Raw genomic sequence first — 51986 nt, 5'->3', positions numbered from 1 at the left:
TGGTTGTGTTGCTGGGGGGTGGGGGGGGTCGCGGGGGGGGTTGGGGGGGCGGGGGGGGGGGGGCGCGGGGGGGGGCCGGCGGGGGGGCTCGTCGTCGTTGAGCGAGCAGTGAGCAGGTAGAGCAGACATGGCCGCGTTCGTCGACCGCGTCGTCGTGCACGTCGCCGCGGGCAACGGCGGTCACGGCGTCGCGTCCGTGCACCGCGAGAAGTACAAGCCCCTCGGTGGCCCCGACGGCGGCAACGGAGGGGACGGCGGCGACGTCGTCCTCGAGGTGGACCCCCAGGTCCACACGCTCCTCGACTTCCACCACCGCCCCCACCAGAAGGCGGGCAACGGCCGACCCGGCGCCGGCAGCCACCGGAACGGCGCGCGCGGCGAGGACCGCGTGCTGCGCGTCCCCGAGGGCACCGTCGTCAGCGTCGGCGGCGAGGTGGTCGCCGACCTCATGGGCGCCGGCACCCGCGTCGTGCTCGCGCACGGCGGCAAGGGCGGGCTGGGCAACGCCGCGCTGGCCAACCCCCGGCGCAAGGCCCCCGGCTTCGCGCTGCTCGGGGAGCCGGGGGAGGGCCTCGACGCCGTCCTCGAGCTCAAGAGCGTCGCCGACGTCGGGCTGGTCGGGTTCCCCTCGGCGGGCAAGTCCTCGCTGATCGCGGCGATGTCCGCGGCCCGGCCCAAGATCGCCGACTACCCGTTCACCACGCTGGTGCCCAACCTCGGCGTCGTCCGCGCCGGCGACACGGTGTTCACGATGGCCGACGTGCCCGGACTGATCCCGGGCGCGGCCACCGGCAAGGGCCTGGGCCTGCAGTTCCTCCGCCACGTCGAGCGCTGCGCGGTGCTCGTGCACGTGATCGACATGGCGACGCTCGAGCCCGGCCGCGACCCGGAGAGCGACATCGACGCGCTCGAGCACGAGCTGGCCGAGTACGGGGGCGACGAGCTGGACCTGGTGGGCCGGCTGCGCTTCGCCGTCCTCAACAAGATCGACGTGCCGGACGGCCGCGAGCTGGTCGACCTCGTCCGCCCGGCGCTGGAGGAGCGCGGGTTGCGGGTGTTCCCGGTCAGCGCCGCGACGGGGGAGGGGCTGGCCGAGCTCGGCTACGCGCTGGGCGCCGCCGTCGAGCAGTACCGCGCGTCGCTGCCGGCGCCCGAGCCGGTCCGCATCACCCTGACGCCGCGCGCCGTCGACGACTCCGGCTTCACCGTCGCCTTCGACGCCGACGACGAGGCCTACGTCGTCCGCGGCGTGAAGCCCGAGCGCTGGGTGCGGCAGACCGACTTCACCAACGACGAGGCGGTCGGCTACCTCGCCGACCGGCTCAACCGGCTCGGCGTCGAGGACGAGTTGATGAAGCTCGGCGCGCAGGAGGGCGACACCGTCGTCATCGGCGACGTCGCGTTCGACTTCGCGCCCAGCCTGCCCGCCGGCACGCCGCTGGCCGAGGAGACCGCGGGCCTCGGCGGCCGCGGCACCGACAACCGCATCGACGCGCCGCACCGCGTGCGCGCGGCCGAGCGGCTGGCGGCGAAGAAAGCCCGCCGGGTCCCGTACGAGCTCACCGAGACCTGGACCGACGACGACCTGCCCGACGGCGACCTGCCCGACGGCGAGCTGCCGGAGGACGGCGAGTGACCGCCCGCCCGCAGGTCGCCGGCGCACCCCGGGTCGTCGTCAAGGTCGGGTCCTCGTCGCTGACCACGCTGCCGGGCGGGCTGGACGCCGACCGGCTCGCCGCGCTGGTCGACGTCCTCGCCGCGGTGCGGGCGCAGGGCCGCGAGGTGGTGCTGGTGTCCTCCGGCGCGATCGCCGCGGGCCTGGCGCCGCTCGGCGTCGAGGGCCGGCCGCGGGACCTCGCGACGGCGCAGGCGGCGGCCAGCGTCGGCCAGCTGCGGCTGGTGCAGACCTACGCCGACGCCTTCGACCGGCACGGCGTCACCGTCGGGCAGGTGCTGCTGACCGCCGACGACCTCACCCGCCGCGGGCACTACCGCAACGCCCGGCAGACGCTGGAGCGGCTGCTCACCCTCGGCGTGATCCCGATCGTCAACGAGAACGACACCGTCGCCACCGACGAGATCCGCTTCGGCGACAACGACCGGCTCGCCGCCCTCGTGGCGCATGTGGCCGCCGCCGACGCGCTGGTGCTGCTGTCCGACGTCGACGGCGTCTACGACGGCGACCCGCGCACCGGCCCCGCGCAGCTGCTCGACACCGTCCGCGGCCCCGGCGACCTCGCCGCGGTCACCCTCGGCACCGCCCGGCGCAACGGCGTCGGCACCGGCGGCATGGCCACCAAGGTCGAGGCGGCGCTCATCGCCTCGGGCGCGGGGGTGCCGGTCGTGGTCACCTCCACGCCCCAGGCCGCGGCCGCGCTGGCCGGCGAGCGGGTCGGCACGCTGTTCGAGCCCTCGGGCCGCCGTCCCTCGGGCCGGCAGTTCTGGCTGCGCTACGCCAGCCGGCCGCGCGGGCGGCTGGTGCTCGACGACGGCGCGGTGCGCGCGGTCCGCGAGCGGCACGCCTCGCTGCTGGCCGCCGGCGTCACCGGCGTCGACGGCGACTTCCTGGCCGACGACCCGGTCGAGCTCGTGGGGCCCGACGGCACCGTCGTCGCCCGCGGGCTGGTCGCCTACGACGCCCGCGAGATGCCCGCGCTGCTCGGCCGCCGCACCACCGACCTCGACCCGGAGTACCGGCGCGAGGTGGTGCACCGCGACGAGATGGTGCTGGTCGGGCGGCCGCGGACGGCTGCGAGACTGCCCGGGTGACGATCCGCCCCATCCGCGAGCTCGGTGACCCCGTGCTCCGCACGCCCGCCGACGAGGTGCGGGCCTTCGACAAGGAACTGGCCGCCCTGGTCCGCGACCTCGAGGAGACCGTCGACCACCCCGGCCGCGCCGGGCTGGCCGCCCCGCAGATCGGGGTGAGCGCCCGGGTGTTCAGCTACAACGTCGACGGCGAGATCGGCCACCTGGTCAACCCGCGGGTCGTGGAGCTGTCGGAGGAGACCCAGGACGGCGACGAGGGCTGCCTGTCCATCCCGGGGCTCTGGGCGCCCACGGTGCGGGCGATGTCCGCCGTCGTCGAGGGCTTCGACGTGCACGGGGAGCCGCTGCGGCTGTCGGGCACCGGGCTCATGGCCCGCTGCCTGCAGCACGAGGTGGACCACCTCGACGGGAAGGTGTTCCTCGACCGGCTCGCCGGCGAGGCCCGCAAGGCCGCCCTGCGGGCGCTGCGCGACCGCTAGCCGGGCCGTACGGTCGGGTCCCGTGACCGACCTCGCCACCCGCGCCCGGACCCTCCTCGACCTGCACACCGCCCCGGAGATCCTCGTCCTCACCAACGTGTGGGACGTCGTCTCCGCGCAGGTGGTGGCCGCCACCGAGGGCGTGCGCGCCCTCGCCACCGCCAGCCACGGCATCGCCGCCACCTTCGGCTACGAGGACGGCGAGAACATCCCGCTCGACCTGCACCTGGACATGGTCGGCCGGATCGCCGCCGCGGTGGACCTGCCGGTCAGCATGGACATGGAGGCCGGTTACGGCGACGCCGGCGAGACCGCCCGCCGGGCCATCGAGAAGGGCGTCGTCGGCGGCAACCTCGAGGACCAGATGAAGCCGCTCGACGAGGCCGTGGCCGCCGTCGAGGCGGTGGTGCGGGCCGGCCGGGACGCCGGCATCGAGTTCGTGCTCAACGCCCGCACCGACACCTTCGTCCGCGCCGCCAAGGTTGCCGACCGCGGCGAGCTCGTCGCCGAGGCGATCCGCCGCGGGAAGGCCTACCTCGAGGCCGGCGCCCCGGTCGTGTTCGTGCCCGGGCTGATCAGGCGCGAGGAGATCGAGACGGTCGTCGAGGGTCTGGGCCGCAACAGGCTGACGCTGATCAGCGTGCCCGGCCGGTCGCTGCCGGCCCGCGAGATGCAGGAGCTCGGCGTCGCCCGCGTCTCCACTGGCCCGTTCACCCAGCGGGTCGCGCTCACCGCGCTGCAGGACGCCGTCGTCGAGATGGTCGGCGGCGGCGTCCTGCCGCCCGGCACCCGCGCGCTCAACTGACCCGGCGGGTCACCGGGCCGCCACGCCGGCGGGGACGACCGCCCCGCCGGCCGGGACCACCAGGCTGCGGACGGCGAACCGGGTCACGAGCTCGGGCGGGTGCGGCCGCCCCGCCAGGACCTCGTCGACCAGCGGTCCGATGACCTCGCGGCCGTAGCGGTCGTACTGCTCGCGGGAGTCCCACACCTCGATCACCCGCAACCCGTCGGCGGTCGGCCAGGTGAGGTGCACCAGCCGTCCGTCGAACTCCCCACCGGTGCGCTCCAGCAGGAGCCGGTGCACGGTGTCGTACAGCTCCACCAGGTCGTACGACTCCGCCGGTGCGGTCACGTCCTCGATCACCGCCCAGACCATCTCGTCCCCCTCGACGAACTGAGCCCCGCGGTCAGATGGCGACGCCGGCGCGGGGGAGCACCAGGCCGCGGACCTCGAACTCGGTGGACACCGAGGCCGGGGGCTCCTGTCCCCGCAGCACCTCGGCGAACGCCGGCTCGATGACCTCTCGGTTCGCGCGCTCCAGGTCCTCCCGCGACTCCCACACGTCGATCGCCTGGAACCCGTCCGCGGTGGGCCGGACCAGGTGCAGCAGTAGGCCGTCGAAGGCCGGGCCGTTCCGCTCCAGCATCGCCGCGTGCACCGCGTCGTAGAGCTCGACCGGTGCGGACACGTCCGTGATCACGCCCAGGGTCATGACGTCCTCCTCACTCCCTCCCGGCGGCCGTCCGCCGCCGGCAGCCGTCGCGCGCCCTCGCCGGATAGCCGGTGCACCGTCGCGGTGCGCCCGGTGACCAGCAGCAGGAGGTCACCCGTCGTGCCCTCGACCGGGGCGCCCCCGCCCAGCACGAGGTCGCTGTCGGTGGCCCGCAGCTGCAGTCCGGCCAGCCGCTTCCGCGCCCGGAACGGGAAGCCCATGTCCCAGCCCCGCCGCGCCGCCACGGCCGCGGGGGCCGGCGGGACCGGCCGCTCCCGGCCCAGCGGGACGGCGATGTCCTGCCCGTGCACGAGGACGTCGAGGAGCGGCTCGATCGGGGAGATGAACGGCGCCCGACGCCGTGATCCGACCATCGCCCGGATCCGCCGGCCGTACTCGTCGTCGGGCAGCGGGCCGACGCGCAGCGCCGTGTCCCGGATGATCCGGTTGAAGCTGCCGCCCGCCCGGATCGCCGGGACGACCAGGTCCCGGAGTCCCGTCTGCGCCAGCGTCAGGTGCGCCGCGACGTCGCGCACCCGCCAGGCCTCGCACAGGGACGGGGTCTCCCACTCGGCCGGCGACAGGTCGTCGAGCAGATCGGCCAGGCTCGCCCGCTGGGAGTCGGTCCAGCGCCACACGTCGTCGAGGTCCACGACGGCCCCCTCGGTGTTGGTAAGATGATCTGACCATTCAGTCAGATCGTCTGACCAACGTCAAGGGGGATCGTGAGCGTCCGAGACGAGGTCCGGCAGGACGGGGACCGCCCGGGCCGGGAGCAGGAGCAGCAGAACCTGGCCCTGCTCTGCTTCTACCCGCACCGCGCGATGGAGGCCCGGCTGCTCGCGACGATGGCGGCCGAGGGCTTCGACGACCTCACGCTCGCCCAGGGCCGCATCGCCGCCCGGATCGGCCCGGCCGGCACCCGGCTGACCGACCTCGCCGCGCAGGCGCTGGTGACCAAGCAGACCGCCGGCCACCTCGTCGACCAGCTCGAGCGGGCGGGCTACGTGCGCCGCGTGCCCGACCCCACCGACGCCCGCGCCCGGCTGGTGCAGATCGCCGAGCGGGGCCAGGAGCTGGTGGCGCTCGCCCGCCGGGTGGAGGCCGAGGTCGAGGCCGAGTGGACGGCGTACCTGGGGGAGGAGACCACGGCCCAGCTGCGGGCGGCGCTCACCCGGCTGCGCGAGGTGACCGACCCCTACCGCTGAGCGGCGGTGCAGCTGCCGCAGGTCCCGAAGACCTCCAGCTGGTGCTGCACGTCGGCGAAGCCGTGCTCGGCGGCGACCCTCGCGGCCCAGCGCTCCACCGGCGGGTCGGCGACCTCCACGGTGGTCCCGCACGAGCGGCAGACCAGGTGGTGGTGGTGCACCGGCGAGCAGCGCCGGTAGGCCGCCTCGCCGTCCTCGCCGCGCAGCACGTCGACCAGGCCGTCGTCGACCAGCGCCTGCAGGGACCGGTAGACGGTCGCCAGGCCGACCGCGTCGCCGCGCTCGCGCAGCAGGGCGTGCAGGTCCTGAGCGGTGCGGAACCCGTCGAGCTCCTCGAGCAGGGCCATGACCGCGGTCCGCTGGCGCGTCTGGCGGCGGACCGGGACCTCCGGCGCGCTCACGGCCGCTCCGTCCCGACCGGCGGCGGGGCCACGTGCTCGGTGTGCTCGTCGTAGTGCACGCCCGTGCCGGTGCGGTGCGGCGCGTGCAGGTGCCCGTCGTGGTCGTAGTCGACGTGGTCGCCGTGCGGCACGGGGCGGTGGCCGCAGCCGTCGCCGTGCTCGTGCGGGTGCGCGGCGTGCACCTGCACCCGCCGCCCGTGCCGGCGCCGCGCCGTCGCCTCGCGCAGCGCCACGACCACCGTGACCAGCAGGAACAGGGCGATGGCCAGGAGCACGATCGTGCCGCCGGAGGGGGTGCCCGTGTAGTACGACGCCGCCGTCCCCGCGACGCTGACCACGACGCCGATCGCGCAGGCCAGGTACAGGGTGGCGCGGAAGCTGCGCCCGACCAGCTGGGCGACCGCGCTCGGCAGGATCATCAGCGCGCTGATCAGCAGCAGGCCGACCACGCGCATCGACAGCACGACGGTCGAGGCGACCAGCGCGGCCAGCACCACGTTGAGCGGCAGCACCGGCAGGCCGACCGCGCGGGCGTACTCCTCGTCGTCGCTGACCGCGTACAGTCGCTGGCCGAGCAGCCACACGACCGCGAGCACGACGACGGTGATGACGGCGAAGACGGCGACGTCGGCGGTGGTCGTCGTGGTGATCGCGCCGAACAGGTAGGCGTCGAGGTTGGTGGCCTGCCCGCGCGGCGCCAACGACAGCAGCACCACGCCGCCGGCGATGCCGCCGTAGAACAGCACCGCGAGGGCGACGTCGCCGCTGGTCCGCCCGCGCGCGCGGACCAGCTCGATGAGCACCGCGCCCAGCACGGCGGCGACCAGCGCCGTCCCCACCGGCGCGGTGGAGGTGAGCACCCCGATGCCGACGCCGGTCAGCGCGACGTGCCCGAGGCCGTCACCGAGCAGCGACAGCCGGCGCTGCACCAGGAAGACGCCGACGGCGGGCGCGACCAGGCCGACCATCAGCGAGGCCAGCAGCGCCCGCTGCATGAACCCGTACTCGAGCAGCTCCACGTCAGCGGCTCCCGTGGCGCACGCGGACGGCGTCCGGCGCCGGCCGCGGCTGGTCCAGGCGGTAGCCGCGGGCCGCCGGCTCGGCGGCCTCCTCGGGGTGGTGGCAGTCCGGGCCGGCGGGCCCGGCGCCGGCCAGCGGCCCGTCGTAGGTGAGCCGGCCGGAGTCGACGACGACCGCGCGCGAGAGCACGCCCGCGAGCGGGCCGGTCTCGTGGGTCACGACGACGAGTGTCGTCCCGGCGGCCGCGACCCGGGCCAGCACCGCGGCCAGCGCGGCCTGGCTGGCGGCGTCGACGCCGGCGGTCGGCTCGTCCATGACCAGCAGCTCCGGCTCGGCGGCCAGCGCCCGGGCCACCAGCACCCGGCGCTGCTGCCCGCCGGAGAGGGAGGCGACCGGGTCCTCGAGCCGGTCGGCGAGGCCCACGGCGTCGACCGCCTCGGCGACGGCGTCCCGGTCGCGCGGGCCGAGCCGGCGGAACAGGCCCAGCCGCGGCAGCCGGCCGACGCCGACCACCTCGCGCACGGTGGCCGGCATCGCGCCGCTGACGGTGTGCCGCTGCGGGACGTAGCCCACGCGCCCGCGCTCGCGCAGCCGGCCGACGGGGGCGCCGAGCACCTCGACGGTCCCGCCGAGCACGGTGGCCAGGCCCAGCACGCCCCGCATGAGGGTGGTCTTGCCCGAGCCGTTGGAGCCGAGGACCGCCACGGCCTCGCCGCGCCGGACGGTCAGGCCGGCGTCGCGGACGATGGCCACGTCGCCGTAGCCGATCGTGGCGCCGGCCAGCCGGAGCGCGGCGTCGTTCATGCGCAGCCCTGTCCCTCCTGCAGCGTGGCGAGGTCCGCGCGCATGACCGCGAGGTAGTCGTCCCCGGCCGACTCGTCGGTGAGGCCCTCGATCGGGTCGAGGACGGCGGTTCGCACACCGGCCTCCTCGGCGACGGTCTCGGCCACGGCGGGGTCGACGAGGGTCTCGGTGTAGACGGTCGTCACCCCGCGCTCCCGGACCAGCGTAGAGATCTCGGCCAGCTGTGCCGGGCTGGGCTCGGTCGAGGGGCTCAGCCCGCTGACGCCGACCACGTCGAGGCCGTACCGCTCGCCGAGGTAGCCGAACGCGTCGTGTGCGGTGACCAGCGTGGTCACCGCGCAGTCCGCCAGGCCCTGCTCCATCTCGGCGTCGAGGGTCTCCAGGTCGGTGCGCAGCGCCGCGGCGTTCTCGCGGTAGGTGTCCGCGCCGTCGGGGTCCACCTCGGCCAGCCGGTCGGCCAGGGCGTCGCCGACGTCGGCCAGCCGGGTGGGGTCGAGCCAGAAGTGCGGGTCGACGGCCTCGCCGTCCTCGCCGGCGTGCTCGGCGTGCTCCTCCTCGCTCTCGCCCTCGTGACCGTGCTCCTCGGCGGCCGGCGACAGGTCGGCGGCCTCGCCGGCGTCCCAGGCGGCGTCCCCCGCCTCGTCGACGGCCTCGTCGAGGCCGGGCTGGAACCCGGCGAGGTAGACGACGAGGTCGGCCTCCGTCAGTGACGCGACGTCCTGCGGGGTCAGCTCCAGGTCGTGCGGCTCGGCGCCCGGCGGGGTGAGCGACTGGACGTCGACGCGGTCGCCGCCGACCCGCTCGGCCGCCCACTGCAGGGGGTAGAAGGCGGCCTCGACCGAGACGCCGTCCGCGGCCGCGGCCTCGTCCTCCCCGGCGGAGCCGCACGCGGCCAGCAGCAGGGCGGTGGCGGCCGCGGTGGTCGCGGCGAGGACGCGCGTCGTCGTGGTCATGAGAACCATTCTCACACAGCGGCGGAGGTGCCTGGCCGGAGGGGGCGGCGCGTACCCTGCGGGGCGTGTCCGACGCCGCCGACCTGCCGCTGATCGGGGCCGCCGCGCTGCGCGCCCGCGCCGCGTCCCGCGTCCTGCGCACCCTCCCGACCGACGTCAAGGACGCCGCGCTCACCGCGATGGCCGAGGCGCTGGTCGAGCGGACCGACGAGGTGCTGGCCGCCAACGCCCGGGACGTCGCGGCCGCCGAGGCCGACGGCACGCCGGCGTCGGTGCTCGACCGGCTGCGGCTGGACGCCGGGCGGGTGGCCGGCGTGGCCGCCGCCCTGCGCGAGCTGGTCGCCCTGCCCGACCCGGTCGGCGACGTCGTCCGCGGCTCGCGGCTGCCCAACGGGCTGGAGCTGCGGCAGGTCCGGGTGCCCTTCGGCGTGGTCGGGATCGTCTACGAGGCCCGTCCGAACGTGACCGTCGACGCCGCCGGCCTGTGCCTCAAGAGCGGCAACGCGGCGCTGCTGCGCGGTTCGGCCTCGGCGTACCGCACCAACCTCGCGCTGGTCGCCGTGCTCATGGAGGCCGGCCAGAAGGCGGGGCTGCCCGAGGGCTCGGTCGAGCTTCTGCCGGCCGACCGCGCCTCGGTGGGCGAGCTGCTGTCCGCGCGCGGGCACGTCGACCTCGTCATCCCGCGCGGCGGTGCCTCGCTCATCCAGCGGGTGGTCCGCGAGGCGCAGGTGCCGGTGATCGAGACCGGCGTCGGCAACTGCCACGTCTACGTCGACGCCTCCGCCGACCCGGCGATGGCCGAGGCGATCGTGCTCAACTCCAAGACCCACCGGGTGAGCGTCTGCAACTCCGCGGAGACGCTGCTCGTGCACCGCGACGCGCCGTTCCTGCCGCGGCTGCTCACCGCCCTGGCCGACGCCGGTGTGACCCTGCACGGCGACGACGCCGCCCGCGCGGCGCACGAGGCCGTCGTCCCGGCCACCGACGAGGACTGGGCCACCGAGTACCTGTCGATGGACATGGCGGTGCGCGTCGTCGACGACCTGCCGGCCGCGCTGGAGCACATCGCGCGGTGGGGGAGCGGGCACAGCGAGGCGATCGTCGCCGACTCCGCGTCGGCCATCGCCGCGTTCACCGCCGGGGTCGACGCCGCGGCCGTCCTGGTCAACGCCTCCACCCGGTTCACCGACGGCGGCGAGTTCGGCTTCGGCGCCGAGATCGGCATCTCCACGCAGAAGCTGCACGCGCGCGGGCCGCTGGGCCTGCCCGAGCTGACCAGCACCACCTACGTCGTCACCGGGAACGGCCACACCCGCTGATCCCGGCCGCCGAGCGGTCACCCACCCCACCGCCCCAGCCGAGGAGCGCGCATGCCCCGCCCGCCGACCCAGTCGCCGCAGTTCTCCTCGGTGGCCGACGTGAGCAAGCGGCTGTCGACCGCCGGGTACCTGCCCGACGCGCAGATCGCGACGACGGTCTTCCTCGCCGACCGGCTGGGCAAGCCGCTGCTGGTCGAGGGCCCGGCGGGCACCGGCAAGACCGAGCTGGCCAAGGCACTGGCCGCGGCCACGGGCTCGGAGCTGATCCGGCTGCAGTGCTACGAGGGCCTGGACGAGGCGCGGGCGCTGTACGAGTGGAACTACAAGAAGCAGCTGCTGCGGATCCAGGCCGCGCAGGGCGGGGACGGCGCGGACTGGGACACCGTCCACGACGACATCTTCGGCGAGGAGTTCCTGCTCTCCCGGCCGCTGCTCACCGCGATCCGGCGCACCGAGCCGACCGTGCTGCTCATCGACGAGACCGACAAGGCCGACGTCGAGGTCGAGGGCCTGCTGCTGGAGGTGCTCAGCGACTTCCAGGTGACGATCCCCGAGCTCGGCACGGTGACCGCGACCCGCCGGCCGACCGTCGTCCTCACCTCCAACGCCACCCGCGAGCTGTCCGAGGCGCTCAAGCGGCGCTGCCTGTACCTGTCGCTGGACTACCCCTCCGCCGAGCGGGAGCGGGAGATCGTGCTCTCGCGGGTGCCGGACCTCGCGCCGGGGCTGGCCGAGCAGCTGGTGCGCACCATCCGGGCGCTGCGGGCGATGGAGCTGAAGAAGTCGCCGTCGATCTCCGAGACACTCGACTGGGCGCAGACGCTGCTCGAGCTCGGCCTGGACACCCTCGACGAGACGGCGGTGCGCTCGACGCTCGGCGTGGTGCTCAAGCACGCCAGCGACCAGGACCGCGCCGCCGCCGAGCTCCGGCTCAACTGATGTCCGCGCCGTCGGTGTCCCCCGGGGGGCTGGCCGGTCACCTCGACGGCTTCGTGCGGGCGGTGCGGGAGGCCGGCATCCCGGTCGGGATCAGCCAGGCCGTCGACGCCGCGGAGATCCTCACCGTCGTCGACCTGCTCGACCGCGAGCAGCTGCGGCACGGGCTGGCGGCGGTGCTGCTGCAGCGCGCCTCGCAGCGCCCGGCCTACGACGTGCTGTTCGACCTGTGGTGGCCGCTGTCGGACCGGCCCGCTCCCGGCCCCACCGACGACGGCGCGGACCCCGCCGACGGCGAGCCGGACGCCGATGACGGCTCGACCCTCGACCTGCCCGACGGGCACGGCGACGGCGACGAGCGCGACCTGGCCCAGCGGATGCGCGAGCAGCTGGCCCGGCTGCTGCTCGAGGGCGACGACGAGGCGCTGCGCCGGTTCGCCCGCCAGGCGGTCGAGCAGCTCGGGCGGGCGCCGGCGTCGCCGTCGGGGCAGTCCTACTTCGGTTACCGGGTGATGCGGGCGCTGTCGCCGGACACCCTGGTCGCGCAGCTGCTGGCCGGTCTGCTCGGCGACGGCGGCCGCGGCGGGCTGGCCGAGCAGGTGGCCCGGCAGACCGTCCGCGAGCGGCTGACCGCCTTCCGCACCGCCGTCGACGCCGAGGTGCGCCGCCGGGCCGCGGCCGACCGCGGGCGCGACCGGGTGGCGAAGAGCGCGGTGCGGCCGCTGGCCGAGCAGGTCGACTTCCTGCGCGCCCAGCAGTCCGACCTCGCCGAGCTGCGGCGCGCGGTGGCGCCGCTGGCCCGCCGGCTCGCGGTGCGGCTGTCCGCGCGGCGGCGGATGGGCCGCCAGGGCCGGCTGGACTTCCGCAAGACGGTGCGCGCCTCCCTCGGGACCGGCGGGGTGCCCGTGGTCACCCACCACCGGCCGCGCAAGGTGCACAAGCCCGAGCTGGTCGTGCTCTGCGACGTCAGCGGATCGGTGGCCGGGTTCAGCCACTTCACCCTGATGCTCACCCAGGCGCTGCGCGAGCACTTCTCCGGCGTCCGCGCGTTCGCCTTCGTCGACTCCACCGACGAGGTGACCCGGTTCTTCCGGCCCGGCGCCGACGTGGCCGGCGCCGTCGCGCGGATCGGCCGCGAGGCCGACGTCGTCGCCTTCGACGGGCACAGCGACTACGGCAACGCCCTGGAGGTGTTCGCCGACCGCTGGCCCACCGCCGTCGGGCCGAAGACCTCGCTGCTGGTGCTCGGCGACGGGCGGACCAACTACCGCCAGCCCGGCCTGCCGGTGCTCGCCGACCTGGTCCGCCGCGCTCGCTCGGCGCACTGGCTCAATCCCGAGCCGCGGCGGCTGTGGGGGAGCGGCGACTCCGCCGCGGACCGCTACGGCGAGGTCGTCGACATGGTCGAGTGCCGCAACGCCACCCAGCTGGCGGAGTTCGTCACCACGCTCTGACCCCACTCGGTCACGGCGACACGCCCGGGGGACCCGTTTGCGAGACCTCTCGTAACCGGTGGCCGGGTGGGCCGTTGGTCAGCGCGGGCACCGAGGCGCGACGCGGTGCCCCGCCGGTGCTCCCGTCGTCGCGGTCGGGAGTGCAGGCGGCGCGACCGACGGCACGGGGGTGCCGGTCGCGACCGGGACGGTCCCGTCCCGACGGCCGGGGGCGGAGGCGCCCCGCGCCCGGCCGTCCGGGACCGGGTCCGCTGGGTGCAGCCGGGCCGCCCGTGCGGCGCCCGGATAGGCTCGATCGGTGGCGGGAACCCGGATCGGCGTGATGGGTGGGACGTTCGACCCCATCCACCACGGGCACCTGGTCGCCGCCAGCGAGGTGGCCGGGCTGTTCGGTCTGGACGAGGTGGTCTTCGTCCCCACCGGCCAGCCCTGGCAGAAGACCGAGCGCGAGGTCAGCCCCGCCGAGGACCGCTACCTCATGACCGTCATCGCCACCGCCTCCAACCCCCGGTTCTCCGTCAGCCGCGTCGACATCGACCGCGAGGGCCCGACGTACACGATCGACACGCTCACCGACCTGCACGCCCAGCGTCCCGACGCCGAGCTGTTCTTCATCACCGGCGCCGACGCGCTGGCGCAGATCCTCAGCTGGCGCGACAGCGACCGGTTCCTCCGGCTGGCCCACTTCATCGGGGTCACCCGCCCCGGGTTCGCCCTCGCCGACGGGCACCTGCCCGAGGGCGCGGTCAGCCTGGTCGAGGTCCCGGCCCTGGCGATCAGCTCCACCGACTGCCGCGACCGCGTGGCCCGCGGCATGCCGGTCTGGTACCTCGTGCCCGACGGCGTGGTGCAGTACATCGAGAAGCGCGGCCTGTACCGCGCCGGCGGCCGGCGCGCGCCGGGCCCACGCGGCGACCGGCCCACCTACGACCGCCCCCCGGCCACCCCCGCGCACGCGGACCCGGCCGACCCCGACCCCGCCGACCCACCGTCTGCCCACCTCCGGGAGGTGCCCCGATGACCGCCTCCGCCGAGGCCCGGGAGACCGCGCTGCTCGCCGCCCAGGCCGCCGCGGACAAGCTCGCCACCGACGTCTCGATCGTCGACGTCAGCGACCGCCTGGCCATCACCGACGCGTTCGTGCTCGCCGCGGCGCCCAACGAGCGCCAGGTGCAGGCCATCGTCGACGAGGTCGAGGAGCGCCTGCGCCGGCACGGCGTGAAGCCGGTCCGCCGCGAGGGCGTCGCCGAGGCCCGCTGGGTGCTGCTGGACTTCGTCGACGTCGTGGTGCACGTCCAGCACGCCGAGGAGCGCGCCTACTACGCCCTCGAGCGGCTGTGGAAGGACTGCCCGACCATCCCGTTCGTCGACCGCGCCGCCCCGCCGGCCGCCGACGGCGCACCCACCGCGACGGGCACGCTGTCCACCGACGACGTCGACCCCGGCAGCTCCGACCCGGTCCCGCTGGCGCCCGACCCGACGGAGGACCTCACCGAGGACGACCTCACCGACGACGAGCTCGCCGACGAGGACGCCCTCGAGGGCGACCCGCTCCAGGAGGACGCCCGCGGCGGCGGCGTCGACGGGGACGCGGGGACGACCGGCCGGTGACGGCTCCCGCCGCCCTCGACCTGCCGGTGCCCCGGCTGGTCGTCTGGCGGCACGGGCGGACCGAGTGGAACGCCACCGGGCGCTTCCAGGGCCAGATGGACCCGCCGCTGGACGCGGAGGGCCGCGCCCAGGCCGCCCGCACCGCGCCGCACCTGGTGGCCGCCGGGCTGGCGGCGGGCACGACCATCGTCGTCGCCAGCGACCTGGTCCGCGCCGCCGACACGGCCACCGCGCTGACCGGCCTGCTCGGCGTGCCGCTGCGGCTGGACGAGCGGCTGCGCGAGCACGGGCTGGGCTGCTGGGAGGGGCTCACCCGCGCCGAGGTCGCCGAGCGTCACCCCGAGCAGTACGCCGACTGGCTCGCGGGCCGGCCGGTGCAGGGCCGGGGCGGCGAGGAGGCCGCCGACGTCGCCCGCCGCGCGCTGGCCGCCCTGCGCGACCTGCCGCCGGCCGAGGTGGCCGTCGTCGTCACCCACGGCGGGACCGCCGGCCGGCTCGTCGAGGCCCTGCTCGAGCTCGGCCCGCAGCACCGGCGGGTGTTCGGGTCGCTGGCCAACTGCGGCTGGAGCGAGCTGGCCCGCCAGGGGGACCGGTGGCGGCTGATGCGGCACAACGCCGTCGTGGCCGCCCTGCCCGGCCGGGTCGAGGGACCGGCCCCCGGCGTCCCGGCCGACGCCGCGGCCACCCCGGAGGGTGCCGCGCCCCCGCCGACGGCCCAGGACGCCGACGCGGTCGCCTGAGGACACCTGCGCGACACCGGCCGTCCGCCTGCACGTCGGCCGCCGGTCGGCGTCGGGCTAGCCTCCCCTGGTGTCCGTCGCCGTGGTCACCGACTCCACGGCCTACCTGCCGCCCGACCTCGTCGCGCGATACGGCATCGAGGTGGTCCCGCTCTACGTCGTCCTCGCCGGGCACTCCGGCCGGGAGGGCGCCGAGATCACCCCGGAGGACGTCGCCCGGGCGCTGACCTCCCGCGGCCAGCACGTCTCGACCTCGCGGCCCACCCCGGGCGACTTCGTCGCCGCCTACCGCCGCCGGCTCGCCGAGGGCGCCGACCGGGTGGTGTCGGTCCACCTGTCCGCCGAGCTGTCGAGCACCTGGGACGCCGCCCGGATGGCCGCCGCCCAGGTGGGGGAGCACCTCGTCACCGTCATCGACTCGCGGTCGACGGCGATGGGCACCGGCTTCCCCGTCCTCGCCGCCGCCCGTGCCGCCGCCGAGGGTGCCTCCGCGGCCGAGGTCGCCGCCGTGGCCGCCCGGACCGCCGCGCGGACCCGCACGCTGTTCGTCGTCGACACCCTCGAGCACCTGCGCCGCGGCGGCCGCATCGGCTCGGCCGCCTCGCTGCTGGGAACCGCGCTGGCGGTCAAGCCGGTCCTGCACGTGGCCGAGGGGCGGGTCGTGCCGCTGGAGCGGGTGCGCACCTCCGCGCGCGCCCTCGCCCGGCTGGTGAAGCGCGCGGAGGAGGCCGCCGGCGGCCCCGGTGCCTCCCTCGCCGTCCACCACCTCGCCGCACCCGAGCGTGCGCAGCGCCTGGCCGCCGAGCTGCAGCGCGCCGTGCCCGGGGTCCGGGAGCTGCACGTCAGCGAGCTGGGGGCGGCGGTCGGCGCGCACGTCGGGCCGGGTGCGGTCGGCGTCGTGGTGACCCCGGCGGACGGGGACTGAGCGAGGGGCGGACACGGCGGGCAGCGTGCACCCGGCCGCCGCCGGACGGCCCGTGCCCGTCCACAGCCCGCACCGCCGTCCACAGCTCCCGCGGACCGGTCCTCCCGGGCGGACGGGCTGCCTAGCGTCCGCCGCGTGCGCCTGACCTCCCGCCGCGACCCCGCCGCCGACGTCATCCGTGCCCGCCTCCGGGTGCTGCTCGACGAGGGCCGGCGCTCGGGCTGGCTGCCCGACGACGACCCGCTCGAGTCCCCACCGCGCACCGGCGTCGCCCTCCTCCGCCGCCCGGAGCCCCGCGGGGACCGGGCCGACGACGACCTCGACGACCTCGACGACCTCGATGGCGACCGCGACGACGACCCGGGCGGCGACGCGGCGGACGGGCGGCTGCCGGGCGGGCTCGGCCGGCACCGGGCGCCCGGGCGCGCGGTGCGGGTGGACCCCGGCCGGCGCGGCAGCACGGCGCTGTGGCTCACCGGCCTGGTGGCGGCGCTGCTGCTCGCCGGGTGGACCTGGCTGCAGCGGCCGGAGGTGGAGCCGGCGCCCGAGCCGGCCCCGGCCATCGACACGGAGCCCGCGCCCGCGGAGGCGGCGGAGGCGCGCACGACGGTCGTCGTCTCGGTGGTGGGCCTCGTCGTCACGCCCGGCCTGGTGACACTGCCGGAGGGCGCCCGCGTCGCCGACGCGGTGGCCGCGGCCGGCGGTCTCCTCCCCGAGGCCGACCCCGCCTCGGTCAACCTGGCCGCGGTCGTCAGCGACGGGCAGCAGGTCGCCGTCGGTGTCCCCGGCGTGGCCGCCGCGCCGGTCGGCGGGGGAGCCGCCCCCGCCGGGCCGCTGGACCTCAACGTCGCCACGGTCGCCGACCTCGACGCCCTGCCCGGCATCGGCCCGGTGCTCGCCCAGCGCATCGTCGACCACCGTGGGCAGCACGGCCGGTTCACCAGCGTCGAGCAGCTCGACGACGTCCCGGGCATCGGCCCGGCCGTCTACGGCGAGCTGGCCGACCTGGTCCGGGTGTGAGCGCCTCCCCGGACCGGCGGTGGTCGTGGCTGGACCTGCGCCTGGTCCCGGCTGCCGCCGCGGCCTGGGCGGTCACCCTCGCCGCCGGCCTGCTGTCGCCTCCGGTCCTGCTCGTCCTGGCCGGCGCGGCGTCGCTCGGGGCGGTGCTGCTCGTCCGGCACCGGGGACGGGCCGGCGTCCTCGTGCTCCTCGTCGTGCTCGCCGCGGTGGCCACCACCGCGACCGTCGCCGCCGTCCGCGGCGCCGCCCGCGCCGCCTCCCCGCTCGCCGACGTCGCGGCCGGCCGCACGGTCGACGTGGTCCTGGAGGTCGGCGGCGACCCGCGGCGCGTCGCCGGCGTCGGCCCGCCCCGGCTGGTCCTCGACGTCACGGTCACCGCGGCGACCGACCGGGCGGCCACGGTGTCGCTGACCGCCGGCGCCGTGCTGTTCGCGCCGGCCGAGGACTGGACCGGCGTGCTGCCCGGGCAGGTGGTGCGCACCCGGGTGGCGGTGGCGACCGCGCCGGCCACCGACGGCGTCGTCGCGCGGCTGTCGGCCCGCGGCCCGCCGGAGCCAGTGCAGGGGCCCTCCCGGCTGCAGCGCGCCGCGGGTGCCGTCCGCGACGGGTTGGCCGCCTCCGCCGGGCGCGTGCTGCCCGGACCCGCGGACGGGCTGCTGCCCGGCCTGGTCGTCGGCGACACCCGCGGTCTGGACCCGGTGCTGGAGGAGGACTTCCGCCGCGCCGGCCTGTCCCACCTCACCGCGGTCTCCGGCGCCAACGTGGCGATCGTCCTCACCGGCGTGCTCGCGCCGCTGCGCCGGCGGGCGGTCGACCGCCGGGTGCAGGCGGTCGTGGCCCTCGTGGTCCTCGCCGGCTTCGTGGTGCTGGTCCGGCCCGACGCCAGCGTCCTCCGGGCGGCGGCCATGGGTGCGGTCACCCTCCTGGCGCTGGCCTCCGGCCGGGCGCGGGCGGCGGTCCCCGCGCTGGCCGCGTCGGTGGTGGTGCTCCTGCTGCTCGACCCGCGGCTGGCCCGCGACGCCGGCTTCGCCCTGTCGGTCGCGGCGACGGCGGCGATCGTGCTGCTGGCGCCCCGCTGGTCGCGCCGGCTGCAGCGGCGGGGCTGGCCGCGTACGCCCGCCGACGCGGTGGCGGTCGCCGCGGCCGCCGGGCTGGCCACCGCGCCGCTCGTGGCGGGCCTGTCCGGGCTGGTCAGCCCGGTGTCGCTGCCGGCCAACCTGCTCGCCGCGCCCGCCGTGGCCCCGGCGACGGTGCTCGGCCTGCTGGCCGCCGTCGTGGGGCCGGTCGTGCCGGTCGCCGGGGACGGCCTGGTGTGGCTGGCGGGCTGGCCGGTGCGGTGGCTGGTCACCGTGGCGCGCACCGCGGCCGCCCTCCCCGACGGCGCGACCGGCTGGCCGGCCGGCACCGGCGGCGCGCTGCTGCTGACCGTCCTGCTGCTCGCCGCCGGGCTGGCGCTGTGGCGGTACCGGCGGCTGCGCCCGCTGGGACTGGCCGCGCTGCTCGGGCTGGTGCTGCTCGGCTGGCCGCTGCGCCAGGTCGCCGACGGCTGGCCGCCGCCGGAGACCGTGCTGGTGGCCTGCGACGTCGGGCAGGGCGACGCGCTGGTCCTGCCGACCGGCCCGGGCGAGGCCGTGCTCGTCGACGCCGGCCCGGACGTGGGCCCGGTCGACCGCTGCCTGGACCGGCTGGGCGTCGACCGGCTGCCGCTGGTGCTGCTGTCGCACCTCGACGCCGACCACGTCGGCGGGCTGGCCGGCGCGCTGGACGGGCGGGAGGTCGGCGTCCTCGCCACCGGCACGCTGTCCCCGGCCGACGACCGCGCCGGCGACCTGGCCCGCGCGGCCGCCCGGGCCGGTGCGCGCCGCGAGGTCCTCGTCCCCGGCGATCGCCGCGACGTCGGCGGCGCCCGGCTCGAGGTGCTGGCGCCGCCACCGGAGATCGCGACCGCCGCGGCCGAGCCCAACGACCTCTCGCTGGTCGTGCGGGTCACCGTGCGCGGCGTGCGGGTGCTGCTCACCGGCGACCTGAGCGCGGCCGCCGAGGCGCGGGTCCTCGACCGGGGCGTGGACCTGCACGCCGACGTGCTCAAGGTCCCGCACCACGGCAGCGCCGACGCCGACCCGGCCTTCCTCGCCGCGACCGGCGCCCGGGTGGCGCTGGTCAGCGTCGGCGCGGACAACACCTACGGGCACCCGGCGCCGCGGCTGCTGTCGCTGCTGGCCCGGGACGGGATGCGGGTGCACCGCACCGACCGGGAGGGCGACCTGGCCGTCGTCGGGTCGGCGGGGGAGTGGGGCGTCGCCGCCCGCGGCACTCCGGGGGCGCAGGCCGGGGCGGCGCAGACCGGCGAGGACGGCGTGCCGGGCGGACCCGCGGTGCGGCGGGACCGTCGGTGGGCCGTGACACCATCGGGGCGTGGCAGCGGCACCCCCGGCACCGACCTCCCGCCTGCGGGCCGTCGTCGGCGAGGAGGAGCTGCTGCGCTCCCGCGCCGTGGCTGCCGTGCGCGCCGCCGTCCTCGAGCGCCACCCCGCCGCGGAGGTGCACGAACTGGTCGCCGCGGGCCTGCCGGTCGGCCAGCTCGCCGACGTGCTGGCGCCGTCGCTGTTCGGCGAGCACCGGCTGGTCGTCGTCGGCGGCGTGCACGAGGCCGCGAGCGCCCTCGTCGACGCCCTGACCGGCTACTGCAAGGACCCGGACCCGGACCTCACGCTGGTCGTCGTCCACCACGGCGGCAAGCGCAACGAAGCGCTGGTCAAGGCGTTCACCACGGCCGGCGCGGCGCTCGACGAGTGCGCCAAGATCTCCTCGCCCGGCGACCGGGCGGCGTTCGTCCGCAACGAGGTGCGCGCGGCCGGCGGCCGGATCACCCCCGACGCGGTGGCCGCCCTGGTCGACGCGGTCGGCGCGGACCTGCGGGCGCTGTCGTCGGCGGCCACCCAGCTGGTCGCCGACTTCGGCGGGACCATCGACGCCGACGCCGTCGCCCGCTTCCACCGCGGGCAGGCCGAGGTCACCGGCTTCACCGTCGCCGAGAAGGTGCTGGTGGGGGACCGCCAGGGCTCGATCGAGACGCTGCGCTGGGCGCTGGACCGCGGCGTCGCGCACGTGCTCATCGCCGACGCGATCGCCGACGGCATCCGCACCGCGGCCCGGGTCACCTCGCTGAACACCACCAACACCGGCGACCTCGCCCGGGCGCTCAAGCTGCCGCCGTGGAAGGTGAAGAAGGCGCAGACGCAGGCGCGCGGCTGGAGCATCGAGGGGCTGCAGCAGGCGATCGGGGTGGCCGCCGAGCTCAACGCCGACGTCAAGGGCGTGGCCGCGAGCGCCGACTACGCGCTCGAGCGGGCCATCCGCCGGATCGTCGACATCCGCGCCACCACCGGCCGCGGCCGGGCCCGCGCCGGCTACTGAGCGCCCGTCCCGGCAGGGACGCGCCCCGGAAAGCGACGGGCCCCCGTCCTCCGGTGCGGAGGACGGGGGCCCGGGAGCGCTTGGACGCAGCTCAGAGGCTGGTCAGCTGCTTGGCCATGCCCGACTTCCGGTTGGCCGCCTGGTTCTTGTGGATGATGCCCTTGCTGGCGGCCTTGTCGAGGGCCTTGCTGGCCTTCTGCAGCGCCGTGGTCGCGCCCTCGGTGTCGCCGGCGGCGGCGGCCTCGCGGAAGCGGCGGACGGCCGTCTTCAGGGCGGACTTGACGGCGACGTTGCGCTGACGCGCCTTCTCGTTCGTCTTGTTCCGCTTGATCTGGGACTTGATGTTCGCCACGCGTGAGCCTCGGTGTCTCGCAGGAGGGAAAGGGTCTGTCGGTGCGTCCGGACGGCATGCGTCAGCGGACCGGCCTGCCAGGTTACCAGCGTGCGGCGCGCCGTCCCAACCCGGGCGCGGGGACCCCTTCCCGGCACGGTGCTCCACCGCGCTGCCCCGTCGTGGGACGATGGCGGCACTGTGACGACTCCCGCTGCCACCGATCCCGCCCGGATCCGGAACTTCTGCATCATCGCCCACATCGACCACGGCAAGTCGACGCTGGCCGACCGGATGCTCGAGGTGACCGGGATCATCGAGGCGCGGCAGATGCGCGCGCAGTACCTCGACCGGATGGACATCGAGCGCGAGCGCGGCATCACCATCAAGGCGCAGAACGTGCGCCTGCCCTGGAAGGTCGGGGACACCGAGTACGTCCTCGACATGATCGACACCCCGGGCCACGTCGACTTCACCTACGAGGTGTCCCGGTCGCTGGCCGCCTGCGAGGGCGCGGTCCTGCTGGTCGACGCCGCGCAGGGCATCGAGGCGCAGACCCTGGCCAACCTCTACCTGGCCCTGGAGAACGACCTCACGATCATCCCGGTCCTCAACAAGATCGACCTGCCGGCCGCGCAGCCGGAGCGGTACGCCGCCGAGATCGCGCACATCATCGGCTGCGATCCCGAGGACGTCCTCCGGGTCAGCGGCAAGACCGGCGAGGGCGTGCCGGAGCTGCTGGACGCGATCGTCGCGCAGATCCCCGCGCCGGTGGGCGACGGCGAGGCTCCGGCCCGCGCGATGATCTTCGACTCGGTCTACGACATCTACCGCGGCGTCATCACCTACGTCCGCGTCGTCGACGGGCGGATCTCCAGCCGCGAGCGCATCCGGATGATGTCGACCGGCGCCACCCACGAGCTGCTCGAGATCGGCGTCATCTCGCCCGAGCCCAAGCCGGTCGACGGCCTCGGCGTCGGCGAGGTCGGCTACTTCATCACCGGGGTGAAGGACGTCCGCCAGTCCCGCGTCGGCGACACCGTCACGCTGCAGCACCGTCCGGCCGCCGAGCCGATCGGCGGCTACAGCGACCCCAAGCCGATGGTCTACTCCGGCCTCTACCCGATCGACGGCAGCGAGTACCCGCTGCTGCGCGAGGCGCTGGACAAGCTGCTGCTCAACGACGCGGCCCTGACCTACGAGCCGGAGACGTCCGCGGCGCTCGGCTTCGGCTTCCGCGTCGGCTTCCTCGGCCTGCTCCACCTGGAGATCGTCCGCGAGCGGCTCGAGCGCGAGGCCGGCATCAGCCTCATCTCCACGGCGCCCAACGTCGTCTACCGGGTGGTCATGGAGGACGGCACCGAGCACACCGTCACCAACCCCAGCGACTGGCCCGAGGGCAAGATCGACGAGGTCTACGAGCCGGTCGTCAACGCGACGATCATCGCGCCCAGCGACTACACCGGCGCGATCATGGAGCTGTGCCAGAGCCGGCGCGGCCAGCTCGGCGGCATGGACTACCTCAGCGAGTCCCGCGTCGAGCTGCGCTACACGCTGCCCCTCGGCGAGATCATCTTCGACTTCTTCGACGCCCTGAAGTCGCGCACCCGCGGCTACGCCAGCCTCGACTACTCCGAGGCCGGTGAGCAGGAGTCCTCGCTGGTCAAGGTGGACATCCTGCTGCAGGGCGAGGCCGTCGACGCGTTCAGCGCCATCGTCCACAAGGACAAGGCGTACGGCTACGGCGTGATGATGGCCGGCAAGCTGCGCGAGCTCATCCCCCGGCAGCAGTTCGAGGTGCCCATCCAGGCCGCCGTCGGCTCCCGCGTGATCGCCCGCGAGACCGTCCGCGCCATCCGCAAGGACGTCCTCGCCAAGTGCTACGGCGGTGACATCACCCGCAAGCGGAAGCTGCTGGAGAAGCAGAAGGAGGGCAAGAAGCGGATGAAGATGGTCGGCCGCGTCGAGGTCCCCCAGGAGGCGTTCGTCGCCGCGCTCTCCACCAACGAGCCCTCCGCCGCGAAGAAGTGAGCGGCCGGCTCCTCGCCGTCTGCGTCTCCGGCTCCGACCTGCTCCCGCTCCCCGGGCGCCGGCCCGGCCGCAGCGGCATCGACAAGCGGCCGCGGCCCGGCCGCGTCGCCGTCGGCGAGCTGGGCCTGGACGGCGACGTCCAGGTCAACCGCAAGTACCACGGCGGGGAGGGGCAGGCGGTCTACGCCTACGCCCAGGAGGACGCCGACTGGTGGGCCGCCGACCTCGGCCGCGACCTGCCGCCGGGCCGCTTCGGCGAGAACCTGCGGACGGCGGGTGTGGACCTCACCGAGGCGGTCATCGGCGAGCGCTGGCGGGTGGGGACGGCGCTGCTCGAGGTGACCGCGCCGCGCATCCCGTGCGCCAACTTCGCCCGCTTCTGGGACGTCCCGGACCTGGTCAAGCGGTTCACCGCGCACGGCGCCACCGGCGCCTACCTGCGGGTGCTCCAGACCGGCGACGTCGGCGCGGGGGACGAGGTCGCCGTCGTCGACCGGCCGGACCACGGCGTCACCGCCGGCCTCGCCTTCCGCGCGCTCACCACCCAGCGGTACCGGATCGGCCGGCTCGAGCCCGCGCTGGCGTCGTTCCCGGTCAAGGACCAGCCCAAGCTCGCCGCGCGGATCGCCGCGAGGGCCGCCGCCCCGGCCTGACCCGCGGCGCGCGCTACCGTGCCCGCGCCGGGAGCCCCCCGGCACGGACGGGGAGGACGACGATGGTGCTGCGCCGTGCTGCCGCGACGGCGACCGGGCTGGTGGTCGCGGTGTCCGCGCTGGCCGGCTGCGGCGGGAGCGAGCCGGAGGAGTCCGCCTCCGACCTGCTCGCCCGCGCGAAGACCACGCTCGACGAGACGGAGGCTCTGCACTTCGTGCTCACCAGCGAGGGCGCGCCCACCACCGGCACCGCCCTGGTCGGCGGCGAGGGCGACGTCCTCCGCCCGGCGTCGTTCGAGGGCACGCTGCAGGTGCTGGCCGTCGGCTCGGCGCTCGACCTCGCCGTCGTCTCGGTCGACGGCACCGTCTACGCGCAGCTGCCGTTCACCAGCGGCTACAGCGTCGTCGACCCCGCGCAGTTCGGCTTCGGCGACCCCGGCGCGCTGCTGGACCCCGACACCGGCATCTCGCAGCTGCTCGCCCAGGCCGACGCCGCCGAGCTGGGGGAGGAGCGCCGCGTCGACGGCGAGGTGGTGCGCGAGGTGACCGCGCAGATCCCGGGCGACCTGGTCGAGCAGGTGCTCACCAGCGAGGACCCGAGCCAGCCGGTGGAGGCCCGCTTCTCCGTGGCTCCCGAGTCGGGTGAGCTGCGCCGCGCCGAGCTGACCGGCCCGTTCTACGCCGCCGACCAGGACGCCACCTTCACCCTCGAGCTCTCCGACCCCGGCGACGATGTCGAGATCACCGCACCGCCTGTCGGCTGAGTCCCGGGCGCCCGCGGTCCCGGGGCTGCCGCTGGTCGTCCTCGCCACGCTGGCGGTGCTGGTCACCGCGGCCGACACCTACGTCGTCGTCCTGGCGCTGCCGGACATCCTCGCCGGGGTCGGCGTCGGCATCGACGAGCTGCAGCGGGCGACGCCGATCGTCGGCGGCTTCCTGCTCGGCTACACGGCCACGCTGCCGCTGCTGGGCCGGCTGGCCGACCTGCGCGGCCGGGTGCCGGTGCTGGCCGGCTGCCTGCTGCTGTTCGCGCTGGGCTCGCTGCTGACCGCGACGGCGACCGACCTGGGCCCGGCCGTCGCCGGCCGCGGCCTGCAGGGCGTGGGCGCCGGCGGGCTGGTCCCGGCCACGCTGGCGCTGGTCGCCGACCGGTGGCCGCCCGAGCGCCGGGCGGTGCCGCTGGGCCTCGTCGGCGCGGTGCAGGAGGCCGGTGCGGTGCTCGGCCCGCTGGCCGGCGCCGCGGTGCTCGCGGTCAGCGACTGGCGGGCGGTCTTCTGGCTCAACCTGCTGCTCGGGTTGGTGCTCGCCGCCGGGGTGGTGCTCACCGGCGGCGGCCGGCGGCCCGACCCCGTCGGCCTGCTCCTGCTGCTGCTCTGCGGCGCCGCCGCGGGCCTGCAGCTGGCCGAGCCGGCCGCGCTGGCCGAGGACGTCACCCTCGGCCTGGCCTGGGTGCCGCTGGCCGACGGCGTGACGGCCTCGACGCCGCTGGTCCTCGTCGCGGTCGCCGCCGGCCTGGCGCTGGTGGCGCGCAGCCTCGCGCACCCCGCCGGCGCGGTGCTGCCGCTGCGCGGGGTGCCGCGGCTGGTCCGCGAGGTCGACGTGCTGGGCTCGCTGCTCGCCGTCGTCGCGCTCGGGGCCCTGGTGTGGGCGTTCGCCGCGGCCGACCCGGCCACCGAGGTCGTCGCGTACGGCCCGGTGCTGCTGCCGGTCGCCGCGCTGGCCGCCGCCGGCTTCTGGCTGCACGAGCGGCGCGCGGCCGACCCGGTGCTGCCGCTGGGCGCGCTGCGGCCGCCCGGCGCGTGGGGAGCGCTGCTGGTCAACCTGCTGGTCGGGGTGGCGCTGGTGGCCGCGCTGGTCGACGTCCCGCTGTTCGCCCGCGCGACGACGACGCCCGGCGACCAGCTCGGCGCCGCGCTCGTGCTGGTCCGGCTGCTGGTCGCGGTCCCGGTGGGCGCGGTCGCCGGCGGCTGGCTGTGCCGGGTGCTGCCCCCGCGGCTGGTCGCGGCCGGCGGCATGGTGCTGGCCGCACTGGCGCTGTGGGCGATGACCGGCTGGGACGAGACGTCGCTGGACCGGTGGTGGTCCACGGTCGTGCTGCTGGCCGCCGGGCTCGGGTTCGGCCTGGCGATCGCGCCGGTCAACGCGGTGCTGCTGGCGGTCACCGGGCCGGCCGTGCACGGCAGCGCCAGCGCGCTGGCCGTCGTCGCCCGGACCGTGGGCATGCTGGTCGGGCTGTCGCTGCTCACCGCGGTGGCGCTGCGCCGGTTCACCGCCGAGGTGGCGGCGATCGGCTCGCCGCTGACCGTCTGCCCGGACACCCCGGCCGACTGCCCCGCCTACGACGCGGCCGTCGACCAGGCCGTCCTCACCCAGCTGCACACCGTCTTCGCCGGCGCCGCGGTCGCGGCCGCGCTGGCGGCGGTCGCGGCGCTCGTGCTGCTGCACGAGGTCAGCCGGGCTCGCGCACCTCGTGGTGCGTGACGGTGTCCTCGCGCTGCGCGAGGTACCGGTCGTCCTCGGGGTGGTAGACGGCGTAGGCGTCGGCGTCCCCGGTGCGGACCCAGCCCCGCCACACCCGCGCCGTCCTGGCCACGGCCGGCCTCCTCGTCAGAGCGTGAAGACGATCTTCCCGGCGGTGCGGCCCTCGAGCATGCGGCCGAAGCCCTCACGGGCCTCCTCCAGCGGCAGCTCGACGTCGATGACCGGGCGGACGCCGGTCACCGTGCACATCCGGACCAGCGACTCCAGCTCGTCGCGGGTGCCCATGGTGGAGCCGACCACCGACAGCTGGGTGAAGAACACCCGGTTCAGCTCGGCGCCCGGGTCGTAGCCGGTGGTGGCGCCGGAGATGACGACCACCCCGCCGGGCTTGAGCGACTTGACGCTGTGCGACCAGGTCGCCTTGCCGACCGTCTCCATGACGCCGTCGACCCGCTCCGGCAGCCGGGCGCCGGTCTCGAACGCCTGCTCGGCGCCGAGCTCGAGTGCGGCCGCGCGCTTCTCCTCGCTGCGGCCGGTGACCCACATCCGGTAGCCGGCGGCCCTGCCCAGGACGACCAGCGCGGTGGCGACGCCGCCGCTGGCGCCCTGCACGAGCACGGTCTGGCCGGGCCGCAGGCCGGAGCGGACGAAGAGCATCCGGTAGGCGGTCAGCCAGGCGGTGGGCAGGCAGGCGGCCTCGGCGAAGGACAGCTCGGCGGGCTTGGGCAGCACGTTGCGCCGGGGGACGGCGACCCGCTCGGCCATCGTGCCCTGGTACAGCTCGGAGAAGAGCGTGCGCTTCGGGTCGAGCGTCTCGTCGCCGGTCCAGCCGGGGGTGGCGACGACGCCGTGGACGACGACCTCGTTGCCGTCCTCGTCCAGCCCGGCCGCGTCGGTGCCCAGGATCATCGGCATCCGCTCCTGAGGCAGGCCGATGCCGCGCAGGCTGAACAGGTCGTGGTGGTTGAGCGAGACCGCCTTGACCTGCACCGTCGTCCAGCCGTCGGGCACCTCCGGCTCGGGCCGGTCGCCGACCTCCAGGACGGAGAGCGGGTCGTCGGGCGAGGGCGTGGAGACGAAGACGGCGCGCATGCGCCGGACGTTAGGACACCCCCGTCCGGCGGGCGACCGCGCCCGCCGGACGGGCGGGACTCAGGCGGCCGGCGGCGGGCAGGCCACGTGCTGCCAGCGCAGCGCGACGTCGCCGGCGGCGTCGCCCATCACGGTGTACCGCGTGCCGCCCTCGACCGTGACCGTCACCGAGCCGGTCACCTCGGCGTCCCGTTCGAGGAAGCGGCCGACGCAGTGGTCGAGTGACCCGGTCAGCGGGAGGCGCCGCACGTCCCCGGCCCCGGTCCAGACGAGGTCGATCGTCAGGTGCGCCCCCACCGGGACGGCACCCTGCCCACCCTCCGGCGTGCAGCTCATGGCCGATTCCCCGGACAGCGCTGCCGAGTCCAGCTGCACGAGGTCGACGTCGAGGTCCTCGAGGGGCACGCAGCGCAGCCCCCCGAGGAAGACGGCGACGTCGGCGACCGCCCCGCCGTCCCGACCGCCGGTGACCGTCGCGTCGACGGAGAGGTCGCCGCCGTCCACCCGCGTCGTGGCGTACCAGCTCGTCGTCGCCCCGCGTCCGTCGGGTGGCGCCGCTGCCGCGGTGCCGGTCAGCGTGCCCAGGGCACCGGCAGCCAGCAGCAGTGTCACGGCGCCGGCCGTCCGCGTCCGCATGTCGTCCTCCTCCGCGCCGCCCGGACCGTCCGGCTCCGGCGCGGGCGGCAGGGTGGCAGCGGTGGACGGGGCGCGGAACGGATCCGTGTGCGGTGGAACCGGACGACGGCGCGTCACGCCGGACGCGCCGGGACCGGTCAGGGGCAGGCCGGGACGCCCCGGGCGAGCGAGTCGTCGTCGGCGGCCAGGGTGACCGCGACGCCGTCGTAGCCGAGCTCGGGCACGACGACGCGCACCTGCCCGGTCACCACGGCGTGCCGGTCGGTGAGCAGCTCGCGGCAGGCGCCGTCGGGGCTGTCGAGGGTGTACTCGTGGCCGGGGCCCTCCGCGGTCCACGTCAGGTCCACCACCGCGGTGCCGGTGACCTCGCCCGGCCGCGTGTGCGACCCGCAGGTCAGCGCCAGCTCCCCGCGGGCGGTGGCGGAGTCCAGGCCGGCGACGGTCGCGGGGACCCGCTCCTCGGTCAGGCAGTCCCAGCCGAGGACGAAGAACTCGCCGTTGCCGAAGGCGTCGGCGTCCGGCGGGTCGAACACGGTGACGTGCACGAAGAGGTCGTCGCTGCCGCTGTCGCCGCCGGCGCCGAGGAACGCGCTGGCGTACCCGGTGCCTCTCTCGTCCGGCGCGGCCGGGGTCGTCGGCGTGGCCCGCGGGACCGCCGCCGGCTGCCCGCCGCACCCGGCCAGCAGCACCGCCGCCAGGCCTCCGATCCACCGCACGCCGTCCTCCTCCGCCGCTGCCGGGCGCGGAGGATGGCAGCCGCCGCCGGGCGGCGGAAGGGCCTAGCGGACGACGACGACGTGCTCGCCGCGCGGGACGAACTCGCCGACCACCGGGGCGCCGGGCACCTCGCCGGCCAGCAGCAGCCCGCCGGAGGTCTGCGCGTCGGCCAGCAGCAGCGCCTCGTCCTCGCCGACGGCGGACAGGTCGGTGTGCGGGCGCACCCAGTCGAGGTTGCGCCGGGTGCCGCCGGAGACGAACCCGCCGGCCAGCGCCTCGCGGGCGCCGGCCAGGTAGGGGACGGCGGCGGCGTCGACCACCGCGGTCACCCCGCTGGCGCGCGCCATCTTGTAGAGGTGGCCGAGCAGGCCGAAGCCGGTGACGTCCGTGCCCGCGCGGATGCCGGCGGCCAGCGCGGCGCGCGAGGCGTCCCGGTTGAGCGCGGTCATCGAGGCCACCGCCTCCTCGCTGACCTCGCCGGTGGCCTTCATCCGGTTGTTGAGCACGCCGACGCCGAGCGGCTTGGTCAGCGACAGCGGCGTCCCGGCGACGGCGGCGTCGTTGCGGATGACCCGGTCGAGGTCGAGAACACCGGTGACGGCCATGCCGTACTTGGGCTCGGGGTCGTCGATCGAGTGCCCGCCGCCGACGTGGCAGCCCGCCTCCTGCGCCGCCTCGAGCCCGCCGCGCAGCACCTCGGCGGCGAGCTCGGCGGGCAGCACGTCCCGCGGCCAGCCGAGCAGGTTGACCGCGACCACCGGGGTGCCGCCCATCGCGTAGACGTCGGACAGCGCGTTGGCCGCGGCGATCCGGCCGAAGGTGTACGCGTCGTCGACGACCGGGGTGAAGAAGTCGGTGGTGAGCACCAGGCCCTGCCCGCCGGCGATCCGGACGACGGCCGCGTCGTCGCCGTCGTCGAGGCCGACGACCAGCTCGGCCGCCGGGTCGGCCGGGCCGGTGTGCGTGAGCCCCGCGACGACGGCCTCGAGCTCGCCGGGCGGGATCTTGCAGGCGCAGCCGCCGCCGTGGGCGAACCGGGTCAGCCGGACCTTCTCCGGGGCGATGGTCACGGCCCCACCGTAGGCTGGCCGGTGGAGGCGTCAGGGCGCCTGGTGGCCCCCGCGGCCTCTAAAGCCGACGTGGCCGAGCAACTCGGTCAGGCGGGTTCGATTCCCGTCCGCCTCCGCCAGCCTCCCCGCGGGCCGGCGCGCATACGCTCCGCAGCGATGAGCGCCGACCCGCGGCGGGCAGTGCCCCGCACCGACACGCTGCTGGCCGACCCGGCGCTGGCCGACGCCGCGTCGCGGCTGGGCCGGGAGCTGGTCAAGGACGCCGTCCGCGCGGTGCAGTCCCGCGTCCGCGCGGGCGAGCTCGCGCCCGGCGACGCGGTCGCCGCGGTCCTCGCCGGCCTGCCCTCGACCGCGTCAGCCCTGCGCCCGGTGCTCAACGCCACCGGCGTCCTCGTGCACACCAACCTCGGGCGGGCGCCGCTGTCGCCCGCGGCCGTCGAGGCGGTGGTCGCGGCCAGTGGCACCACCGACGTGGAGCTGGACCTGACCACCGGCCGACGCGGGCCGCGCGGCGAGGCGGCGATCGCCGCGCTGCTGGCCGCCGTCCCCGCCGCGCAGGCCGCGCTGGTGGTGAACAACTGCGCGGCCGCGCTGGCCCTGGTGGCCACCGCGCTGGGCGGCGAGCTGGTCATCGCCCGCGGCGAGCTGGTCGAGATCGGCGACGGCTTCCGCATCCCCGCCCTGCTCGAGTCGACCGGCGCCCGGTTGCGCGAGGTGGGGACGACGAACCGGGTGACCCTCGACGACTACCGCGACGCGCTGCACGAGGACACCGGCGCGGTGCTCAAGGTGCACCCGTCGAACTTCGTCGTCCGCGGCTTCACGCGGGCCGTGCCGGTGCACGAGCTGGCCGAGGCGCTGGCGAACAGCGGCGTGCCGCTGGTGGCCGACGTCGGCTCCGGGCTGCTGCGGCCGCACCCGGCGCTGCCCGACGAGCCGGACCTGCAGACGACGCTGGCCGACGGCGCCGACCTGGTGCTCGCCAGCGGCGACAAGCTGCTCGGCGGCCCGCAGGCCGGCCTGGTGCTCGGCCGCGCCGACCTGGTGCAGCGGCTGCGCCGGCACCCGCTGTACCGGGCGCTGCGGGTCGACAAGACGACACTGGCCGCGCTGGAGGCCACGCTGCGCGGCCCGCAGCCGCCGGTGCAGCAGATGCTCGCCGCGGACGTCGCGGGGCTGCGGGCCCGGGCGCGGGCGCTGGCGGGGCGGCTGGCCGCCGCCGGGGTCGACGCGCACGCGGTGGACTCCGCCGCCCGGGTCGGCGGGGGAGGGGCGCCCGAGCACCCGCTGCCCAGCGCCGCGGTCTCGCTGCCCGAGGAGTTCGCCGAGCCGCTGCGGCTCGGCGCCCGCCCGGTCGTCGGGTACGTGGCCGACGGGCGCACCCTGCTCGACCTGCGCAGCGTACCGCCGCCGGCCGACGACGACCTCGCCGCCGCGGTGCTGGAGGTGGCCGGCCGGTGTCCCTGAGCGGCATGGACGTGATCGCGACCGCCGGGCACGTCGACCACGGCAAGTCGACGCTGGTCCGCGCGCTCACCGGCATGGAGCCCGACCGGTGGGAGGAGGAGCGCCGCCGCGGCCTGACCATCGACCTCGGGTTCGCCTGGACGACGCTGCCCTCGGGCCGGGTGCTGGCCGTCGTCGACGTGCCCGGGCACGAGCGGTTCGTCGGCAACATGCTCGCCGGCGTCGGGTCGGTGCCGGCCGCGCTGGTCGTGGTCGCCGCCGACGACGGCTGGTCGCCGCAGACCGCCGAGCACGTCGCCGTCCTCGACGCGCTCGGCGTGCGGCACGCGCTGCTCGCCGTCACCAAGGCCGACCTCGCCGACCCCGCGCCCGTGCTCGCCGACGCGACCGAGCGGCTGGCCGCGACGTCGATGGGCGCCGTGCCCGGCGTGGCGGTGAGCGCGCCGACCGGCCGGGGCGTCCCCGAGCTGACCGCCGCCCTCGGCGCGCTGCTGGCCGGGCTGCCCGCGCCGGACGCCGGCGCGCCGGTGCGGCTGTGGATCGACCGCGCGTTCCCCATCCGCGGCGCGGGCACCGTCGTCACCGGCACCCTGGCCGCGGGCACCGTGGCGCCCGGCGACCGGCTGCGGCTCGGCGACCGGGAGGTGGGCGTGCGTGGCGTGCAGTCGCTGGGCCGTCCGGTCGAGCGGGCCACCGCGACCGCGCGGGTGGCGCTGAACCTGCGCGGGGTCGCCGTCGAGGACCTCGCCCGCGGCGACGCGCTGCTCACCCCCGGCGCGTTCCGGTCCACCGCGGAGGCCGACGTCGTCCTGGCCCGCGCGCCCGAGGGCCGGCTGCCGGCCGAGGCGGTGCTGCACGTCGGCTCGGCGGCGGTGCCGGTGCGGCTGCGCCCGCTGGACGGGCGGGCGGTGCGGCTGCGGCTGGCCGCCCCGCTGCCGCTGCGGGTCGGGGACCGGGTGCTGCTGCGCGACCCGGGCGCCCGGCGGGTGCTCGGCGCCGACGTCCGCGACGTCGCCCCGCCCGAGCTGCGCCGCCGCGGCGCGGCCCGGCAGCGGGCCGGCGAGCTGGGCCGCCAGCAGCCCGGGCCGGCCGGGGCGGCCGCCGACCTCGCCCGCCGCCGGGTGGTGCGCGCCGACGACTTCACCGCGATGGGCTGGCCGGTGCCGGACGACGCCGTCCGCGCCGGGCCGTGGCTGCTGGCGCCGGGGCTGGTCGGCGAGCTGGCCCGCCGGGTGCCGGGGCTGGTGGCCGCGCACCGGCAGGCGCACCCGCTGGTGCCGGGGCCACCGGTCGCCGTCGTCCGCCGGGAGCTGGACCTCCCCGACGACGACCTGGTTGCCCTGGTCGTGCGGCCGCCGCTGGCGCTGCGCGAGGGCCGGGTGGTCGTGGCCGCCGCCGGGCTGCCGCCGGCCGTGCAGCGGGCGGTCGACGCGATCCGGGCGCGGCTGGCCGCCGATCCGTTCGCCGCCCCGGACGCCGACGAGCTGCGCGCCGCCCGGCTCGGCCCGCGCGAGCTGGCGGCCGCGGTGCGCGACGGGCAGCTGGTGCGCATCGCCGACGGCGTCTACCTGGCGCCGGGCGTGGAGGAGGCCGCCCGCGCGCGGCTGGCCGCGGTGCCGCAGCCGTTCACGCTCAGCCAGGCGCGCTCGGCGTGGGGGACGACCCGGCGGGTGGCCGTGCCGCTCATGGAGTGGCTCGACGCGCGCGGGGTCACCGAGCGGCTGCCCGACGCCTCCCGCCGGCTCCGCTGACCCGGCGCGCCACCTCGGTGGGTCCGTTCCGTCGCCGCTCGTGCTCTGCCCCCGTGGGCGGGGCAGAGCACGAGCGCGCCCAGGGAAGAGGTCAGCCCCCGGCCTGGCGGAGCAGGGCGTCGCGCTCGTCGCTCTCCGTCACCACCGGCTGCGCGGAGGAGGCGTCGACGGTCTCCACGGTGTCCTGGGGGTCGACCGGCTCGGGCAGGGTGCGGACGCGCTCGCGCGGGTCCTCGGGGGCGGTCACGTCCGCAGGGTCCCGCGGGGGACCCGGGTCCGCTAGAGCGTGGGGACCCAGCGCGCCGGGCGCTTCTCCCGGAACGCGGCGATGCCCTCCTGGCCCTCCTCGCCGGCGAAGGCGCGGGCGGAGAGGTCCAGCAGGTCGTCGAACGAGCCGCGCAGCCCGCCGGCCCGCAGCAGCCGCTTGGTCTCCGCCAGCGCCCACGGCGACCCGGCGGCCAGCGCCAGCACCTGCCCGTCGACGGCGGCGTCCACCTCGTCGTCGGGCGCCACCAGGTCCACCAGCCCGCCGGCCGCGGCGGTGGCGGCGTCGAACACCTCGCCGGTGAGCATGAGCCGGTGCGCGGCGTGCGGCAGCATCCGCGGCAGCACGACCGCCGAGATCACCGCGGGCACCAGACCGAGCCGCACCTCCGACATCCCGAACGTCGCCGAGGACGCGGCCACCACGACGTCGCAGGCCGCGGCCAGGCCGACCCCGCCCGCCCGCGCCGGCCCGCGGACCGCGGCCACCACCGGCTTGGGCGCGGTCCAGATGGTCCGCAGCAGGTCGGGGAGCTCGCGCACGCCCTGGTCCCCCGCGCCGGCCCCGGCGGCCTCGGACAGGTCCATCCCCGAGCAGAACACCCGCCCGGTGTGGTCGAGCACGACCACGCGCACCGCGTCGTCGGCGAGCGCGGCGTCGAGGGCCTCGCGCAGCTGGGCGCGCAGCGCCCGGGACAGTGCGTTGCGGTTGGCGGGGGAGTCCAGCACCAGCCGGGCCACGCCCCCCGCGACGGTCACCTGCAGCAGCCGGTCCCCGTCCACGGGCGCAGAGCTCACCCGGGCATCCTGCCCCGGGGTGGCGGGGGCGCGGCACACTGGGAGCAGATGACCACCACCCTGCCGCTGCTGCCGGCGCGTCCGCCGGCGGACGACGACCTGCCGGCCGGTGCCCGCGAGCACCTGGCGACGACGCCGTTCGGGCTCTACGTGCACGTGCCGTTCTGCGCCACCCGCTGCGGCTACTGCGACTTCAACACCTACACCTCCGACGAGCTCGGCCCCGGCGCCAACCGCGCCGAGTACGCGGGCACCGCGATCGCCGAGCTGCACCGGGCCGCGCGGGTGCTGGGCCCCGACCTGCCGACGGTCTCCACCGTCTTCGTCGGCGGCGGCACCCCGACCCTGCTGCCCGCCGAGGACCTCGCCGCCGTGCTGGCCGCCGTCCGCGAGCTGTTCCCGGTCGCCCCCGACGTCGAGGTGACCACCGAGGCCAACCCCGAGTCGGTGACCCCGCGGTCGCTGGCGACGCTGCGCGCGGCCGGCTTCACCCGGCTGAGCCTCGGGATGCAGTCCGCCGCCGAGCACGTGCTCGCCGTCCTCGACCGGCGGCACACCCCCGGGCGCGCGGCGCAGGCGGCGCGGGAGGCGGTCGCGGCCGGCTTCGAGCACGTCAACCTGGACCTCATCTACGGCACGCCCGGCGAGACCGACGCCGACTGGGCCGCGTCGCTCGACGCCGTCCTGGCCGCGCCGGTCGACCACGTCAGCGCCTATGCGCTCATCGTCGAGGACGGCACCCGGCTGGCCCGCCGGATCGCCCGCGGCGAGCTGCCGATGCCCGACGACGACGTCCTCGCCGACCGCTACGTGCAGGCCGACACCGTGCTGCGCGGCGCCGGGTTCGACTGGTACGAGGTCAGCAACTGGTCGCGCGGGGACGCCGCCCGGTGCCGGCACAACGAGCTGTACTGGGCCAACGCGAACTGGTGGGGGATCGGCCCGGGCGCGCACAGCCACGTCGGCGGCGTGCGCTGGTGGAACGTCAAGCACCCGGCGGCCTACGCGCAGCGGCTGGCGGCCGGGGAGAGCCCGGCGGCCGACCGCGAGGTGCTCGAGCCCGCCGACCGCGCGCTGGAGACGGTCATGCTCGGCCTGCGGCTGCGCGACGGGCTGCCGCTGACCGCGCTGTCGGACACCGGACGGGCCCGCGCCGCCGACGCCGTCGCCCGCGGGCTGCTGGAGCCCGCCGCGCACGCCGAGGGCCGGGCGGTGCTCACCGACCGGGGCCGCCTGCTCGCCGACGCCGTCGTGCGGGACCTCACCGACTGACGGTGCCCGTCTGACGGATGTCAGCCCGGGCCGACGACGTCCGGCAGGTCCGGTACCGGGATCGGCGGGTCTACGGTCGGGCGCCGTGGACGTCCCCTCCCGGTGGCGGCAGATCGGCTGGTCCCTGCCCTGGCTGCTGTTCCAGGTCTTCCCCCTCGCCGACCTGCTGACCACCGACCGGCCGGCGGCGGTCCGGGTGGTCGCCGGGGCCGCGCTGCTGGTGTTCACCGCCGTCTACCTCGACGTGTTCCGCCGGTCGTTCACCACCTGCGACCCGGGCGGACGGCTCGGCCGGCTGGCGGTGGTCGCGGCGCTCGGCGCCGGCCTCGCCCTCTGGCTGGGCCCGTCGTGGGCGGGCCTGCTGATCTACGTCTCGGCCGCCTCGGCCGCGGCGCTGCCGCAGCGCTGGGTGTGCCCGGCGGTGGTCGCCGCCGCCGCGGTGTGCGCCGGGGTGGTCGCGGCCGACGGCCAGCTCGGGAGTCTGTTCATCCTCCCGGTGATGTGCGTGCTCACGGCGTTCGCGATGCGCGGCACCCGCCACCTGGTCGAGGTGAACACCGAGCTGGCCGCGGCCCGCGAGGAGCTGGCCCGCAACGCCGTCGCCGAGGAGCGGCTGCGCTTCGCCCGCGACCTGCACGACCTGCTCGGCCACAGCCTGTCGCTCATCGCGCTCAAGTCCGAGCTCGCCGGGCGGCTGGCCGAGGTCGACCCCGCCCGGGCCCGCACCGAGATGGCCGACGTCGAGGCCGCCGCCCGCCGCGCGCTGGCCGAGGTCCGCGACGCGGTCAGCGGCTACCGCCAGGTCAGCTGCGCGCAGGCGCTGGCCGAGGCGCGCGCGGCGCTGTCCGGCGCCGGGATCGCCGCCCGCCTGCCGGACCGGGTGCCCGTGCTGCCCGGCCCGGTCGACGCCGCCCTGGGCTGGGTGGTCCGCGAGGCGACGACGAACGTGCTGCGGCACAGCGGCGCCCGGACGGTCACCGTCACCCTCGCCGACGACGGCACCGACGCGGTGCTCACCGTCACCGACGACGGCCGCGGCCCCGCCGACGACACCGCGCCCGGCTCCGGGCTCACCGGCCTCTCCGAGCGGGTGGGCGCGCTGGGCGGCCGGCTCACCGGCGGCGCCGGCCGCGACGGCGGCTACGAGCTGCGCGCGGTCCTGCCGCTGCTGCCGGCCCCCGCGGCGGCGGTGGCCCGGTGATCCGGGTGCTGGTGGCCGAGGACCAGTCGATGGTCCGCGGCGCGCTGCGGGCGCTGCTGGAGCTCGAGCCCGACATCACCGTCGTCGCCGAGGTGGGCCGGGGCGACGAGGTGCTGGCCGCCGCCCGGGAGCACCGCCCCGACGTCGCGCTGCTCGACATCGAGATGCCCGGGCGGGACGGGCTGGAGGCCGCCCGCGAGCTGGCCGCCGAGCTGCCCGCGGTCCGCGCCGTCGTCCTCACCACCTTCGGCCGGCCGGGGTTCCTGCGCCGCGCCATGGAGGTGGGCGCGGCGGGCTTCCTGGTGAAGGACGCGCCGGTCGCCGAGCTCGCCCGGTCGATCCGCGCCGTCGTCGCGGGGGAGCGGGTGATCGACCGGGAGCTGGCCGCCGCCGCGCTGGCGATCGGCGCGACGCCGCTGTCCGCCCGCGAGGCCGACGTGCTGCGCGAGGCCGCCGACGGCGCCACCGTCGCCGACATCGCCCGGCGGCTGTTCCTCTCCGAGGGCACGGTGCGCAACTACCTGTCCTCGGCGATCGGCAAGACCGGCGCCCGCACGCGGGTGGAGGCCGCCCGCGTCGCCGCCGACAAGGGCTGGCTCTAGAAGGACCCCTTCGCCCCCACCCCTCGCCCCCCACTCCTCGCTCCGCTCGGGGCGGGCCCCTGCGAGAGGGCCGCCTGAGACGAGCGAGCCGAGACCGACTAGAGCTCGAGCTTCATCCCGACGTGCGAGGCGACGAAGCCCAGCCGCTCGTAGAAGCGGTGCGCGTCGGGGCGGCGGGTGTCGGTGGTGAGCTGCAGCAGCGCCGCGCCGCGGCGGCGGGACTCCGCGGCGCACCACCGCAGCATCGCCTCGCCGAGGCCCCGCCCGCGGGCGGCCGCGGCCACCCGCACGCCCTCCACCTGGGCGCGCAGCGCGCCGCCGCGGGACAGCCCGGGCAGGAACGTCAGCTGCAGGGTGCCGACGACCGCGCCGGCGTCCTCGGCCACGACCAGCAGGTGCGCGGGGTCGGCGGCGACGGCGGCGAACGCCCGCTCGTAGGGGGCGGGGTCGGCCGACTCCCGGGTGGCACCGAGCGGGTCGTCGGCCAGCAGTGCGACCACCGCGGGCAGGTCCCCGGCGGTCGCCTCCCGCAGCAGCACCCCGCCGTCGAGCCGGGCCGGGTCCATCAGGCCAGGTTGGCGGGCATCAGCGCGTCGAGGTCGAGCACCCGGACGTGGATGACCGAGCGCTGCTGCAGGGCCGCCCGCAGCGCGCGGTGCAGGCCGTCCTCGAGGTAGAGGTCGCCGTGCCAGTGGACGGCGTGCGGGAAGAGGTCGCCGTAGAAGGTCGAGTCGTCGGCGAGCAGGGTGTCCAGCGCCAGTTCGCGCTTGGTGGTGACGAGGGTGTCGAGCCGGATCTGCCGGGGCGGGATCATCGCCCAGTCCTTCGTGGACAACCCGTGCTCGGGATAGGGGCGCCCGCTCCGCACCGCTTTGAAGATCAGGGACCCGACCTCCGTCCAAGACCTGCCCCGTACCGGCACCGACGCGTCCGAGCCTATCGGCCCGCCGCCCGCCGTGCCGGGCCCCCACCGGGGTGGTGGACCCCGTCACGTCCGCGACGGAACGGCTCCCTGGTCGTATGCTGGATTGGCACTCGGTCCGTGCGAGTGCCAGCCCCGCCGGGCACCCGGCGGGGGCGGGCCGGAGTCCCTCGGGCTCCCCGCACGGCGACGTCGACCGGTTCGGGGAGGTGTCACCGTGGCGCACGACGAACGGCGCCTGCAGGTCCTGCGGGCCATCGTGCAGGACTTCGTCTCCACCAACGACCCCGTGGGCAGCAAGGCCCTGGCCGAGCGGCACGACCTCGGGGTCTCGCCGGCGACCATCCGCAACGACATGGCCGTCCTCGAGGAGCAGGGCTACATCACCCAGCCGCACACCAGCGCCGGGCGGGTGCCCACGGACAAGGGCTACCGGCTGTTCGTCGACCGGCTGTCGGCGGTCAAGCCGCTGTCGCCCGCCGAGCGCCGCGCCATCGAGCGGTTCCTCGACGGCGCGGTCGACCTGCACGACGTCCTCGGCCGCACGGTCCGCCTGCTCGCCCAGCTGACCCACCAGGTCGCCGTCGTCCAGTACCCGACCCTGTCGCGCAGCGCGGTGCGCCACCTCGAGGTGGTGCAGCTGAGCGGCTCGCGGCTGCTGCTGGTGCTCATCACCGACACCGGCCGCGTCGAGCAGCGGGTGGTCGACTGCCCGGTCGACGTCAGCCGCGACGACGTCGCCGACCTGCGCGCCACGCTCAACGCCGCGTTCACCGGCGCCCGGCTCGCCGACGCCGGCGGCAAGGTGCCCGACCTCGTGGAGACCGCGCCGGAGCACCTGCGGGCGCTGGTCGCCGCGGTCAGCGCCGCGCTGATCGAGACCCTGGTCGAGCCGGGGGAGGACCGCCTGGTCATCGGCGGGACGGCGAACCTGGCCCGCGTCGCGCTCGACCCCGGCAGCCTGCGCCCGCTGCTGGAGGCGCTGGAGGAGCAGGTCGTCGTCCTCAAGCTGATCAGCGAGGTCGACAGCAGCGGCGCGGTGCTCGTGCGCATCGGCGAGGAGAACGCCCACGAGGCGCTGGCCGGTGCGTCGGTCGTCTCGGTGGGGTACGGCACCGGTGACCGGGCGCTGGGCGGACTCGGCATCGTCGGCCCGACCCGCATGGACTACCCAGGCAACATGGCCGCGGTGCGAGCCGTGGCCCGTTACGTCGGCCAGTTGCTGGCCGGGAGCTGAGGTCTCGACCCCCCATGGCAACCGACTACTACGGCGTCCTCGGGCTCTCCCGGGGCGCCTCCGACGCCGACATCAAGAAGGCCTACCGGCGGCTGGCGCGGGACCTGCACCCCGACGTCAACCCCGACCCCGGAGCCAAGGAGCGCTTCCAGGAGGTCAGCCGGGCCTACCAGGCGCTGACCGACCCGGACAAGCGGCGCATCGTCGACCTCGGCGGCGACCCGTTCGACAGCGGCGCCGGCGCCGGCGCGGGCTCGCCGTTCGGCGGGGCCGGCTTCGGCGGGCTCGGCGACATCATGGACGCCTTCTTCGGCGGCGGGATGGGCACGCGCGGGCCGCGCAGCCGCGTCCGCGCCGGCGACGACGCCCTGATCGCGCTGGAGCTCGACCTCGAGCAGACGGTCTTCGGCACCACAGAGACGATCACCGTCGACACCGCGGTGCTGTGCGGCACCTGCGCCGGCGCCGGCACCGCGCCGGGCACCCACCCGACCACCTGCGTCACCTGCTCGGGCCGCGGCGAGGTGCAGAGCGTCCAGCGCTCGTTCCTCGGCCAGGTCGTCTCCAGCCGGCCGTGCCCCACCTGCGCCGGCACCGGCCAGGTCATCCCCGACCCCTGCCCCGAGTGCGGCAGCGAGGGCCGGGTCCGCTCCCGGCAGGACATCCAGGTCAAGGTGCCCGCCGGCGTCGAGGACGGCATGCGGATCCGGCTCACCGGCCGCGGCGAGGTCGGCCCCGGCGGCGGCCCCGCCGGCGACCTGTACGTGGAGATCCGCGAGCGCCCGCACCCGGTGTTCACCCGCGACGGCGAGGACCTGCACTGCCACGTGGCGCTGCCGATGACGGCCGCGGCTCTCGGCACCACGCTGCCGCTGACCCTGCTCGACGGCGAGGACACCGACGTCGACGTCCGCCCCGGCACCCAGGCGGGCACCGTGCTCACCCTGCGCGGCCAGGGCGCGCCGCGGCTGCGGGCCACCGGCCGGGGCAACCTGCACGTGCACGTCGACGTCCAGACGCCGACCCGCCTCGACGCCGAGCAGGAGAAGCTGCTGCGCGAGCTGGCGGTGCTGCGCGGCGAGGACCGCCCCGGCCCGTCGGACACGCACGGCGGCCTGTTCTCCCGGGTCCGGAACTCGTTCAAGTGAGCGTCCCGGCCCCCGGCGACGCCCGGCCGGCCCTCGACGGCTCCCCGCTGTTCCTGCTCGACGAGCTGCCCGACGACGGCGAGGTGCTCGTCGGCGGGGCCGAGGGCCGGCACGCCGTCGACGTGCTGCGGCTGACCACCGGCGAGGCGGTGCGGGTCGGCGACGGCCGCGGCGCCGTCGTCGAGGGCACCGTGCTCGACGCCGGCGCGGCCGGGCTGCGCGTGCAGGTCACCGCCCGCCACGAGGTGCCGCCGCCCGACCCGGAGTTCGTGCTGGTCCAGGCGCTGCCCAAGGGCGACCGCGGCCCGCTGGCCGTGGAGCTGGCCACCGAGCTCGGCGTCGACCGGGTGGTCCCGTGGGCCGCCGCGCGCTGCGTCACCCGCTGGCGCGAGGACCGCGTCGAGAAGGGCCTGGCCAAGTGGCGGGCCGCGGCGCGGGCGGCGGCCAAGCAGTCGCGGCGGCCGCGGGTCCCCGAGATCGGCGACCTCATGACCACCCGCCAGGTGTGCGGGGAGCTCGCCGACGTCGACCTCGCGCTGGTGCTGCACGAGCAGGCCCGCCGTCCCCTCGCCGGGATCGAGATCCCCACCAGCGGCACGGTCGCCGTCGTCGTCGGCCCGGAGGGCGGGCTCACCGACGGCGAGGTCGTGGCGCTGCGCGCGGCCGGCGCCCAGCCGGTGCGGCTCGGCCCCGAGGTGCTGCGGACCTCCACCGCCGGCGCCGCGGCGCTGGCCGCCCTGTCGGTCCGGACCCGCTGGGCCTGACGCCCGGCCATAAGGTCGGCGGGGTGACCGACTGCCTCTTCTGCCGGATCGTCGCCGGGGAGATCCCCGCCGACGTCGTGCACGAGACCGACCGCACGCTGGCCTTCCGGGACGTCAACCCGCAGGCGCCCACGCACGTGCTGGTCATCCCCAAGCAGCACCACGCGACGGCGGGGCTGCTCGTCGGCGCCGACCCGCAGCTGCTCGCCGACGTGGTGGCCGCCGCGCACGCGGTGGCGATCCAGGAGGGGCTGGCCAGCGAGGACGGCACCGAGCCCGGCTACCGCCTGGTGGTCAACACCGGCCCGCAGGCCGGGCAGACCGTCCACCACCTGCACCTGCACGTCCTCGGCGGCCGCGACCTCCGCTGGCCCCCGGGCTGAGCCGGGCGGGCCGCCTGGCAGGGTGGCCGGCATGACCGACGCCGGCAGCGCCGCCCCCGTCCGGATCGAGCGGGACGGCGACGTCGCCGTCGTCGTGCTGGACGCACCCCCGCTCAACCTCTTCGACGAGTCGGTGTTCGCCGCGTTCGAGCGGGTCGTCGCCGAGCTGGTCGACCTCACCGAGCCCGGCCGGCCCGACCGCGCCCGCGCGGTGCTGCTCGAGGCCCGCGGGAAGGTCGTCTCCGGCGGCGTCGACGTGCACGCCTTCCGGGACATCGCCGAGGGCCCCGCCCCCGCCCAGGAGGGCACGGCGCTGTGGGCGCGGCTGCTGCGCATCGCGCAGACGCTGGAGGACCTGCCCGTCCCCACCGTGTTCGCCGCGCACGGGCTGACCCTCACCGCCGCCTTCGAGCTGGCGCTGGCCTGCGACCTGCTGCTGGCCGCGGAGAAGGCGTCGTTCGGGCTGCTCGAGATCCGCGTCGGGCTCACCCCGTCGATGGGCGGGCCGCAGCGGCTGGCCGAGCGGGCCGGCCCGGCGCGGGCCAAGGAGCTCATCTTCACCGGGGAGCTCTACCCGGCCGCGGTGCTGGAGCGGTGGGACGTCGTCAACCGGGTGCTGCCCGACGACGGCTTCGCCGAGGCCGCCCGCGACTACGCGCGCCGGGTCGCCGCCGGCCCGACGATCGCGCACGCGGCGACCAAGCGCCTCGTGACGACGGCGGTGCGGCACGGCGCGCGGGCCGCCGACGAGATCACCCCGCAGGTCTCCGGGGCGCTGTTCGCCACCGACGACCTGCGCGGCGCCGTCGCCTCCTTCCTGGCCGACGGGCCGGGGCGGGCCACCTACTCGGGGCGGTGACCTGCGCGCGAGCGCGGTTCCCGGTGGCGGGGCGCGGGTAGAGTCGAACCGTCTAGTTCCCCGTGCCAGGAAGGCAGGGTCGAGGGTTCTTGCCCGACACCTCCCCGAACGTCCCCGTGCCGGGCGCGCCCACGTCCCGCGAGGCCTCCGCGCAGGCCGTCGCCGCGGACAGCGCCAGCACCCTCGCCAGCGCCGCCCCCGCCGCGGTCCGCGCCACCATCACCGTCCCGGACTCCGTCTCGATGGTCGCCCTGCTCGGCTCCGGTGACGAGCTGCTCCGGCTGGTCGAGTCCGAGGTCGACGCCGACGTGCACGTCCGCGGCAACGAGATCGCCGTGACCGGGCAGCCGGCCGACAACGCCTTCGCCGTCCGCGTGTTCGACGAGCTCATCGCGCTGCTCGGCACCGGCCAGGCGCTGCGCCCGGACTCGGTGCGCCGGGTCATCGGGATGCTGCGCAGCGGCGGCTCCGAGCGCCCGGCCGACGTCCTCAGCCTCGACATCATCAGCCGCCGCGGCCGCACGATCCGGCCCAAGACGCTGAACCAGAAGCGCTACGTCGACGCGATCGACGCGCACACCGTGGTCTTCGGCATCGGCCCCGCCGGCACCGGCAAGACCTACCTGGCGATGGCCAAGGCCGTGCAGGCGCTGCAGACCAAGCAGGTCAACCGGATCATCCTCACCCGCCCCGCGGTCGAGGCCGGCGAGCGGCTGGGCTACCTGCCCGGCACGCTCAGCGAGAAGATCGACCCGTACCTGCGCCCGCTGTACGACGCCCTGCACGACATGGTCGACCCCGAGTCGATCCCGCGGCTGATGCAGTCGGGCACGATCGAGGTCGCGCCGCTGGCCTACATGCGCGGCCGCACGCTCAACGACGCGTTCGTGATCCTCGACGAGGCGCAGAACACGACCGCCGAGCAGATGAAGATGTTCCTCACCCGGCTCGGCTTCGGCTCGAAGATCGTCGTCACCGGTGACGTCACGCAGGTCGACCTGCCCGGCGGCGCGCAGAGCGGCCTCAAGGTGGTGCGGGAGATCCTCGACGGCATCGAGGACGTGCACTTCGCCAACCTGACCAGCTCCGACGTCGTCCGTCACCGGCTGGTCGGCGACATCGTCGACGCCTACGAGCGGTGGGACGCCGCCCACCAGCAGGGTGCCGGCCGTCCCGCGGGCCCGGCCCGGCCCGCGCGGCCGACGCGCCGGCAGGGGAGCTGAGCGCCGTGCCCGTCGAGGTCGCCAACGAGTCCGAGATCGCCGTCGACGAGGCGGAGCTGACCGGCATCTGCCGGTACGTCCTCGCCGAGATGGGCGTCAACCCGATGGCCGAGCTGTCGGTGCTGTGCGTCGACCCGGACTACATGTCCGTGCTGCACGAGCGCTGGATGGGGGAGAAGGGCCCGACCGACGTCCTGGCCTTCCCCATGGACGAGCTCGACACCGCCCGCCCCGACGACCCCGAGCCCGGCCCGGCGCTGCTCGGCGACGTCGTGCTGTGCCCCTCGGTCGCCGTCCGGCAGGCCCGCGCCGCCGGCCACTCCATGGACGACGAGCTGCTGCTGCTGGCCACCCACGGCGTGCTGCACCTGCTCGGCTACGACCACATGGAGCCCGAGGAGGAGCGGGAGATGTTCGGCCTGCAGACCCGCCTGCTGGAGGGGTGGCGCTCCGCGCCGCGGCAGCCGGTCACCGGTGAGCCGGCCGAACGGGGTCCCGGGACGCGGTGACGCGATGAGCGCCGGTGCGGTCACGCTGCTGGTCGTCGCGATCTGCCTGGTGCCGCTGGCCGGCCTGTTCGGCGCCATGGACGCCGCCCTGCAGCGGGTGTCCAAGGCGCGGGTCGAGGAGCTGCGCCGCGACGGCGTCCGGCGGGCGGCCACCCTCGAGCGGGTCCTCGACGAGCGCGCCCGGCTGGTGGCGCTGCTCCTGCTGCTGCGGATCGTCTGCGAGATGGTCGCCGCGGTGCTGGTCGCCGTCGTCCTGGTCCGCGTGCTGGGCATGGGCTGGCAGGCGGTGCTCGCCGCGGCCGGCGTGATGACCGTGGTCAGCTACGTGCTGGTCGGCGTCGGGCCGCGGACGCTGGGCCGCCAGCACGCCTATCCGGTCGCGCTGGCCACCGCCGGGGTGGTGCGGCTGCTGGGCCGGGTGCTCGGCCCGGTCGCGACGCTGCTGATCCTGATCGGCAACGCGATCACCCCCGGCCGCGGCTACCGCGACGGCCCGTTCTCCACCGAGGTCGAGCTGCGCGAGCTGGTCGACCTCGCCGAGGAGCGCGGCGTGGTCGAGTCCGGCGAGCGCAACATGATCCACTCGGTGTTCGAGCTGGGCGACACCATCGCCCGCGAGGTCATGGTGCCGCGCACCGACGTCGTGTGGATCGAGCGCACCAAGACCGTCCGGCAGGCGCTGGCCCTGGCGCTGCGCAGCGGGTTCAGCCGCATCCCGGTGATCGGGGAGAACGTCGACGACGTCGTCGGCGTCGTCTACCTCAAGGACCTGGTGCGCCGGTCGCAAAACCTCGGCGAGGCCCGCGGCCCGAAGGTCGAGGAGCTCATGCGCCCGCCGGCGTTCGTGCCGGAGTCCAAGCCGGTCGACGAGCTGCTGCGCGACATGCAGGCCCGCCGCATCCACATCGCGATCGTCGTCGACGAGTACGGCGGCTTCGCCGGGCTGGTCACCATCGAGGACATCCTCGAGGAGATCGTCGGGGAGATCGCCGACGAGCACGACGCCGTCCAGCGGCCGCCGGTCGAGCACCTCGACGACGGGTCGGTGCGGATCACCGCCCGGCTCCCGGTCGAGGACCTCGCCGAGCTGTTCGACGTCGAGCTGCCCCGCGACGACGACGTGGAGACCGTCGGCGGCCTGCTCGCCCGCGAGCTCGGCCTGGTGCCGATCGAGGGCTCGGCGGCGGAGGTCGCGGGCCTGCGGCTGGTCGCCGAGAGCACCGGCGGGCGGCGCAACCGGATCGACACCATCCTGGTGTGCCGGGTGCCCGACGCGGACCCCGAGCACCAGTCCGGGGCCACCCGGGCGGAGGTCCCGGCCGCCGCCGAGAGCTGACGTGGAAAGCTCGTCCCTCGTGCCCGACCTGCAGCCCGAGGACGCCAAGCTCGTCACCCTCGCCCGGTCCGCCCGCGGCCGCACCGACGCGCCGGAGGGCGCCGCGGTCCGCGACACCGACGGGCGCACCTACGTCGCCGCCAGCGTCGCGCTGCCCTCGCTGCGGCTGTCCGCGCTGCAGGCGGCCGTCGCCGCGGCGGTGTCCAGCGGCGTCGAGGGCCTGGAGGCGGCGGCGATCGTGTCCGACGCCGACGCCGTCGAGCAGGAGGGCCTGGCCGCCGTGCACGACCTGACCGCGTCCGCGCCCGTGTTCCTCGCCGGCCCCGACGGGGTGCTGCGCGCCACCTCGTGACCGCGGCGAGTGGGGGCCGGAGGCCTCCGCGAGGAGCGGTCGTGGGGGCTCCCGCCTGTGGGGGACGGCACGTGTCCGCGGTGTCGGCCGGTGGGCCGACGATGTCGTCACGCAGTGGGAGACTGGGCCGGTGAGCACGCCGGACCAGCCCTACCGCAGCGGCTTCGCCTGCCTGGTCGGCCGGCCGAACGCGGGCAAGACCACGCTGACCAACGCGCTGGTCGGCGAGAAGGTCGGCATCGTCAGCAACCGGCCGCAGACCACCCGGCACGCCATCCGCGGCGTCGTGCACCGGCCGGGCGGGCAGCTCGTGCTCGTCGACACCCCGGGCCTCCACAAGCCCAAGAGCCTGCTCGGCCGCCGGCTCAACGACGTCGTCCGGGACACGCTGTCCGAGGTCGACGTCGTGGTGTTCTGCGTCCCGGCCGACCAGCCGGTGGGCGCCGGTGACCGGTTCATCGCCCGCCAGCTGAAGGAGGTCACGGCGCCGGTGGTCGTCGTCGTCACCAAGACCGACGCCGCGAGCAGGAAGCAGGTCGCCGAGCAGCTGGTGGCCGCCAGCCAGCTCGTCCAGGCCGCCGAGGTCGTGCCGGTGAGCGCGGTCGCGGGCGACCAGGTGGAGCTGCTGGAGGACCTGCTGGTCGGCCTGCTGCCCGAGGGCCCGCCGCTGTACCCCGAGGAGCAGACCACCGACGAGGACACCGACCGCCAGATCGCCGAGCTCATCCGCGAGGCGGCGCTGGAGAAGGTGTTCCAGGAGGTGCCGCACTCCCTCGCGGTCACCGTCGAGGAGATCGACCGCCGGCCCGACCCCAAGCGGGAGGGCGCGGAGCTGGTCGAGGTGCACGCGCTGCTGCACTGCGAGCGGCCCAGCCAGAAGCCGATGCTGCTGGGCAAGGGCGGGTCGGTCATCAAGGCGATCGGCACCGAGGCCCGCGCCGGGCTGGAGCAGCTGCTCGGCGCCCGGGTCCACCTCGACCTGCACGTCACCGTCCTCGGCGAGTGGCAGGACGACCCGAAGAAGCTGAACCGGCTCGGGTACTGATGAGCACCACGCCGAAGTCGCTGTACCGCGACGAGGGGATCGTCCTGCGCACCCAGAAGCTGGGGGAGGCCGACCGGATCGTCACGGTCCTCACCCGCCGGCACGGCAAGGTGCGCGCGGTGGCCAAGGGCGTGCGCCGCACCAAGAGCAAGTTCGGCGCCCGGCTCGAGCCGTTCAGCCACGTGGACGTGCAGTTCTACACCGGCCGGAACCTCGACATCGTCAGCCAGGCGGAGTCCATCCGCTCCTACGGCTCGGTCATCGCCGCGGACTACCGCGCCTACACCGCCGGCACCGCGGTGCTCGAGACCGCCGACCGGCTGACCGCGGAGGAGAAGGAGCCCTCGCTGCGGCTGTTCCTGCTCGTCGTCGGCGCGCTGCGGGCGCTGGCCGAGCAGACCCACCCGGCCGGACTGGTGCTCGACGCGTTCCTGCTGCGCGCGATGTCGGTGGCCGGCTGGGAGCCCGCGCTCGGCGACTGCGCCCGCTGCGGCCTCGAGGGGCCGCACCGGCACTTCTCCGTCCCGGCCGGCGGCACCGTCTGCCCCGGCTGCCGCCCGACCGGCTCGGCCATGCCCAACCCGGTCACCATCGGCCACCTGGAGGCGCTGCTGTCCGGCGACTGGGCGACCGCCGAGTCCAGCGAGCAGCCGCAGCGCCGCGAGGGCAGCGGGCTGGTGGCCGCGCTGCTGCAGTGGCACCTCGAGCGCGGGCTGCGCTCGCTGCCGCTGGTGGACCGCTCGGACCCGTCGGCCCCGCGCCGGGAAGTGAGCCTGCTGAGTGAGGCGTGAGGTCAAGCCGCCGAACCCGCACCCCTCGGGCGTCCGCCCGCCCGAGCTCCCCGCCGACAAGGTGCCCCGGCACGTCGCGATCGTCATGGACGGCAACGGCCGCTGGGCCAAGGAGCGCGGCCTGCCCCGGACGGCCGGCCACGAGGCGGGGGAGTCCTCGCTGTTCGACTGCGTCGAGGGCGCCATCGAGCTCGGCGTGAAGGCGATCAGCGCCTACGCGTTCTCCACCGAGAACTGGCGGCGCAGCCCCGAGGAGGTCCGCTTCCTCATGGGCTTCAACCGCGACGTCATCCGCCGCCGCCGCGACGAGATGCACGACCTCGGCGTCCGGGTGCGCTGGGCCGGCCGCCGCCCGCGGCTGTGGCGCAGCGTCATCAAGGAGCTCGAGGTCGCCGAGGAGCTCACCCGCGACAACGACGTCCTCACCCTCACCATGTGCGTGAACTACGGCGGCCGCGCCGAGATCGCCGACGCCGCCGCAGCCATCGCCCGCGAGGTCGCCGCGGGCCGGCTCGACCCGGGCAAGGTCGACGAGGACACCGTCGCCCGGTTCCTCGACGAGCCGGACATGCCCGACGTGGACCTGTTCGTGCGCAGCTCCGGGGAGAACCGGACGAGCAACTTCCTGCTGTGGCAGTCGGCCTACGCCGAGTTCGTCTTCCTCGACACCCTCTGGCCCGACTTCGACCGCCGGCACCTGTGGGCCGCGTGCGAGGAGTACGCCTCCCGCCAGCGCCGTTTCGGCAAGGCGTAGGGGCCCCTCCGCGGGTCCGTGGCGGGGACCTCGTCCGGGCCGCTCCGCGGGTGTCGGCGCAGCCCAGGGGCGGTTCCGGCTGCCGCGCCGGAATCCGTTGACAGTGCGTGCGCGTGACCTGACAGTGGCGGCTCCCCCGATAGAGGACGGAAGACCCCCACCGTGAGCGAGAGCACGATCGCGTCCCAGCACGCCCGGACCCCGGCGGCGCCACCGCAGCCCGGTGACCTGAACGACCAGCTGATCGCCAGTGACTTCTGGACCGACCAGATGCTGGCCGACGCCGGCATCCCCGTCGTCGACGTCCCGTTCGTCACCTTCGGTGGCGGCATCGGCTCGTTCGTGACGGTCGACTACCTGCGGATCTGCGGTGTCCCGACGAGCGCCATGCGCGTGCTCACCCCGCTGAAGACCCCGTGGGAGAGCTACGAGTACCTGACGACGGTCTCGCAGATCCCGCGCGGCGAGCGGCTGCGGTCGGACTCGTCGTCCTGCCCCGACAACATCTGGGGCTTCCCGAGCTACGCCATCCGCGAGGCCCTGCAGGGCAACCTCAAGCAGGCCTGGAACGTGCTGGTCGAGCCCATCTTCGCGAACTACTACACCCCGAAGGCGGGGCACGCGTTCGAGTCGATGGAGAAGGAGATGTACCGGATCCGGTACCCGGAGATGGTCGTCAACGGCCAGGTCCGCATGGTCCGGCGCCGCGTGGGCGGCGGGTACTTCACGATCCTGACCCCGCCCGAGGGCGCCACCCCCACCAAGCGGATCGCGTACCGCAGCACCTGGGTGCACGTGGCCGTCGGCTACCCGGGCCTGAAGTTCCTGCCCGACCTGCAGCGCTACCGCAACGAGCACAACGACTACGGCAAGGTCGTGAACGCCTACGAGCGACACGAGCAGGTCTACGAGCGGCTGCACCAGCGCCCGGGCACCGTGCTCATCCGCGGTGGCGGCATCGTGGCCTCGCGCGTCCTGCAGCGGCTGATCGACGACCGCGACCGGCTCGGCCTGCAGACCCAGATCGTCCACCTGTTCCGCACCTACGTGGACAAGCCGCACGGCACCGGCATCCTCAAGCGCCGCAAGGGCGCCGACGGCTGGGCCTACCAGGGCTTCAACTACCCGAAGTCGGTGTGGGGCGGGCAGCTCAAGCAGCAGGTCCGCAAGAGCGAGGGCGCCGAGCGCAAGCGGCTCTACGACGAGATGGGCGGCACCAACACCCCCGTCCGCCGGGACTGGAAGGAGCAGCTCAAGCGCGGCCGCGCCGAGGGCTGGTACCGCGTGATGATCGGCAGGATCGAGGAGATGAAGCCGGTCGGCGACCTCGTCGAGGTCACCGTCAGCACCCCGGACCAGGGCCCGCACACCGGCACCTTCGACGCCGTCATCGACTGCACCGGTCTCGAGGCCGACATCCGCGAGCACCGCGTCCTGGCCGACCTGCTCGACCACTCCAACGCCACCCGCAACCCGGTGGGCCGGCTCGACGTCCAGCGGAACTTCGAGGTCACCGGCACGCAGAACGGCGGCAAGGTCTACGCCTCCGGCAGCGCCACCCTCGGCGGCCCGTTCCCCGGCGTCGACACCTTCTTCGGCCTGCAGATCGCCGCGCAGGAGATCGCCGACGACCTGATCAAGCAGGGGTTCGCGCAGAAGCTGGGGCCGGGCCGGTCGACCAGCCAGTGGTGGAAGTGGGTCCGCAACAAGCAGATCTGACCGACCCGCCCCCGACTCGACGACCGACGCCCGCGACGACCGAGAGAGACGACACCGTGCTGCCCACCCTGAACGGCCGCATCCAGACCAGGATCTTCCTGCTGGCCGTGGTCGGTTCGATCTGGACCCTGATCATCACCCCGGTGCTCCCGACCGGGGCCTCGCTCGGCGCCTCCTACGGCGCCACCTTCTCCGTGCTGCTGGTCGTGCTGGTGCTCGGCGTGCTCTGGGAGCTCGTCTACCACGGCATCCAGCAGTTCCGGTGGGAGAAGGACTGGCCGACGCTGTTCGGCCTGCTCACCGGCATCCCCGAGGGCCTGCTCGTCTGGTTCCTCTTCGCCGGCGGTGCGATCCCGTGGATCGGCTCGCTGCCCGGCCCGGCCTTCGCCATCCACTTCGTCAGCACCTGGCTGATCGTGTGGCTGGTCGCCAACGGCCCGATGCGCGTGCCGTTCATCCACTGGCGGATCAACGGCGGGAGGCTCATCTGATGTCGGCCCCCACGCCTCCGCTCACCGGGACGACCGGCGCACCGGCCACCGTGCCGCCCTTCGACCAGGTCGCCGTCCGGGTCGCCCCCGGCCCCGACCTCGTCGTCCGGATGCCCGGGGTGCTGCTGGTCGTCGGGGTCCCCACGCAGCCGTCCGGCCCCGCCGCCCCGGCGGCCCGGCCGGCGCTGGTCGGCTGGGGCTCCGCCCCGGTCCCGCCCGCGCCCGCGGCCGCCCCGGCCGGCGACGCGCTCGTCGGCGAGCTGGTCACGCTGTGCCGCCGGGTGTCCGCGGCCGGCTCCCGCGCCCCGGGCCGCCGGCTGCACGAGGACCTGCGCGCCTGGCTCGGCACCGTGACCGAGCCGCCGTCGTTCGCGGTCGCCGCCGCCACCGAGGACGGGCTGACGCTCGTGCTCGTCGGCGGCGGCAGCGCCGAGGTGCCCGACCTGGGGCTGCGGCTCACGCCGGCCCAGGGGGAGAAGCTGGACAACGGCACCCTCGTGCTCGACCGCTCCGTCACCTGGCCGCCGGCCCCGCTGCACCTGTCGGCCGGCTCGCCCGCCGACACCGCGCCGCACCCGCTCGCGGACCTCGAGGCCGGTGCGGTCCCCGGCGCGGCCGCGGTGCTCTCGCCGGCCCCCGCGCCGTCGGCCGCCGCTCCGGTGCCGTCGGGCACCACGCAGGTCCGGCTGCCGGCACCGCACGCCCGGGTGCCGCTGTCCACGGCCAAGCCGCCGGCCCGCCCGCCCGCCGCGCCCGCGGGGGCCCCGGCCGGGCACGAGCACGCCGGGCACGACCACACCGGGCACGCGCACGCGGCCCCGCCGCCCCTCGCCGCCCCGGCACCCGCCGTCGACCCGGCCCCGGTCGCACCGCCGCCGGTGGAGCTGCCGGCGCCGGAGCGGTCGGCGCTGCTGTTCGGCGCGGCCGCCGAGGCGGAACCGGCGCGGCAGCCGCTGCCGACCCCGGGCCTGGAGCCGGCGCCCGCGGCCGCGGAGCCGGAGGACGAGCGGCCGAAGGTCAAGGGCATCCTCTGCAAGAACGGCCACCTCAACGACCCGCGGGCCGGGTTCTGCGCGCTGTGCGGCATCCGCACGACGCAGCAGACGGCGGTGGTCGTCGAGGGTGTGCGCCCGCCCCTGGGCCTGCTCGTCTTCGACGACGGCGCCACGGTCAGCCTGGACATGGACTACCTGCTCGGCCGCGAGCCGGAGACCGACGAGCGCGTCGCCTCCGGCCAGGTGCGGCCGCTGCTGGTCCTCGACCAGACCGGCGGCGTCAGCCGGCACCACGCCGAGATCCGGCTGGAGGGCTGGGACGTGCTGCTGCTCGACGTCGGCTCGGCCAACGGCACGCTCGTCGCCCCGCGCGGCGCCCCGGGCTGGTCCTCGCTGGTGCCGCACCAGCCGATCCGCCTGACCCCGGGCACGGCGGTCCGCATGGGGGGTCGCCAGTTCGCCTTCGAGTCGCAGCACGGCGGGTTCTGACCCGCACCCCGCTCCCCTCCGGCGCCCGTCTCCCCACCCGGGGAGGCGGGC

55 protein-coding genes, 1 tRNA gene and 1 pseudogene are annotated in these 51986 nt (G+C 76.2%); 40 read left to right on the top strand and 17 right to left on the bottom strand.

Annotated features, from left to right (window positions below):
• Positions 1-127 precede the first annotated feature (127 nt).
• Genes obgE through ACI79L_RS20940 form a run of 4 tightly spaced genes read left to right on the top strand, consistent with a single transcriptional unit; the run spans position 128 to position 4053 of the window.
• Positions 128-1636 carry a GTPase ObgE gene (gene obgE / locus ACI79L_RS20955; protein WP_456938641.1) on the top strand — a complete coding sequence of 503 codons (1509 nt, stop codon included), beginning with the start codon at positions 128-130 and terminating at the stop codon, positions 1634-1636.
• On the top strand, positions 1633-2769 hold the full coding sequence (gene proB, locus ACI79L_RS20950) for a glutamate 5-kinase (protein ID WP_456938640.1): 1137 nt from the start codon (positions 1633-1635) through the stop codon (positions 2767-2769). The genes obgE and proB overlap by 4 nt, the downstream gene beginning before the upstream one ends.
• The gene (gene def / locus ACI79L_RS20945) at positions 2766-3248 is read left to right on the top strand and encodes a peptide deformylase (RefSeq protein WP_456938639.1); all 483 of its coding nucleotides are present in this window, start codon (positions 2766-2768) and stop codon (positions 3246-3248) included. Before proB ends, def begins: the two co-directional genes overlap by 4 nt.
• Before the next feature lie 22 nt (positions 3249-3270).
• A complete protein-coding gene (locus ACI79L_RS20940; protein WP_456938638.1) occupies positions 3271-4053 on the top strand; it encodes an isocitrate lyase/PEP mutase family protein in 783 nt (260 codons plus the stop codon).
• A 9-nt stretch (positions 4054-4062) separates the two neighbouring features.
• Here the strand turns inward: ACI79L_RS20940 and ACI79L_RS20935 are convergent, their stop codons facing one another.
• Genes ACI79L_RS20935 through ACI79L_RS20925 form a run of 3 tightly spaced genes read right to left on the bottom strand, consistent with a single transcriptional unit; the run spans position 4063 to position 5397 of the window.
• Positions 4063-4395 carry a hypothetical protein gene (locus ACI79L_RS20935; RefSeq protein ID WP_456938637.1) on the bottom strand — a complete coding sequence of 111 codons (333 nt, stop codon included), beginning with the start codon at positions 4393-4395 and terminating at the stop codon, positions 4063-4065.
• 43 nt (positions 4396-4438) lie between these two features.
• Positions 4439-4744: a hypothetical protein gene (locus ACI79L_RS20930; RefSeq protein WP_456927080.1), complete on the bottom strand. Its 306-nt coding sequence runs from the start codon at positions 4742-4744 to the stop codon at positions 4439-4441.
• On the bottom strand, positions 4741-5397 hold the full coding sequence (locus tag ACI79L_RS20925; protein ID WP_456938636.1) for a maleylpyruvate isomerase family mycothiol-dependent enzyme: 657 nt from the start codon (positions 5395-5397) through the stop codon (positions 4741-4743). Before ACI79L_RS20925 ends, ACI79L_RS20930 begins: the two co-directional genes overlap by 4 nt.
• A gap of 72 nt (positions 5398-5469) precedes the next feature.
• Between ACI79L_RS20925 and ACI79L_RS20920 the strand changes: the two genes are divergently transcribed.
• Positions 5470-5952, top strand: a complete 483-nt coding sequence (locus tag ACI79L_RS20920) for a MarR family winged helix-turn-helix transcriptional regulator (protein WP_456938635.1) — start codon at positions 5470-5472, stop codon at positions 5950-5952.
• On the opposite strand, the gene ACI79L_RS20915 is transcribed toward ACI79L_RS20920, so the two are convergent.
• Genes ACI79L_RS20915 through ACI79L_RS20900 form a run of 4 tightly spaced genes read right to left on the bottom strand, consistent with a single transcriptional unit; the run spans position 5943 to position 9130 of the window.
• Positions 5943-6353 carry a Fur family transcriptional regulator gene (locus ACI79L_RS20915; RefSeq protein ID WP_456927077.1) on the bottom strand — a complete coding sequence of 137 codons (411 nt, stop codon included), beginning with the start codon at positions 6351-6353 and terminating at the stop codon, positions 5943-5945. The two genes, ACI79L_RS20920 and ACI79L_RS20915, sit on opposite strands and share 10 nt — an antisense overlap.
• A complete protein-coding gene (locus ACI79L_RS20910) occupies positions 6350-7372 on the bottom strand; it encodes an iron chelate uptake ABC transporter family permease subunit (RefSeq protein WP_456938634.1) in 1023 nt (340 codons plus the stop codon). The genes ACI79L_RS20915 and ACI79L_RS20910 overlap by 4 nt, the downstream gene beginning before the upstream one ends.
• Position 7373: 1 nt before the next feature.
• Complete coding sequence (locus tag ACI79L_RS20905; RefSeq protein ID WP_456938633.1) at positions 7374-8177, bottom strand: metal ABC transporter ATP-binding protein; 804 nt, start codon at positions 8175-8177, stop codon at positions 7374-7376.
• Positions 8174-9130, bottom strand: coding sequence for a metal ABC transporter substrate-binding protein (locus ACI79L_RS20900; protein ID WP_456938632.1), 957 nt, complete (start codon positions 9128-9130; stop codon positions 8174-8176). Before ACI79L_RS20900 ends, ACI79L_RS20905 begins: the two co-directional genes overlap by 4 nt.
• A 65-nt stretch (positions 9131-9195) precedes the next feature.
• On the opposite strand from ACI79L_RS20900, the gene ACI79L_RS20895 reads away from it, so the two are divergent.
• The 10 genes and pseudogenes from ACI79L_RS20895 (at position 9196) to holA (ending at position 20552) form a co-directional block, all read left to right on the top strand.
• A complete protein-coding gene (locus ACI79L_RS20895) occupies positions 9196-10449 on the top strand; it encodes a glutamate-5-semialdehyde dehydrogenase (RefSeq protein ID WP_456938631.1) in 1254 nt (417 codons plus the stop codon).
• Positions 10450-10500: 51 nt separating this feature from the next.
• Entirely contained in the window at positions 10501-11388 is an 888-nt protein-coding gene (locus tag ACI79L_RS20890; RefSeq protein ID WP_387985364.1) for an AAA family ATPase, read from the top strand.
• Positions 11388-12839 carry a vWA domain-containing protein gene (locus ACI79L_RS20885; protein ID WP_456938630.1) on the top strand — a complete coding sequence of 484 codons (1452 nt, stop codon included), beginning with the start codon at positions 11388-11390 and terminating at the stop codon, positions 12837-12839. The genes ACI79L_RS20890 and ACI79L_RS20885 overlap by 1 nt, the downstream gene beginning before the upstream one ends.
• Positions 12840-13137: 298 nt before the next feature.
• Positions 13138-13860 carry a nicotinate-nucleotide adenylyltransferase gene (nadD, locus tag ACI79L_RS20880; RefSeq protein ID WP_456938629.1) on the top strand — a complete coding sequence of 241 codons (723 nt, stop codon included), beginning with the start codon at positions 13138-13140 and terminating at the stop codon, positions 13858-13860.
• Complete coding sequence (gene rsfS, locus ACI79L_RS20875; protein WP_456938628.1) at positions 13857-14450, top strand: ribosome silencing factor; 594 nt, start codon at positions 13857-13859, stop codon at positions 14448-14450. Before nadD ends, rsfS begins: the two co-directional genes overlap by 4 nt.
• A complete protein-coding gene (locus ACI79L_RS20870; RefSeq protein ID WP_456938627.1) occupies positions 14447-15190 on the top strand; it encodes a histidine phosphatase family protein in 744 nt (247 codons plus the stop codon). The genes rsfS and ACI79L_RS20870 overlap by 4 nt, the downstream gene beginning before the upstream one ends.
• Before the next feature lie 70 nt (positions 15191-15260).
• Positions 15261-16115 (top strand): DegV family protein, encoded by an 855-nt coding sequence (locus ACI79L_RS20865; protein ID WP_456938626.1) that lies wholly within the window; start codon positions 15261-15263, stop codon positions 16113-16115.
• A gap of 135 nt (positions 16116-16250) precedes the next feature.
• Positions 16251-17135, top strand: coding sequence for a ComEA family DNA-binding protein (locus tag ACI79L_RS20860; protein WP_456938625.1), 885 nt, complete (start codon positions 16251-16253; stop codon positions 17133-17135).
• Positions 17132-19237 (top strand): annotated as a pseudogene (locus ACI79L_RS20855) (ComEC/Rec2 family competence protein); the annotation flags it as partial. The gene ACI79L_RS20860 and the pseudogene ACI79L_RS20855, both read left to right, overlap by 4 nt.
• Positions 19238-19550: 313 nt before the next feature.
• Entirely contained in the window at positions 19551-20552 is a 1002-nt protein-coding gene (gene holA / locus ACI79L_RS20850) for a DNA polymerase III subunit delta (protein WP_456938624.1), read from the top strand.
• Positions 20553-20643: 91 nt separating this feature from the next.
• Here holA and rpsT read toward each other — a convergent pair whose 3' ends face one another.
• Positions 20644-20904: a 30S ribosomal protein S20 gene (gene rpsT, locus ACI79L_RS20845; RefSeq protein ID WP_456938623.1), complete on the bottom strand. Its 261-nt coding sequence runs from the start codon at positions 20902-20904 to the stop codon at positions 20644-20646.
• 180 nt (positions 20905-21084) lie between these two features.
• On the opposite strand from rpsT, the gene lepA reads away from it, so the two are divergent.
• The 4 genes from lepA to ACI79L_RS20825 all read left to right on the top strand — a co-directional run bounded on the left by lepA (position 21085) and on the right by ACI79L_RS20825 (position 26048).
• Complete coding sequence (gene lepA / locus ACI79L_RS20840; RefSeq protein WP_456938622.1) at positions 21085-22914, top strand: translation elongation factor 4; 1830 nt, start codon at positions 21085-21087, stop codon at positions 22912-22914.
• A complete protein-coding gene (locus tag ACI79L_RS20835) occupies positions 22911-23567 on the top strand; it encodes an MOSC domain-containing protein (protein ID WP_456938621.1) in 657 nt (218 codons plus the stop codon). Before lepA ends, ACI79L_RS20835 begins: the two co-directional genes overlap by 4 nt.
• A 62-nt stretch (positions 23568-23629) precedes the next feature.
• The gene (locus tag ACI79L_RS20830) at positions 23630-24331 is read left to right on the top strand and encodes an LppX_LprAFG lipoprotein (RefSeq protein WP_456938620.1); all 702 of its coding nucleotides are present in this window, start codon (positions 23630-23632) and stop codon (positions 24329-24331) included.
• A complete protein-coding gene (locus ACI79L_RS20825; protein WP_456938619.1) occupies positions 24300-26048 on the top strand; it encodes an MFS transporter in 1749 nt (582 codons plus the stop codon). The genes ACI79L_RS20830 and ACI79L_RS20825 overlap by 32 nt, the downstream gene beginning before the upstream one ends.
• Here ACI79L_RS20825 and ACI79L_RS20820 read toward each other — a convergent pair.
• The 5 genes from ACI79L_RS20820 to selD all read right to left on the bottom strand — a co-directional run bounded on the left by ACI79L_RS20820 (position 26017) and on the right by selD (position 29557).
• Positions 26017-26160: a hypothetical protein gene (locus ACI79L_RS20820; RefSeq protein WP_456938618.1), complete on the bottom strand. Its 144-nt coding sequence runs from the start codon at positions 26158-26160 to the stop codon at positions 26017-26019. The two genes, ACI79L_RS20825 and ACI79L_RS20820, sit on opposite strands and share 32 nt — an antisense overlap.
• A gap of 14 nt (positions 26161-26174) precedes the next feature.
• Complete coding sequence (locus ACI79L_RS20815; protein ID WP_456938617.1) at positions 26175-27140, bottom strand: zinc-binding dehydrogenase; 966 nt, start codon at positions 27138-27140, stop codon at positions 26175-26177.
• Positions 27141-27200: 60 nt separating this feature from the next.
• Entirely contained in the window at positions 27201-27776 is a 576-nt protein-coding gene (locus ACI79L_RS20810; RefSeq protein WP_456938616.1) for a hypothetical protein, read from the bottom strand.
• 137 nt (positions 27777-27913) lie between these two features.
• Positions 27914-28492: a hypothetical protein gene (locus ACI79L_RS20805; RefSeq protein ID WP_456938615.1), complete on the bottom strand. Its 579-nt coding sequence runs from the start codon at positions 28490-28492 to the stop codon at positions 27914-27916.
• Between the two features lie 63 nt (positions 28493-28555).
• Positions 28556-29557 carry a selenide, water dikinase SelD gene (selD, locus tag ACI79L_RS20800; RefSeq protein WP_456938642.1) on the bottom strand — a complete coding sequence of 334 codons (1002 nt, stop codon included), beginning with the start codon at positions 29555-29557 and terminating at the stop codon, positions 28556-28558.
• 29 nt (positions 29558-29586) lie between these two features.
• Between selD and ACI79L_RS20795 the strand changes: the two genes are divergently transcribed.
• The 3 genes from ACI79L_RS20795 to selB all read left to right on the top strand — a co-directional run bounded on the left by ACI79L_RS20795 (position 29587) and on the right by selB (position 32781).
• Positions 29587-29682: transfer RNA gene (locus ACI79L_RS20795), tRNA-OTHER, on the top strand.
• A 37-nt stretch (positions 29683-29719) separates the two neighbouring features.
• The gene (selA, locus tag ACI79L_RS20790; protein ID WP_456938614.1) at positions 29720-31030 is read left to right on the top strand and encodes an L-seryl-tRNA(Sec) selenium transferase; all 1311 of its coding nucleotides are present in this window, start codon (positions 29720-29722) and stop codon (positions 31028-31030) included.
• A gap of 5 nt (positions 31031-31035) precedes the next feature.
• Positions 31036-32781, top strand: coding sequence for a selenocysteine-specific translation elongation factor (gene selB, locus ACI79L_RS20785; RefSeq protein ID WP_456938613.1), 1746 nt, complete (start codon positions 31036-31038; stop codon positions 32779-32781).
• Between the two features lie 91 nt (positions 32782-32872).
• On the opposite strand, the gene ACI79L_RS20780 is transcribed toward selB, so the two are convergent.
• A complete protein-coding gene (locus ACI79L_RS20780) occupies positions 32873-33028 on the bottom strand; it encodes a hypothetical protein (protein WP_456938612.1) in 156 nt (51 codons plus the stop codon).
• 32 nt (positions 33029-33060) lie between these two features.
• Positions 33061-33843, bottom strand: coding sequence for an enoyl-CoA hydratase-related protein (locus tag ACI79L_RS20775; protein WP_456938611.1), 783 nt, complete (start codon positions 33841-33843; stop codon positions 33061-33063).
• Positions 33844-33891: 48 nt separating this feature from the next.
• Here ACI79L_RS20775 and hemW point away from each other — a divergent pair, with 48 nt between their 5' ends.
• The 3 genes from hemW to ACI79L_RS20760 all read left to right on the top strand — a co-directional run bounded on the left by hemW (position 33892) and on the right by ACI79L_RS20760 (position 36918).
• Positions 33892-35115 carry a radical SAM family heme chaperone HemW gene (gene hemW, locus ACI79L_RS20770; protein ID WP_456938610.1) on the top strand — a complete coding sequence of 408 codons (1224 nt, stop codon included), beginning with the start codon at positions 33892-33894 and terminating at the stop codon, positions 35113-35115.
• 85 nt (positions 35116-35200) lie between these two features.
• Positions 35201-36316, top strand: coding sequence for a sensor histidine kinase (locus ACI79L_RS20765; RefSeq protein WP_456938609.1), 1116 nt, complete (start codon positions 35201-35203; stop codon positions 36314-36316).
• On the top strand, positions 36313-36918 hold the full coding sequence (locus ACI79L_RS20760; protein WP_456938608.1) for a response regulator: 606 nt from the start codon (positions 36313-36315) through the stop codon (positions 36916-36918). Before ACI79L_RS20765 ends, ACI79L_RS20760 begins: the two co-directional genes overlap by 4 nt.
• A gap of 98 nt (positions 36919-37016) precedes the next feature.
• Here the strand turns inward: ACI79L_RS20760 and ACI79L_RS20755 are convergent, their stop codons facing one another.
• Positions 37017-37484 carry an N-acetyltransferase family protein gene (locus ACI79L_RS20755; protein ID WP_456938607.1) on the bottom strand — a complete coding sequence of 156 codons (468 nt, stop codon included), beginning with the start codon at positions 37482-37484 and terminating at the stop codon, positions 37017-37019.
• Entirely contained in the window at positions 37484-37840 is a 357-nt protein-coding gene (locus tag ACI79L_RS20750; protein ID WP_456938606.1) for a type II toxin-antitoxin system VapB family antitoxin, read from the bottom strand. The genes ACI79L_RS20755 and ACI79L_RS20750 overlap by 1 nt, the downstream gene beginning before the upstream one ends.
• Positions 37841-38057: 217 nt before the next feature.
• On the opposite strand from ACI79L_RS20750, the gene hrcA reads away from it, so the two are divergent.
• From hrcA to ACI79L_RS20675, 15 genes are all read left to right on the top strand, one after another.
• Positions 38058-39077, top strand: coding sequence for a heat-inducible transcriptional repressor HrcA (gene hrcA / locus ACI79L_RS20745; protein ID WP_456938605.1), 1020 nt, complete (start codon positions 38058-38060; stop codon positions 39075-39077).
• Between the two features lie 14 nt (positions 39078-39091).
• On the top strand, positions 39092-40225 hold the full coding sequence (gene dnaJ / locus ACI79L_RS20740; RefSeq protein WP_456938604.1) for a molecular chaperone DnaJ: 1134 nt from the start codon (positions 39092-39094) through the stop codon (positions 40223-40225).
• Positions 40222-40989, top strand: coding sequence for a 16S rRNA (uracil(1498)-N(3))-methyltransferase (locus tag ACI79L_RS20735; protein ID WP_456938603.1), 768 nt, complete (start codon positions 40222-40224; stop codon positions 40987-40989). The genes dnaJ and ACI79L_RS20735 overlap by 4 nt, the downstream gene beginning before the upstream one ends.
• Before the next feature lie 23 nt (positions 40990-41012).
• Entirely contained in the window at positions 41013-41372 is a 360-nt protein-coding gene (locus ACI79L_RS20730) for a histidine triad nucleotide-binding protein (protein ID WP_456938602.1), read from the top strand.
• A gap of 31 nt (positions 41373-41403) precedes the next feature.
• Entirely contained in the window at positions 41404-42231 is an 828-nt protein-coding gene (locus ACI79L_RS20725; RefSeq protein WP_456938601.1) for an enoyl-CoA hydratase/isomerase family protein, read from the top strand.
• An 89-nt stretch (positions 42232-42320) separates the two neighbouring features.
• Positions 42321-43454: a PhoH family protein gene (locus tag ACI79L_RS20720; RefSeq protein ID WP_456938600.1), complete on the top strand. Its 1134-nt coding sequence runs from the start codon at positions 42321-42323 to the stop codon at positions 43452-43454.
• 5 nt (positions 43455-43459) lie between these two features.
• Positions 43460-43963, top strand: coding sequence for an rRNA maturation RNase YbeY (gene ybeY / locus ACI79L_RS20715; protein WP_093580955.1), 504 nt, complete (start codon positions 43460-43462; stop codon positions 43961-43963).
• Positions 43964-43967: 4 nt separating this feature from the next.
• Complete coding sequence (locus tag ACI79L_RS20710; RefSeq protein ID WP_456938599.1) at positions 43968-45299, top strand: hemolysin family protein; 1332 nt, start codon at positions 43968-43970, stop codon at positions 45297-45299.
• Position 45300: 1 nt separating this feature from the next.
• Positions 45301-45651 carry a cytidine deaminase gene (locus ACI79L_RS20705; RefSeq protein ID WP_456938598.1) on the top strand — a complete coding sequence of 117 codons (351 nt, stop codon included), beginning with the start codon at positions 45301-45303 and terminating at the stop codon, positions 45649-45651.
• Positions 45652-45781: 130 nt separating this feature from the next.
• Positions 45782-46696, top strand: coding sequence for a GTPase Era (gene era / locus ACI79L_RS20700; protein ID WP_456938597.1), 915 nt, complete (start codon positions 45782-45784; stop codon positions 46694-46696).
• The gene (recO, locus tag ACI79L_RS20695) at positions 46696-47487 is read left to right on the top strand and encodes a DNA repair protein RecO (RefSeq protein ID WP_456928418.1); all 792 of its coding nucleotides are present in this window, start codon (positions 46696-46698) and stop codon (positions 47485-47487) included. The genes era and recO overlap by 1 nt, the downstream gene beginning before the upstream one ends.
• A complete protein-coding gene (locus ACI79L_RS20690) occupies positions 47477-48241 on the top strand; it encodes an isoprenyl transferase (RefSeq protein WP_456938596.1) in 765 nt (254 codons plus the stop codon). Before recO ends, ACI79L_RS20690 begins: the two co-directional genes overlap by 11 nt.
• Before the next feature lie 162 nt (positions 48242-48403).
• Positions 48404-49960: a hypothetical protein gene (locus tag ACI79L_RS20685; protein ID WP_456938595.1), complete on the top strand. Its 1557-nt coding sequence runs from the start codon at positions 48404-48406 to the stop codon at positions 49958-49960.
• A 56-nt stretch (positions 49961-50016) separates the two neighbouring features.
• On the top strand, positions 50017-50451 hold the full coding sequence (locus ACI79L_RS20680) for a hypothetical protein (RefSeq protein ID WP_456938594.1): 435 nt from the start codon (positions 50017-50019) through the stop codon (positions 50449-50451).
• Positions 50451-51935 (top strand): FHA domain-containing protein, encoded by a 1485-nt coding sequence (locus tag ACI79L_RS20675; RefSeq protein WP_456938593.1) that lies wholly within the window; start codon positions 50451-50453, stop codon positions 51933-51935. The genes ACI79L_RS20680 and ACI79L_RS20675 overlap by 1 nt, the downstream gene beginning before the upstream one ends.
• The last annotated feature ends 51 nt before the right edge of the window (positions 51936-51986 follow it).

It is taken from the genome of Geodermatophilus sp. SYSU D00684, from assembly GCF_054050455.1.
Note: the sequence above shows the minus strand (reverse complement) of the source record. Positions and strands in the feature narration are given on the sequence as shown.

Coding starts and splice junctions, on each gene's coding strand:
- ACI79L_RS20930 (WP_456927080.1), bottom strand. CDS start 4,744: ATGACCCTGGGCGTGATCACGGACGTGTCCGCACCGGTCGAGCTCTAC.
- ACI79L_RS20890 (WP_387985364.1), top strand. CDS start 10,501: ATGCCCCGCCCGCCGACCCAGTCGCCGCAGTTCTCCTCGGTGGCCGAC.
- obgE (WP_456938641.1), top strand. CDS start 128: ATGGCCGCGTTCGTCGACCGCGTCGTCGTGCACGTCGCCGCGGGCAAC.
- selB (WP_456938613.1), top strand. CDS start 31,036: ATGGACGTGATCGCGACCGCCGGGCACGTCGACCACGGCAAGTCGACG.
- ACI79L_RS20885 (WP_456938630.1), top strand. CDS start 11,388: ATGTCCGCGCCGTCGGTGTCCCCCGGGGGGCTGGCCGGTCACCTCGAC.
- ACI79L_RS20755 (WP_456938607.1), bottom strand. CDS start 37,484: ATGGACCCGGCCCGGCTCGACGGCGGGGTGCTGCTGCGGGAGGCGACC.
- rsfS (WP_456938628.1), top strand. CDS start 13,857: ATGACCGCCTCCGCCGAGGCCCGGGAGACCGCGCTGCTCGCCGCCCAG.
- ACI79L_RS20825 (WP_456938619.1), top strand. CDS start 24,300: ATGTCGAGATCACCGCACCGCCTGTCGGCTGAGTCCCGGGCGCCCGCG.
- ACI79L_RS20725 (WP_456938601.1), top strand. CDS start 41,404: ATGACCGACGCCGGCAGCGCCGCCCCCGTCCGGATCGAGCGGGACGGC.
- selA (WP_456938614.1), top strand. CDS start 29,720: ATGAGCGCCGACCCGCGGCGGGCAGTGCCCCGCACCGACACGCTGCTG.
- hemW (WP_456938610.1), top strand. CDS start 33,892: ATGACCACCACCCTGCCGCTGCTGCCGGCGCGTCCGCCGGCGGACGAC.
- ACI79L_RS20675 (WP_456938593.1), top strand. CDS start 50,451: ATGTCGGCCCCCACGCCTCCGCTCACCGGGACGACCGGCGCACCGGCC.
- ACI79L_RS20830 (WP_456938620.1), top strand. CDS start 23,630: ATGGTGCTGCGCCGTGCTGCCGCGACGGCGACCGGGCTGGTGGTCGCG.
- ACI79L_RS20810 (WP_456938616.1), bottom strand. CDS start 27,776: ATGCGGACGCGGACGGCCGGCGCCGTGACACTGCTGCTGGCTGCCGGT.
- ACI79L_RS20710 (WP_456938599.1), top strand. CDS start 43,968: ATGAGCGCCGGTGCGGTCACGCTGCTGGTCGTCGCGATCTGCCTGGTG.
- ACI79L_RS20905 (WP_456938633.1), bottom strand. CDS start 8,177: ATGAACGACGCCGCGCTCCGGCTGGCCGGCGCCACGATCGGCTACGGC.
- recO (WP_456928418.1), top strand. CDS start 46,696: ATGAGCACCACGCCGAAGTCGCTGTACCGCGACGAGGGGATCGTCCTG.
- ACI79L_RS20900 (WP_456938632.1), bottom strand. CDS start 9,130: ATGACCACGACGACGCGCGTCCTCGCCGCGACCACCGCGGCCGCCACC.
- dnaJ (WP_456938604.1), top strand. CDS start 39,092: ATGGCAACCGACTACTACGGCGTCCTCGGGCTCTCCCGGGGCGCCTCC.
- ACI79L_RS20815 (WP_456938617.1), bottom strand. CDS start 27,140: ATGCGCGCCGTCTTCGTCTCCACGCCCTCGCCCGACGACCCGCTCTCC.